Source organism: Mycolicibacterium austroafricanum (genome assembly GCF_902705885.1).
Lineage (GTDB): Bacteria > Actinomycetota > Actinomycetes > Mycobacteriales > Mycobacteriaceae > Mycobacterium > Mycobacterium vanbaalenii_A.
In genome coordinates this window covers 57,672-113,133 of record NZ_CACSIP010000011.1, presented here as the reverse complement: position 1 = coordinate 113,133, position 55,462 = coordinate 57,672, and the positions used below count along the sequence as shown (strand labels likewise).

Below are 55,462 nucleotides of genomic sequence, written 5' to 3'. Positions count from 1 at the left end.
GAGAGCACGGGGCGCGGCGGGCGGGAGAGCACGCGGCGCGGCGGGCGGGAGAGCACGCGGCGCGTTCCCAGCCGTAGGCCGCTACACGCGCGTCGGCTCCTCACCGACATCCCCGAGGTACCACCGGCCTTCGCCGAGCAGTTGCAGCTGCCGGGTGTGATGCTGTTCGACCGTGCTGCGATGGCTGACGCTGACCACGATGGTGTCCGGGAGCTCGCTGCGCACCAGTCGGTAGAGCATCAACTCCAGACCCTCGTCGAGTGCCGACGTCGATTCGTCGAGGAACACCGCCTGCGGCTTGGTCAGCAGGATGCGCGCGAACGCGATGCGCTGTTGCTCGCCGGGGGAGAGCACCTTCGCCCAGTCCTGCTCCTCGTCGAGCCGACCGGCCAGGTGCGGCAACGCCACCCGTTCCAGGACCGCACGCAGATCGTCGTCGGTGATCGAACCGATCTTGTTCGGATACGACACCACTGCGCGCAGATCGCCCAGCGGCACATACGGCATCTGCGACAGGAACATTGTCGCGTTGTCCTCGATCGGATACCTGATCGAACCTGAGGCGAACGGCCACAACCGCCCCAGGCTGCGCAGCAGCGTGGTCTTTCCGGTGCCGGAGGCACCGGTGATCACCAGGGCCTCGCCGGGTTGCAGTGACAGGTCGAGTGGGTCGATCAGCCGGCGTCCGTCCGGGGTTCGCACCTCGACGTCGTCGAGCTCCACCCCTTCGCCGGCGGAGTCCTCCGCGGTCAGCGATGGCAGCGCCCGGCCTTCCTCGTTGGCGATCACCAGGCCGTGCAGACGGATGATCGCGGCGCGGTAGCCGGCGAAGTCGTCGTACGCGTTGCGGAAGAACGACAGGCCCGACAGGATCGAACGGAAAGCACTCGCCGTCTGTGAGAGCTGGCCCAGGGTGATCTCGCCGCTGTAGAACCTCGGGAACTGCACGATGTAGGGAATCAGTTCCTGCGCCTGGGTGATCGAGAGGTTCCAGCCGAGGAAGCCCGCCATCCGGTTGACGTATCTCTTGTAGTTGTCCACGATCGGCGCGAACAGCCTTCGCAGGCCGGTGCGCTCGGCGATCTCGCCACGGTAGAACGCCACCGCCTCCGCAGCGTCGCGCAGACGCACCAGGGCGTACCGGAAGGCGGCGTTGAACTTTTCGTTCCGGAATGCCAGCCCGATGATCGGGCGACCGATCCAGAACGCGACGACCGTGGCGAACAAGATATAGGCGAGGCCGATCCAGAACATCGCCTTCGGCAGTTCCACGCCGACGAACGGCAGGGTCACCGGGCCCGACAGATTCCACAGGATCGCGGTGAACGAGATCATCGCGGCGATCGACGAAATGGCGCCGAACAGCAGCGTGGTGCCCGAGGTGTTGTTGGGCCGGTTGGGCAGCGGGCCGACACCCGCGGTGAAGATGTCGATGTCCATCTGGATGCGCTGGTCGGGGTTGTCGATGGTGTCGTCGATGAACCGCGAGCGGTAGTAGGCCTTGCCGTCGAGCCAGTCCCCGGTCAGTTGGTCGGTGAGCCAAGCCCGCCACCGCAGCATGAACCGCTGTGTCGCCAACAGGTCGATCATGATCGTGGCGACGTTGATCACCGCCAGCACGGCGAAGACCGTCATCGACAGCCAGAAGCCGTCCCGGCCCGATTCCCGAACGGTGTCGTCACCGGCCCCGACCCCTGCCGCGATGACTTGGAAGCTGGTCATCATGTCGTTGCCCTGGAAGCTGAACAGCACCGACAACCGGACGCTCGCGATCACCAGCAGCAGGATGCCCGCCAGCCACAGCCACACGATCACGCTGTCGCGCCCGGTGAAGTAGCCCCGGGTGACCCGCCAGAACTGGCGACCCCACTCGGTGTACCGAGCGATCAGTACCAGCGCCACCAGGGTCGCGACGGCGGCGTACGCCCAGCCCTTGGCGATCCATGCCAACGAGGTCCAGATCTCGTTGTCCCAGTTCAGCGTCGGGGTGAACGTTTCCATTCGGGCAAACTACCCTGACCGTCGGCCCGCAGCGTGGTGGAGCACGCTAACCCGAAGGCGCGAGTCGGCCCAGCCGCCACTCGCCGTCCCCCACGAGTTCCAGCCGCTGGTCGTGGAACTGGTGCACGGTCGCTCGGTGGCTGACGCTCACCAGAACGGTCCGCGGCAGCGCCGCACGTACTGCGTGGTAGAGCATCAGTTCGAGGCCTTCGTCCATCGCCGACGTCGTCTCGTCGAGAAAGACCGCCGAGGGCCGGTGCACCAGGATGCGGGCGAACGCGATGCGCTGCTGTTCGCCCACCGAGAGCACCTTGGTCCAGTCCTGGATGTCGTTGAGCCGGATCACCAGATGCGACAGCGCGACATCGAGCAGTGCCTGCTGAATGGCCCGGTCGTCGACTACCCCCGGGGATGCCGGGTAGGCGACCACACCCCGCAGATCGCCGATCGGCAGGTAGGGCAGCTGAGGGACGAACATCGCGTCGTCGCGGCCCTTCGGGAGGCGCACCTGCCCAGCCGCGAACGGCCACAGTCCCGCCAGGCTCTGCAGCAGTACCGACTTGCCCACCCCCGACGGGCCGGTGATCAGCAGGGTCTCGCCGGCGTCGAGGCGCATGTCCAGAGTGCCCACCAGCGGGGTTCCGTCCGGTTTGCGCACCTCGACGCCCACCACCTCGAGGGCGCCGGCCGCTGACCGCGCCGTGTGTACCGAGTCGAAGGCGGCGGCGCGGTTGTTCTGCTCGGCCAGCCCGTCGAGACGGATGATCACCGCGCGGTAGCTCGCGAACTCGTCGTAGGCATTGCGGAAGAACGACAACGAATCGTGGATCGCGCCGAAGGCGATGGAGGACTGCCACACGTCGCCGAAGGAGAGCCGCCCGGCGAACAATCCCTGTGCCTGGACGAGCCAGGGGAGTGGGTTGATCGCCTGGCTCATCGACACGTTCCAGCCGAAGAACAGCATCATCCGGTTGAGCCAATGGCGGTAGTTGTCCATCACCGAGTCGAGCCGCCCCTGCAGCAGCGACCGCTCGGCGGGCTCGCCGCGGTACAGGCCGATCGCCGCACCGCCGTCACGCACCCGCACCAGCGCGTAGCGGAAACCGGCGTTGCGCTTCTCGTTGAGATAACTGAGCCGGATCAATGGTCGGCCGATGACCACCGCGACGACGGTGCCCACCAGCACATAGACCAACACGATCCAGAACAGCGCCTTGGGCAGGGTCAATCCGGCGAGCGTCACCGGTTCCGACAGGCGCCACAGGATCGCACCGAAGGTCAGCACCGACAGCACGGCATGCACCGCGCCGAACAGCAGTGTGTTGCCCGAGTTGTACATCGGGTTGTTCGTCTGGCCGCCCACGCCGGTGGTGAACACATCGATGTCCTGCTGGATGCGCTGATCCGGGTTGTCGATGGGTGTGCTGGAGAACTGGGCGCGGTAGTACGCCAGGTCGCCGAGCCAATCGCCGATGAAGCGGCGGCTCAGCCAGATTCGCCACCGCATGATGAACCGCTGCATGACGTACATGTCGAGCAGCAACCGGACGATGAAGCAGCCGGCCAGCACCGCGAACACCACCATCGTCGCCCAGAACCCGGCGACGCCGCTGGCCTCGGCCGCAGCCGACGTCCCGCCCTGGAAGGCGATCTGCAGCGCGGTGAACAGATCGTTGACGTAATAGGTCAGCAGCACGTTGATCCGCACCGCGACGACGGTCGACAACAGCAGGAACCCGACCAGCAACCACACCGTGACGCTCCGCCTGCCGGTGAAGTAATCGCCTGTGACACGCCAGAATTGGCGCCCCCACTCGGTGAAGCGGCCGAGTGCCAGAAGCACGACAAACAGGCAGAGCGCCGTGAGCACGAACGTCGTCGCCACCCAGAGCGCCGAGTTCGTCAGCTCGCGGCTCCAGTCGATGGACGGCTCGAAAGTCTCGGTGTCCAAGCCTTGCACCTCCCCCCCGCCGGCCAGCCTGCCTGCGGCGAAGCTACCGCAGCCGGCCGCGACAGACCGGGATTCCGCCCCGCTCGGCCTAGGGCACTGGCGCATGCGCGGGCCGCGTACCGTGAACGTGTGGCTCGGACCTCTTCGAAAACGTCGTCGAAACCCAGAACAGGACGGATGTCCAACCGCTTCTGGAAGCTGCTCGGCGCCAGTACCGACAAAGACCAGACGCAGTCGATGGAGCTGGTCCATCGGTCCGCCGACTACGACGAGAAGGCCTCGGGACTCGACGACGAGCAACTGTGCAAAGCCGCCGGATTGCTCGAACTCGACGACCTGGCCGACTCCAGCGACATCCCTCAGTTCCTGGCCATCGCCCGGGAGGCGGCCGAGCGGACGACCGCCCTGCGGCCGTTTGATGTGCAGCTGCAGGCCGCGCTGCGGATGCTGGCCGGTGACGTCGTCGAGATGGCCACCGGCGAGGGCAAGACTCTCGCGGGCGCCGTCGCGGCCGCCGGCTACGCGCTCGCGGGTCGCAGCGTGCACGTCATCACCATCAACGACTATCTGGCCCGTCGCGACGCGGAATGGATGGGACCGCTGATCGAGGCGATGGGGCTGACCGTTGGCTGGATCACCGCCGACTCCACCGCCGCCGAGCGGCGCCAGGCCTACCAGTGTGACGTCACCTATGCCTCGGTCAACGAGATCGGCTTCGACGTGCTGCGCGACCAACTGGTCACCGACGTCGACGACCTGGTGTCCCCGCACCCGGAGGTGGCACTCATCGACGAAGCCGACTCGGTGCTCGTCGACGAGGCGCTGGTGCCGCTGGTGCTGGCCGGCACCAGCCATCGGGAGACCCCGCGCGTCGAGCTGATCCGGCTGGTCGGCGAGCTCGACCCAGGCAAGGACTTCGCCACTGACGAGGACAACCGCAACGTGCACCTCACCGAGGCGGGCGCGCTCAAGGTCGAGGCGGCCCTCGGTGGTATCGATCTGTATTCCGAGGAGCACGTCGCGACCACGCTCACCGAGATCAACGTCGCGCTGCACGCCCACGTTCTGCTGCAACGCGACATCCACTACATCGTGCGCGACGACGCCGTACACCTGATCAACGCCTCCCGCGGACGCATCGCCACACTGCAGCGGTGGCCCGACGGTCTGCAGGCCGCCGTGGAGGCCAAGGAGGGCATCGCCACCACCGAGACGGGAGAGGTGCTCGACACCATCACCGTGCAGGCCCTGATCAACCGATACCCCCGGGTCTGCGGCATGACCGGTACCGCGCTGGCCGCCGGCGAGCAGCTGCGGCAGTTCTACAAGCTCGGGGTGTCACCGATCGCGCCCAACACCCCCAACATCCGCGAGGACGAGACCGACCGGGTGTACGTCACCGTGGCCGCCAAGAACGACGCCATCGCCGAGCACATCGCGGCCGTCCACCAGACCCGCCAGCCGGTGCTGGTGGGCACCCGCGACGTCGCCGAATCCGAGGAACTGCATCAGCGTCTGGTCAAGGCCGGCGTCCCGGCGATCGTGCTCAACGCCAAGAACGACGCCGAGGAGGCCGCCGTCATCGCCGAGGCGGGCGCTCTGGGCGCAGTCACCGTATCCACCCAGATGGCCGGCCGCGGCACCGACATCCGGCTGGGCGGTTCGGACGAAGCGGACCACGATGCCGTCGCCGAACTCGGCGGACTGCACGTCATCGGCACCGGCCGGCATCACACCGAACGGCTGGACAACCAGCTGCGCGGTCGCGCCGGACGGCAGGGCGACCCCGGCTCGTCGGTGTTCTTCTCCAGTTGGGAGGACGACGTTGTGGTGTCCCACCTCGAACCCAACAAGCTGCCCCTCGAATGCGACGAGGACGGCCGGGTGGTGAGCCCGAAGGCGGCGACGCTGCTCGAACACGCCCAGCGCATCGCGGAGGGCCGGCTGCTCGAAGTGCATGCCACCACCTGGCGCTACAACCAGCTCATCGCCCAGCAGCGCGCCATCCTCGTCGAGCGGCGCGACACGTTGCTGCGCACTGCGACGGCGCGCGACGAGCTGAAGGAGCTGTCGCCGACGCGCTACCAGGAACTCAGCGAACTGCTCGGCGACGACGCCGAGGAGAAGCTGGAGAAGATCTGCCGGCTGATCATGCTCTACCACCTCGACCGCGGCTGGACCGAGCACCTGGCGTACCTGGCCGACATCAGGGAGAGCATCCACCTGCGGGCGCTGGGCAGGCAGAACCCGCTCGACGAGTTCCACCGGATGGCGGTCGACGCGTTCGCCTCGCTGGCCGCCGATGCGATCGAGGCCGCTCAGCAGACGTTCGACACCGCGCCGTCGATCGAGGACGAGCAGGGCGTCGACCTTTCCAAGTTGGCGCGACCGACCTCGACCTGGACGTACATGGTGCACGACAACCCGCTGTCGGACGACTCGATGTCCGCGCTGAGCCTGCCCGGCGTGTTCCGCTAGGTTTCTCGGATGGCCAACGCCTCGGGCGATTCGGTGGGCGGGGACGGCGCGACCGGGGAAGTGCTGCCGCAGGATCGGGTGCTGACGGTGCCCAACGTGCTGTCGGTCATCCGGCTGGCGTTGGTGCCGGTCTTTCTGTACCTGCTGTTGGCCGTCGACGCGACGGGTTGGGCGGTCGCCGTGCTGATGTTCAGCGGCGCCTCCGACTGGGCGGACGGCAAGATCGCGCGGCTGGTGGACAATCAGTCCTCGCGGCTGGGCGCTCTGCTCGACCCTGCAGTGGACCGCATCTACATGGTCGTGGTGCCGGTTGCTCTGGCGGTGGCCGGGGTGATCCCGTGGTGGATCGTGGCGCTGCTGCTCGGACGGGATCTGGTACTGGCCGCGACGCTGCCGCTGCTGCGCAGCCGTGGGCTGACGGCGCTACCGGTCACCTACCTCGGAAAGGCGGCGACGTTCGCACTGATGTCCGGGCTGCCGTTGGTACTGCTCGGCCAGTACGACGCGCTCTGGGCCCGGGTGGTGCTGGCATGCGGATGGGGCTTTCTCATCTGGGGCCTGGCCCTGTACCTGTGGTCGGGAATCCTCTACCTGATCCAGGTGGGAATGGTGGTGCGCACCATGCCGACGAGGACGTCTGGCCCATGACCGGCGCCCCCGGGCGAATAATCAACTCATGAACACCTTGGGGGGGTTCGACCCCGAATCGGGGCGAAACACCCATGAGGCGGGCAGACCGACGCTGATCCCGGTGCCGTCGCTGTTGCGGTCGCTGCTGTCCGATCACCTCGATCCCGGATATGCCGCAGCGGCGAACGCCGGGCGGCCGCGCGGTAAGGGCGCTGAACGGATCTGGCAGCTACTCGCGGCGGTGGTGGTGGTCGCCGTGTTCACGCTGGCGTGGTCGCAGGCGCAGACCACTGCGCCGGGGGTACGAGAATCACAGCAGGTGCTGGCCGGCAATGTGCGCTCCGCCGAGGCAGAGGCGGAGCAGCTCGCCGACCGGCGGGACCGGCTGGCTGCCGAGGTGGACGCCGCGCGGCGCAGCCGCCTCGACGGGGATGCGGTGGGCCGCCGGCTGCTCGCCGACCTCGACCAGGCCGACGCCGCCGCGGCGGCGGTGCCGGTGATCGGGCCGGGGTTGACCGTCACCGTCACCGACCCGGGCGCCTCGCCCGATCTCACCGACGTGTCCGAACAGCGGGTCGACGGAAGCCGGCAGGTGATCCTCGACCGCGACCTGCAGCTGGTGGTGAACTCGCTGTGGGTCAGCGGCGCCGAGGCCATCTCGGTGGGCGGCGTGCGCATCGGTCCGAACGTGACGATCCGGCAGGCCGGCGGCGGCATCCTCGTCGATAATCAGCCGATCGCCAGCCCATATGTCATCCTCGCGGTGGGCCCGCCGCACGCGATGCAGGACGTATTCGACCGCAGCGCCGGCCTGCGGCGGCTGCGGCTGCTGGAGACGTCCTACGGCGTCGGGGTCTCCGTCGCCGGGGGTGACGGGCTGGCCGTACCGGCAGCATCGGTTCGTGACATGATCTTCGCCCGACAGAGTGGACCCAATTGATCGGAATCCTCGCCCTCGTCGTCGGCATCGTGCTCGGTGTCGTCTTCCATCCCAGCGTTCCCGACGTGGTCGCGCCCTACCTGCCGATCGCGGTGGTCGCGGCCCTCGACGCGGTGTTCGGTGGCCTGCGCGCTTACCTGGAGCGGATTTTCGACTCGAAGGTCTTCGTGGTTTCGTTCGTCTTCAACGTCCTGGTGGCTGCGCTGATCGTGTACGTGGGCGATCAATTGGGCGTCGGTACCCAACTGTCCACGGCGATCATCGTGGTCCTGGGAATTCGGATATTCGGCAACGCCGCCGCGCTGCGGCGAAGGCTGTTCGGTGCGTGAGCCATGAGTGACGAGCACCCGCCGCAGCACGCCGCCGACTCCCGTCACGGCCGTCATGAACTGCACACCGGCGCTTCGCCGGGCCCGGTGCCCCGCCGCGGCCGGTCACAGGTCGTCTTCGGGGCGCTGGCCGTGCTGCTGTGCCTGCTGTTGGGCGTGGCGATCGCCACGCAGGTCCGCCAGACGGAGTCGGGGGACTCGCTCGAGACCGCCCGTCCCGCGGACCTGCTGCTGTTGCTGGACTCTCTGCAGCGGCGAGAGGCAGCGTTGAACACCGAGGTTGCCGACCTGCAGCGCACCCTGGCCCAGCTCCGTGCCTCCGGCAGCAGTGACCAAGCGGCGATCGAGAACGCGAGTGCTCGGCTGGCGGCGCTGTCGATCATGATCGGCACCGTGCCTGCGACCGGCCCGGGGGTGACGCTGACCATCGAGGACCCCGCGCCCGGCGTCTCCCCGGAGACGATGCTCGACGTGATCAACGAGTTGCGGGCAGCCGGAGCCGAGGCAATGGAGATCCGCGGGGAGCGGGGTGGCGAGGAGGTCGCCGTGCGGGTCGGGGTCGACACCTGGGTCGTCGGCACACCGGGAGCGCTGGTCGCCGACACCACGACGGTGAACCCCCCGTATTCGGTTCTCGCCATTGGCGATCCGCCCACCCTGGCTGCAGCGATGAACATCCCGGGCGGCGCGATGGACAGCATCAAGCGCGTCGGCGGCAGGATGGTGATACAACAGTCCGACCGAGTCGACATCACCGCCTTGCGGCAACCGAAACCCCGCCAATACGCTCAGCCCGTCAAATAGATCACCGATAGAGGAGCGCCGTGAGCGAGATCCCCGCCGAGTTGTCCTACACCGCCGAACACGAGTGGGTGCAGCGAACCGGCGACGACACGGTGCGCGTGGGTGTCACCGACTTCGCGCAGTCCGCACTGGGAGATGTGGTTTTTGTCCAACTGCCCGACGTGGGGACGGAGGTGACCTCCGGGGAGTCCTTCGGCGAGGTGGAGTCGACCAAGTCGGTGTCTGATCTGTACGCCCCCATCACCGCGAAAGTCGTTGCGGTCAACGGCGATCTGGACGGCAACCCGCAGCTGGTCAACTCCGATCCGTACGGCGCGGGCTGGCTGGTCGAACTGCAGGCCGACGGGGCCGCGCTGGAGGCCGGTCTGGGAGAACTGATGGACGCCGAGGGCTACCGCGACCACGTGACGGACTGAGGTGTTGTTAGGGTCGAGCAGACCGGATCGCAACGCGCGGATCCGGCAGTGGTGGACACAACTGAGTCCACTGCGCGGTACGGTCGACACCAGCGGCGCGACGGCTGGGGGTTCCGGCCGGATATCGCCACAGCAGCCAGTGAGGAGCAGCGGGTGACGGACAAGGACTTGAACTCTGGGGCTGACTCTGACGAGGTCACCGTAGAGACGACATCGGTGTTCCGCGCCGACTTCCTCAGCGAACTCGATGCACCGCCGGCACCGGGCGGCGAGAGTGCGGTTTCCGGGGTCGAAGGGCTGCCGGTCGGTTCGGCGCTCCTCGTCGTCAAGCGCGGCCCCAACGCCGGGTCGCGATTCCTGCTCGACCAGCCCACCACCTCGGCCGGTCGGCACCCCGACAGCGACATCTTCCTCGACGACGTCACCGTGAGCCGCCGGCACGCCGAGTTCCGGTTGGAGGGCGGCGAGTTCCAGGTCGTCGACGTGGGCAGTCTCAACGGCACCTACGTCAATCGGGAACCGGTCGACTCCGCGGTGCTCGCCAACGGCGACGAGGTGCAGATCGGCAAGTTCCGTCTGGTGTTCCTCACCGGGCCGAAGGGCGACGACGGCGCCGCCGGCTGACTGGCCGCCGCCGCAACCGACACGACCAACACCGCACGCCGACCCGATGACACAACCCGACGCAGCTGGACTCAGCGGGATGTCCATCGGGGCCGTCCTCGATCTGCTGCGCAGCGACTTCCCCGACGTGACGATCTCCAAGATCCGGTTCCTGGAAGCCGAAGGCCTGGTCACACCGGAGCGCACCGCATCGGGCTACCGCCGCTTCACCGCCTATGACTGTGCCCGCCTGCGATTCATCCTCACCGCTCAGCGCGACCATTACCTTCCGCTGAAGGTCATCAAGGCGCAGCTGGACGCCCAGCCTGACGGTGAGCTGCCGCAGGCCGGATCGGGGTACCTGGCACCGCGGCTGACCACCGTCACCGAAGGCTCCGACGAGCTGCCTGCCGGACGTTCCGCGGTCGGGCCGGCGCAGGCCCGGCTGAGCCGCGATGACTTGCTGGAACGTTCCGGTGTCGACGACGAGTTGCTCACCTCCCTGGTCAAGGCGGGGGTGATCACACCGATCTTCAAGGGCGGCAGCACCGTCCTGTTCGACGAGCATGCCGTGGTGATCGCCCAGTGTGCCCGCGCCCTGGCCGACTACGGTGTCGAGCCGAGGCACTTGCGGGCCTTCCGGTCTGCTGCCGACCGCCAGTCCGATCTGATCGCGCAGATCGCGGGCCCCATGGTCAAGGCGAACAAGGCGGGTGCGCGGGACAGGGCCGACGATCTGGCACGCGAGGTGGCGGCGTTGGCGATCACGTTGCACACGTCGTTGATCAAGTCGGCCGTACGCGACGTTCTGGATCGCTGAGGACTAGACTCGCGGTGGCGGGTTCTCGATGAATTCGTGGCACCCGGGCATTATTCGGCTCGGACGGAATTGGGCAGCACACCGGTGCGGAGGGCAGGCACAGATGGGTGAGGTTCGTGTGATCGGCATTCGGGTCGAGCAGCCCCAGAACCAGCCCGTTCTGTTGCTGCGTGAGTCGAACGGTGATCGCTACCTGCCGATCTGGATCGGCCAGTCCGAGGCTGCCGCCATCGCGCTGGAACAGCAGGGCGTCGAGCCCGCCCGACCGCTCACACACGATCTGATCCGGGACCTCATTGGTGCGCTTGGCCATTCACTCAAAGAGGTGCGCATCGTCGACCTGCAAGAGGGCACTTTCTACGCAGACCTGATCTTCGATCGCGACATCAAGGTGTCGGCGCGTCCGTCGGATTCGGTGGCCATCGCGTTGCGGGTGGGTGTGCCGATCTACGTCGAGGAGGCGGTCCTCGCGGAGGCGGGACTGCTGATCCCCGACGAGAGTGACGACGAGGCCGGGGGCGCCGTGCGGGAGGACGAGGTCGAGAAGTTCAAGGAGTTCCTCGACAGCGTCTCGCCCGACGATTTCAAGGCGACCTGACGTTCAGAGCCCCCGAGAGCAGTTCCGCGGACGGATGGTCACGGATGCGTCTCGTCGGACTCGACACGCGGGCGGCGTTTCTCACGGGGCCGAATCGGGCAGCCATACTTGGTCGCGACGGGCAGTCATGACGGGCCCCCAAGCGTATGCTCAACACAGTTCCGGCCGGGGTTAACGTGCGCCTCGTAGGTCAGGGCGCGGGTTTTATTGGCGAGAGGATTCGACAAGTGGGAGACACGCCACGCCAGGAGGAACTGGACCTGACCACCGGCGCACCGCCGGTGGAAAGCTCCTCTCGGGCGGTCTCCGAGCCCGTTCAGGGCGGTCTGTTCCCCGATGATTCGGTACCCGATGAGCTTGTCGGGTACCGCGGGCCGAGCGCCTGCCAGATCGCCGGGATCACCTACCGCCAGCTGGACTACTGGGCCCGCACCTCGCTTGTGGTGCCGTCGATCCGGGGCGCGGCGGGATCGGGCAGCCAACGGCTGTACTCGTTCAAGGACATTCTGGTGCTCAAGATCGTCAAGCGCCTTCTCGACACCGGGATCTCGCTGCACAACATCCGCGTCGCGGTGGATCATCTGCGCCAGCGCGGTGTGCAGGACCTGGCCAACATCACGCTGTTCTCCGACGGCACGACGGTGTACGAGTGCACGTCGGCCGAGGAAGTCGTCGACCTGCTCCAGGGCGGGCAAGGGGTGTTCGGCATCGCGGTCTCCGGCGCGATGCGGGAACTCACCGGCGCGATCGCCGACTTCCCCGGTGAGCGGGCTGACGGCGGCGAATCGATCTCCGCGCCGGAGGACGAACTGGCGTCGCGTCGCAAGCATCGCGACCGCAAGATCGGCTGATCCGCCGTCTCGCCGCGGCCACCGGTAGACTCGGGCGCGCATCGCCCTTGCGCGGGAGAGTTCCGTGGCCGCCAGCCACGGGCGCCGAAGGAGCAACACCTCTCCGTCAACCTCTCAGGCCCCAGGACCGCGTGAGGCCCCGATGCCTCTGGAAAGCGGTGGTCCCGTCCCCTGGACATTCCCGGGGACCGGCCCACCCGCCCATGGGGAAAGGTCACGGCTGAAGGCTTCAGCCGCCCGGCCGAATCTCTCAGGCGCCCGGTACGGGTCGACGACAGAGGGGGAGGAGCCCGTTCGCATGCGCTCCTCGCGCCCGCGGCAATCGTCGGGAGATGTCAGTCATGTCCGATAACACGATGTCCGAGACCGGCTCCGATTCCCGGCCCGAACCCTCCGAACTCCGTTTCGTCGACCGCCACATCGGGCCGGATGCGCAGGCCGTGGCCACGCTGCTGAACACGATCGGTGTCGCGTCGCTCGATGAGCTCGCCGCCAAGGCGGTGCCCGCCGCGATCTTCGATCCGGTGACCGCCGACGGGATCGCTCCGGGGCTCGAGCACCTGCCGCCGGCGGCCACCGAGGCCGAAGCCCTGGCCGAGTTGCGTGCGCTGGCCGACTCGAACACCGTCGCGGTGTCGATGATCGGCCAGGGCTACTTCGACACCCTCACGCCGCCGGTGTTGCGGCGCAACATCCTCCAGAACCCCGCCTGGTACACCGCATACACGCCTTATCAGCCCGAGATCAGCCAGGGCCGACTCGAGGCGCTGCTCAACTTCCAGACGATGGTCACCGACCTGACGGCCCTGGAGGTCGCCAACGCGTCGATGCTCGATGAGGGAACCGCCGCCGCCGAGGCGATGACGCTGATGCATCGGGCGGTGCGGGGGTCGAGCAATCGGATTGCCGTCCACACCGACGTTTACGCGCAGACCGCCGCGATACTCGCGACCCGCGCCGAACCGCTCGGAATCGAGATCGTCACCGCCGATCTGCGGCAGGGCCTGCCCGACGGCGACTTCTTCGGCGTCATCACCCAGTTGCCGGGCGCCAGCGGCGACGTTCATGACTGGGCCGGACTGGTCGGTCAGGCACACGAACGGGGTGCGCTGGTGGCTGTCGGCGCTGATCTGCTGGCGCTGACGTTGGTCACGCCTCCCGGTGAGATCGCTGCCGACGTCGCCTTCGGCAGCACCCAACGCTTCGGCGTGCCAATGGGATTCGGTGGTCCGCATGCGGGTTATCTGGCCGTGGGTTCCAAGCACGCCCGGCAGTTGCCCGGCCGGCTGGTGGGGGTGTCCAAGGACGCCGACGGCTCGCCGGCGTACCGGCTGGCGCTGCAGACCCGCGAACAGCACATCCGCCGCGACAAGGCCACCAGCAACATCTGTACGGCGCAGGTGCTGCTGGCCGTGATGGCCGCCATGTACGCGAGCTACCACGGCGCCACCGGGTTGACCGCGATCGCGAACCGGGTCCACCGCCATGCCGGGTCGCTGGCCGCCGGCCTGGCTGCGGCAGGCGTCGAGGTGGTGCACACCTCGTTCTTCGACACGGTGCTGGCGAGGGTGCCCGCCCGGGCGCTCCAGGTGCAGGCGGCTGCCAAGGAACGCGGTATCAACGTCTGGATGGTCGACGACGACCACATCTCGGTGACGTGTGACGAGGTGACCACCGACGACCACGTCTCGGCGGTGATCGAAGCCTTCTCCGGTGGTCCGGCCGGCGGCCCCGTGGATTTTGTGGGCGCCGACATCGCCACCCGGACCTCGGAGTTCCTCACCCATCCCGCGTTTCACAAGTACCGCACCGAGACCGAGATGATGCGGTACCTGCGCTCGCTCGCCGACAAGGACATCGCGTTGGACCGCAGCATGATTCCGCTCGGGTCGTGCACGATGAAGCTCAACGCGGCCGCAGAGATGGAGTCCATCACCTGGTCCGAGTTCGCCCGCCAGCACCCGTTCGCGCCGGCGTCGGACACGCCGGGGCTGCGCCGGTTGATCGCCGATCTGCAGATCTGGCTCAGCGGCCTCACCGGCTACGACGAGGTCTCGCTGCAACCGAACGCCGGATCGCAGGGGGAGTACGCGGGCCTGCTGGCGATCCAGGCGTACCACGCCGCAAGGGGGGACACCGGCCGCACCGTCTGTTTGATCCCGTCGAGTGCTCACGGCACCAATGCCGCGTCCGCCGCCATGGTCGGGATGAAGGTGGTGGTCGTGACCTGTCGGGCGAACGGCGACGTCGACCTCGACGATCTGCGCGCCAAAGCCGCAGAGCACGCGGAACGCCTGTCCGCGTTGATGATCACCTACCCCTCCACGCACGGGGTGTACGAACACGACATCGCGGACATCTGTGCTGCGGTGCACGACGCGGGTGGTCAGGTCTATGTCGACGGCGCGAACCTCAACGCGCTGGTCGGCCTCGCCCGCCCGGGCCGCTTCGGCGGCGACGTCAGCCACCTCAACCTGCACAAGACCTTCTGCATCCCGCACGGTGGCGGCGGCCCCGGCGTCGGGCCGGTCGCGGTGCGCAGCCACCTGGCCCCGTACCTGCCCGGGCACCCGCTGGCTGCCGAACTGGCCGACGAGCGCACCGTCTCGGCAGCGCCCTACGGTTCTGCGTCGATCCTGCCGATCACGTGGGCCTACATCCGGATGATGGGCGCCCAGGGCCTGCGTTCGGCGTCGCTGGTGGCGATCGCGTCGGCCAACTACATCGCCCGCCGGCTCGACGAGTACTACCCGGTGCTCTATACGGGCGAGAACGGCATGGTCGCCCACGAGTGCATCCTCGATCTGCGGACCATCACCAAGACCACCGGCGTCACCGTCGACGATGTGGCGAAGCGACTCGCGGATTACGGTTTCCACGCCCCGACGATGAGTTTTCCGGTGGCCGGCACGTTGATGGTCGAGCCGACCGAAAGTGAATCGTTGACCGAGATCGACGCGTTCTGCGAGGCGATGATCGCGATCCGGGCCGAGATCGATCAGGTCGGGTCCGGGGCGTGGCCGGCAGAGGACAACCCACTACGGGGTGCGCCGCACACCGCGGCGAGCCTCCTGGTCACCGAGTGGAACCACCCCTACACCCGGGAGCAGGCGGCCTACCCGCTGGGCGCGTCGTTCCGGCCGAAGGTCTGGCCGCCCGTGCGCCGCATCGACGGCGCGTACGGCGACCGCAACCTCGTCTGTTCGTGCCCGCCGGTGGAGGCCTTCGCCTGATCAGCGGCGGCGGGCACCGTGCCGAACCAGTGCCGACCGATAGAGTGACCGCATGACCGGAGGTGCGCAAGGGACTGTGGAGACCCAGCCGAAGCTGTTCATCTTCCCGCACGCCGGGGGGTCGGCTCAGTATTACGTGCCCTTCGCCAAGACGTTCTCCACCGACATCAAGCGGGTCGCGGTGCAGTATCCGGGGCAGCGCGGCAAGCAGGACTTCGCGTCGTTCACCAGCCTGCCGGCGCTGGCCGACGAGGTCTGCAAGATGGTCTCGCCGGACCGGGACCACGGCGGACCCATCGCCTTTTTCGGTCACAGCATGGGCGGGCTGCTGGCATTCGAGGTCGCCCGCCGGTTCGAAGCGGCCGGCAGGCCGATCGCCGCGTTGTTCGTCTCGGCCTGTGCCGCCCCCGGCAGAGTCGGTTACGAGGACATCCCCGAAGACGACGAAGGCCTGCTCGCCGCGGTCAGCACGCTGACCGGCGCCAGCCCGGAGTTCATGCAGAACCCCGAGTTCGCCGCCGCGATCCTGCCCACCCTGCGGGGGCTCAAGGCGATCGCGAATTACAACTGTCCCGCCGAGGTGACGTTGTCCTGCCCGATCCACGTGTTCTACGGCGACGACGACGAGATAGCCACCGCCGAGAAGGTGACGCCGTGGTCGGAGCGCACCACCGCGGGGTTCACCGTGCGGGAGTTCAAGGGCCACCACTTCTACCTCAACGACCATCTGGGCGCCCTGGTACCGGAGGTCGAGCAGGCGATCTGGGATCGCAGCGGTCGCTGACCCCGAAATCGGGCTGTGGTGTTCACCACACCCTGTGACGTCGCTGTGAGCGGCCCCGAGCACACCCGCGCACACAGATTCGCGGGCTGATCCGGGCGCTGGAAGCACCCAAAACCGCTGGTTCTTACCGAAGAGTCAGGAAAAAACTCGACGTGGCTGTGCAATATCCGCAAACCCTTTACGCACGCGTCAAGACGATAGGAGCACTGTTTTCGGCCACTCCGCCCACCTGCTCGCGCACCGGGCACCGGCAGGCTGGAGCAACTGGAAACCGTGGGACTAGGTGGGGTGTTCCCCTAGCTGGCAAAACTGTCATGCCGGTCAGGGGAATAAATTGCGTACTGACGTTTGCACACTGCCGGCGAAATCCGCCCCGAACTGCCCGCTTCCCTCTGGCAAGCAATTCGTGGTCTAATCCTTCCTCGGATTAGACGACATTATTGACGGCTCGGTGTTAGCCTTCGGGTCGAGCGGGGGGATGCGCGGCCACGGGCTGCGGATCGGTTTGCCATCCACGGCAACGTAGCCGGGACGCAGAAATATTGATGAAAGGACGTCGCCATGCCGTTGCTCGAGTCGACCATCCCTGGCTTGCTCGCGGATCGCGCGCGGACGCAGCCCGATGACGTGGCCTATACCTTCATCGACTACGACGTCGATCCCGCAGGGTTCGCCGAAAGCCTGACCTGGGGCCAGATGTACCACCGCGTCCAGGTCGTCGCAGAGGGCCTGCTGCGCCACGGCTCCAAGGGTGACCGCGCCGCGATCCTGGCGCCCCAGGGCCTGGAATACATCATCGCCTTCTACGGCGCCATGACGGCCGGATTCATCGCCGTGCCGCTTCCGGTGCCCGCGATGGGCCAGCTCGACGAGCGGGTCAACGGCGCGCTGCGCGACTGCCAGCCGGTCGCCGTCCTGACCACCTCCGCCGTCGTCGGCGAGATCATGAACTACGTCGGCGCCCAGCCCGGTGGCGTGGCGCCAGTGGTCATCGAGGTCGACGCGCTGGACTTCGACTCGCCGCGCGACGTCGAGGTCAACGTCGGGCCGCTGCCCAAGACCGCCTACCTGCAGTACACCTCGGGCTCCACCCGGGCGCCCGCCGGCGTGATCATGACCCACCGGAACGTGATCGCCAACCTCGACCAGATCTTCACCGACTACATGGAGCACCGTGGTGGGGTGCCGCCGCAGGACACCACGATGGTGTCCTGGCTGCCCTTCTACCACGACATGGGCCTCATCCAGGGTGTCTTCGCGTCCCTGCTGTGCCCGCCCGACGGGCCGGACGGGTCCTGGGGTCGGCCCGCGGTGCTGATGAGCCCGGTGGCCTTCCTGCAGAAGCCCGCCCGTTGGATCCAGCAGCTCGCGCTCAACACCCACTCGTGGTCGGCCGCGCCGAACTTCGCGTTCGAGCTCTCGGTGCGCCGCACCACCGATGCCGACCTGGAAGGCATGGACCTCGGCGGCGTGCTGGGCATCATCAGCGGCAGCGAGCGGATCCACTCCCAGACCATCCGGCGCTTCAACGAGCGCTTCGCCAAGTTCAACATGCCCGACACCACCGTGCGGCCCTCCTACGGCCTGGCAGAGGCGACGCTGTACGTGATCTCGGCGCCGTCCGGCCACACGCCCGCGACGGTGCGGTTCGACTACGAGAAGCTGTCCGCCGGGCACGCGAAGCGCTGCGGTGTCGAAGGTGGCTCGGAGCTGGTGAGCTACGGCGCCCCACGGTCGTCGACGGTGCGCATCGTCGATCCGGAGACGCGCCTGGAGAATCCCGACGGAAGGATCGGCGAGATCTGGGTCCACGGCGAGCAGGTGGCCACGGGCTACTGGCGCAACCCGCAGGCCACCGAGCGCACGTTCGGCGGCGAGATCGTCGACCCGTCGCCCGGCACCCCGCAGAACACCTGGCTGCGCACCGGTGACCTCGGTGTCATGTCCGAGGGTGAGATGTTCATCATCGGCCGCATCAAGGATCTGCTGATCGTCGACGGACGCAACCACTATCCCGACGACATCGAGGCCACCATCCAGGAGATCACCGGCGGCCGCGTCGCGGCCATCTCGATCCTGGACGACACCAGCGAGCAGCTGGTCGCGGTCGTCGAGATGAAGAAGCGCGGCAACTCCGAAGACGAGGCGCTCGACACGTTGCGTGCCGTCAAGCGCGAGGTCACCTCGGCGATCAAGAAGTCCCACAGCGTTCGGGTGTCCGACCTGGTGCTGGTGGCGCCGGGCTCGATCCCGATCACAACCAGCGGCAAGATACGGCGCTCGGCCTGCGTGGATCGTTACCGCCAGGACGAGTTCAGCCGTTTGGACGTCACTACATGACCTCTGCTTTCGACGAGGATTCTCTTCGGAACTGGTTGGTCGACTATCTCGTCACCAACATCGGTTGCAGCCCCGACGAAATCGATTTCGACGCACCGCTCAACGACCTGGCGGTCGGCTCCAGCGATGCGGTGGTGCTCACCGGTGAGCTGTCGGAACTGCTGGGGCGGACGGTGTCCCCGGTGGAGTTCTGGCAGTACCCGACGATCAACGCGTTGGCCAAGTTCTTGACCGGCGGCGAGGTCGAAGCGGTCGCCGACGCCTCGCCTGCGCATCGTTCCTCGACCGAGGAGCCGATCGCGGTGATCGGTCTGGGGTGCCGGTTCCCCGGCGACATCCACGGACCCGACGAGCTGTGGGAGTTCCTCGAGCAGGGCCGGTCGGCGGTCAGTGAAGTGCCGTCCTGGCGGTGGAAGTGGTTTGACGACGGAACCCCCGAGGGTGCCGCGGCGATGGCGGGCACCACCCGATGGGGATCGTTCCTCTCCGACATCGACCAGTTCGATGCGGAGTACTTCGAGATCTCGCCGAGCGAGGCGGACAAGATGGATCCCCAGCAGCGGTTGCTGTTGGAGGTCACCCACGAAGCGATCGAACACGCCGGCATCCGCCCTGACGCCCTGCGCCACACCCAGACGGGCGTGTTCACCGGTGCCTGCCTCGGTGAGTACGCCGTCATGGCCTCGATGGACCTCACCCAGGTCAACGCCTACTCCGGGACCGGCGGCGCGCTGAGCGTCATCTCCAACCGGGTCTCGTACTACTACGATCTGCGCGGCCCGTCGGTGACCGTGGACACCGCCTGCTCCTCGTCACTGGTGGCGGTGCACCTGGCCTGCCAGAGCCTGCGTACCGGCGATTCTGATCTGGCCCTGGCCGCAGGCGTCAACGTGCTGCTGTCGCCGGCGGTCACCCGGAGCTTCGACGAGGCCGAAGCCATGTCTCAGTCGGGTCGCTGCCACGCGTTCGACGCCCGTGCCGACGGTTTCGTGCGGGGTGAGGGCTGCGGGGTCGCGGTCCTCAAACGGCTCTCCGAAGCGCAGCGCGACGGCGACCGGATCCTGGCCGTGGTCCGGGGCTCCGCGGTGAACCAGGACGGCCGGTCCAACGGCCTGATGGCGCCCAACCCGGCCGCCCAGATGGCGGTGCTGCGCACCGCGTACACCGCCGCCGGGCTGGAGCCGCGTGAGGTCGACTACGTCGAGGCTCACGGCACCGGAACCCTGCTGGGGGACCCGATCGAGGCGCGCGCACTGGGCACGGTGCTCGGTCGCGGGCGTACCGCCGACGCCCCGTTGTTGATCGGCGCGATCAAATCCAATCTCGGGCACACCGAGGCCGCGGCAGGCATCGCGGGATTCGCCAAGACGGTGCTGGCACTGCAACACGGCCGCCTCCCCGCCAACCTCGGCTACGAGACCCCCAACCCGCACATCCCGTTCGACAAACTGCGGTTGAAGGTCGTCGCCGAACCCACCGACTGGGCGCCGACGGGCCGTCCGCGCCGGGCGGGTGTGTCGTCGTTCGGCTTCGGCGGCACCAACGCCCACATCGTGCTCGAGCAGGCGCCCGCCCCGGTCTCCGAACCGGCCGTCGTCGACGCCGATGAGCCGTCGATGACCACGCTGGTGGTATCGGGCAAGACCCCGCAGCGCATCGCGGCGACAGCGGCGACGCTGGCCGAGTGGATGGCCGGCCCCGGGGCCTCTGCGACGCTCCCGCAGATCGCGCACGCGCTGAACCACCATCGTGGTCGGCAGGCCAAGTTCGCGACGGTCTGCGCCCGGGACCGGGACAGCGCGCTGGCGGGTCTGCAGGCGCTGGCCGCGGGACAGTCCGCGCCCGGCGTCGTCGGCCCGCACGACGGGTCCTGCAGGCCGGGGACGGTGTTCGTCTACTCCGGCCAGGGTTCGCAGTGGGCCGGCATGGGCCGCCAGTTGCTGGTCGATGAGCCCGCGTTCGCGGCCGCGGTGGCTGAGTTGGAACCCACATTCGTCGAGCAGGTCGGCTTCTCCCTGCGCCAGGTTCTTGCCGGCGGAGAGCCGGTGACCGGTATCGCCAGGATCCAGCCGGTTCTGGTCGGCGTGCAGTTGGCGCTGACCCAGATGTGGCGTTCCTACGGCGTCCACCCCGACGCGGTCATCGGCCACTCCATGGGGGAGGTGGCTGCAGTCGTGGTGGCGGGCGCGCTGAGCACCGCCGACGGGCTGCGGGTGATCGCCACCCGGTCACGGCTGATGTCGCGCCTGTCCGGACAGGGCGCGATGGCGCTGATCGAACTCGACCCGGACGCCGCGGCCGAACTCATCGCGGACCGTCCCGATATCACCCTCGCCGTGTACGCCTCGCCGCGCCAGACGGTGATCGCGGGACCACCCGACCAGGTCGACGCGGTGATGGCCGAAGTGGCGGCGATGGACCGGCTGGCCCGCCGCATCGAGGTCGACGTCGCGTCCCATCACCCGACGATCGACCCGATCCTGCCCGAACTGCGCGCCGCCCTGCAGGACCTGGCGCCCGCGACCCCGACCATCCCGCTGATCACCACCACCCGGGAGCACGACGGACCCGAGCCGGTGTTCGACGCCGACTACTGGGTGGACAACCTGCGCAACCCGGTTCGCTTCCACCAGGCGGTGGCCGCAGCCGGCGCCGAGCACGGAGTCTTCGTCGAGGTCGCACCGCACCCGCTGCTCACCTACGGCATCAGCGACACGTTGGGGACCGCCCACCACCACGCCGTGCCCACACTGCTTCGGGACACCGACGAGACACTGACCTTCCACACCCACCTCAACAGCACCTTCACCACCCAGCCGCCCGACACCGTGCACGCACCGGAGCCGCATCCCGAGCTGCCGACCACCCCCTGGGCGCACACCAAGCACTGGGTGCAGGTGCACAAGCCGGAGCACCGCGGGGGATCAGCACCCCGGTCGGGCACGCTGCTCGGCGAACGGTCCGCGGTCGCCACCACTCCGCCCACCCACCTGTGGCAGGCGCGGCTGGTCCGGGAGGCCAAACCGTATCCGGGTTTCCACCGCATCCAGGGTGTGGAGGTGGTGCCGATGTCGGTGCTGCTGCGCACGCTGTCGGTCGCGGCCGCCGAGTGTGGCGCGTCCAGGCTGTCGGACCTGCGGTTCGAACATCCGATCGTGGTCGGCCAGCCGCAGGTGATCCAGGTGGTGGTCAGCGGCGAGACCATCACGGTGTCGTCGGCCCCGTCCGCCGACGCCGCCGCACACCGCTGGGTGCGCCATGTCTCCGCGGTGCTCGGCGCCGACACTGCCGCCGACGAACCGGAGGCGCAGACCGGTGAGGTCCGGGGCGCCGAACGCGGCTACGACCGGTCCACCGTGGACGAGTTGCAGGCCAAGTGGGGCGTCGAGGGGCAGCCGTTCCCCTGGTCGATCCAGACCTGCCAGGCCGCGTCCGGAGCGCTGCGCGCCGACGTCGACGTTCCCGACGCGTCGTCGGTCGCGTTGCTCGACGCCGCCGTGCAGATCGCCCGCCTCACCGACATCACCGACGAGCGCCTGCTGGTTCCCGCAGGCGCCGAGGCCGTGTCGGTGACAGGTGAGCTCACCGATACCCGCGCGGTGGTGACCGTGCGTCCCCGCTCGGACAGCGGTGACGACCTCGTCGTCGACGTCGACGTGACCGTTCCCGACGGCAGCGCCGAAGTCGCCATCCGAGGGCTGCGTTACGTCGACGTGCAGGCCGGGCCCGCCCAGCCGACCTCCGGTCCCGCCGACCCACGCACCGTCGCGCATGCCCTCGACTGGCAGCCGTGGGTCCAGGAGAGCGTCGGGAAGCACCCGACGACCGGCACCACGCTCGCGGTGCTCGGTGACGGTGACACCGCGAACGCCCTGCGGGACGGGCTCGTCGACGCCGGGTACTCCCTCGCCGACGAGGCCGAAGCAGCCTGCGTGGTCTACGTCCCCGATGCCGGGCCTGACGACAGCGCAGAAAGCGACTTCGAGTGTGCGGCGCGGCTCACCGGGGAGGTGGCCGAACTGGTGCGCCGCCTGGCCGGCCGGAACCAGCACACCGAGCCCCGGTTGTGGATCGTCACCGAGGGGGTCCGCGACGCACGCACGGCGCGGGCGCTGCGGCAGAGTTGCCTGTGGGGCGTTGCCGGCGTCATCGGCGCCGAGGAGCCGCAGCTGTGGGGCGGTCTGGTCGACATCGCGGCCCCGGCCGACATCGGGGCGTGCGCCTCGGCGATGGCCACTGTGCTGCCCGTGGCGGCGAAGTCGATTCTGGTTCTCGACAACGGCCAGTTCCTGTCGCCGACGCTGACGACGCTGGCCGAGCGGGCCGCGGACAGCCCCCACGAGGCCGTACGGTGCCGTCCCGACGCCGCCTACCTGATCACCGGTGGCATGGGCGCTCTGGGGCTGCTCACCGCCGACTGGCTCGCCGACCGTGGGGCGCGTCGCCTGGTCCTGGCCGGACGCACCTCGCTGCCGCCGCGCCGCGAGTGGCAGACGCTCGACGGCGACGCACGGGCCAAGACCGACGCGATCAGGGCGCTGGAGAAGCGCGGGGTGTCGGTCGAGGTGGCAGCCCTGGACATCGGTTCCCGCGAGGCGCTCACCGCGTTGCTCGCCAAGCGCGACGACGAGGGTGCGCCACCGATCCGCGGTGTCGTCCACACCGCCGGGCTGACCGACAGCCAGTTGCTGACCGACATCGCCACGGACCGCCTCCGGCAGACGATGTGGCCGAAGGTGGCCGGCGCCGAACTGCTCGACGAGGTGTTCCCTGCCGATAGTGTCGATTTCCTTTACCTCACGGCCTCGGCAGGCACCGTGTTCGGGGTTCCCGGTCAGGGTGCGTACGCGGCGGGCAACGCCTACCTCGACTGCCTGGCCCGCGGCCGGCATCGGCGGGGTGGGCGCACCGTCAGCCTCGACTGGGTGGCCTGGCAGGGCCTCGGGTTCGGTTCCGACGCGCAGGTCGTCGTCGACGAACTGCAGCGGTTCGGGTCCCGGCCGATCAGGCCGGAAGAGGCGTTCGCCGCCTGGGAGTACGTCAGCACGTTCGACGTCCCCCATGTGGTGATGGCGCCGATGCCCTCGGCCGACGACGCGGTATCGGCCGAGTCGGCGACCGGCCCGGCGCAGGTGCCGGTGTGGTCTGAGATGTCAGCCGAGGAGGTGCAGACCGTTCTCGAGGACGGGCTGCGCGCCATCATGGCCAATGAGCTCCGAATCGCGGAGAGCGAGGTAGAGACGGACCGACCGTTCGCCGAGATGGGCCTGAACTCGGTGATGGCGATGTCGATCCGGCGAGAGGTCGAGCAGCTCGCCGGCGTGGAGCTGTCCGCGACGATGCTGTGGAACCACCCGACCATCGGGTCCCTGGCGATCCACCTGGCCGACAAGGTGGCTCCCGACACCGAGCCGCATCAGGAAGGCGACGCGGTCGACGATTCGTCCGACAGCCTGTTGGACAGTTTGTTCGACAGTATCGAATCCAACTGATGCCCCCCACCAGACTCGATTTCTCGAATTCACCCGGCACGCGAGACCATGGACATGTCGGGAGTCGATTCGAAAGGATTCACTGATGCCGCCCTCTGATGCCACGATCCCTGCGGTGCTCGCCGACCGCGCACGGCAGCAGCCCGACGACATCGCGTACACCTTCGTCGACTACGAGGCCGACCCCGCCGGGGTGTCCGAGAGCCTGACCTGGTCCGAGGTGTACGAGCGCGCCCAGATCGTCGCGGAGAAGCTGGCGAAGGCCGGCTCCCCCGGGGACCGGGCGGTGATCCTGGCGCCTCAGAGCCTGGAGTACATCGTCGGCTTCCTCGGCGCCATCCAGGCCGGCTTCGTCGCGGTCCCGCTGTCGATGCCGCAGACGCGTCATCATGACGAGCGGGTCACCGGCGCGATGAAGGACTCGGAGCCGGTGGTGGTGCTGACCACTTCGGCCGTCGTCGACGACGTCCGCAGATACGGTCAGGCGGGCCCGGCGCAGCGGTCGCCCAAATTCATCGAGGTCGATTCGCTCGACTTCGACTCCCCGCCCAAGCCGGCACCGCAGGCGTCGCTCCCCAAGACGGCCTACCTGCAGTACACGTCGGGGTCGACGCGCAGCCCCGCCGGCGTGGTGGTCACCCACCGCAACGTCGTCGTCAACCTGGAGCAGTTGCTGGCCGACTACTACGAGGCCTACCCGGCCGGCGTGCCGGAGGACACCACGATCGTGTCGTGGCTGCCCTTCTATCACGACATGGGTCTGATCGTCGGCGTGTTCATCCCGATGGTGCTGGGTCGTCCGGCGGTGCTGATGAGCCCGATCGCGTTCATGCAGAAGCCGTCGCGCTGGATGCAACAGCTGGGTTCGAACACCAGCGCTTTCACCGCGGCCCCCAACTTCGCCTTCGAGCTGGCGGTCAAGCGGACCCGCGACGAGGACCTCGCGGACAAGGACCTCAGCGGCGTGGTGGTGATGATCAACGGCGCCGAGCGGGTGCACGGATCGACGGTCCGTCGCTTCAACGAACGGTTCGCCGCGTTCGGGCTCCCGGATTCGGCGATGCGCCCGTCCTATGGCCTGGCCGAGGCGACGGTGTACGTGGCGGCGTCGGCGGGAGGCCGTCCGCCCACCTCGGTGCGCTTCGACGTCGAGAAGCTGGCCGCCGGGCATGCGGAGCGGTGTGAAGATCCAGGTGCGTCCGGCACAGAGCTGATCGGGTGCGGCGCCGTGCGGTCGACGACGGCGCGGGTGGTCGATCCCGACACCTGCGTGGAGAATCCGGCGGGCAAGATCGGCGAGGTCTGGCTGCACGGTGACCATGTTGCCGCCGGTTACTGGCACAACCCGAAGCTGAGCGAGTTGTTCGCCGCCCAGCTGGGTGAGCCGACCGCGGGAACCCCGAAGGGTCCGTGGCTGCGCACCGGGGACCTCGGGGTGATGTTCGACGACGAGCTGTTCATCATCGGCCGAATCAAGGATCTGCTGATCGTCGACGGCCGCAACCACTATCCCGATGACATCGAGGCCACCGTCGCCGAGTTCACCGGGGGTCGGGTGGCGGCGATCTCGGTTCCCGACGACGCCACCGAGAAGCTGGTGGTGATCGCCGAGCTGAAGAAGCAGGTCGAACCAGAAGTGCTGGAATCGGTCAAGCAGCAGGTCACCTCGGCCATCTCGATGACCCACAGTGTCCGGCTCGCCGACCTCGCGTTGGTCGGGCCCGGTTCGCTTCCGTTGACGACCAGCGGCAAGGTTCGCCGCGCCGCATCTGTCGAGCTGTACCGCAACGACGGTTTCAGTCGTCTGGACGTCACTACATGACCTCTGCTTTCGACGAGGCTGCTGTTCGTCGTTGGTTGGTCGACTACCTGGTCACGAATAACGGCTGCAGTCCGGAGCACATCGACCGCGGAGCGTCGATGCACGACCTCGGGGTGGGGTCGCGGGACGCGGTGGTCCTCACCGGTGTGTTGTCGGAGTTTTTGGGACGCACCGTCTCCCCGGTGGATTTCTGGCAGTACCCGACGGTCGACGCGCTGGCCAAGTACCTGACGGGCGGCGAGGTCGAGCCCGTCGGGGACGCCGCCGACCAGGATCGCCCGGCCTCGATGGACGAACCGGTCGCCGTGATCGGCCTCGGTCTGCGCCTGCCCGGCGGTCCCGACCTCGACGGCAACATCGAAGGCCCGGACGCGTACTGGGACTTCCTCACCGAGGGGCGATCCTCGGTGCGCGAGGTTCCCGAGGACCGTTGGTCGTGGTTCGACGACGGCACACCCGAGGGCGCTGCCGCGCTGGCCGGTACCACCAAATGGGGTTCGTTCCTGCGTGACATCGACGCATTCGACGCGGAGTTCTTCGAGATCATCCCGCGGGAGGCCACCCGGATGGACCCGCAGCAGCGGCTGCTGCTGGAGGTCACCCACGAAGCACTGGAACATGCGGGCATCCCGATGGATGCGCTCGCCGAGAGCCGCACCGGCGTGTTCGCCGGAGCCAGTGCCGGCGATTACGCGCAGCTGGGTTCGACGGATCTGAGCGGGGTGGACGCCTGGTACGGCACCGGTGCCTCGATCAGCATCATCGCCAACCGGGTGTCCTACTTCTTCGATCTGCGCGGCCCCTCGGTGACCATCGACACGGCGTGCTCGTCGTCGCTGGTGGCCATTCACCTCGCCACGCAGAGCCTGCGCACCGGCGACTCCGACCTCGCCCTGGCCGCCGGCGTGAACCTGCTGCTCTCACCCGCAGGCACGCGCAGCCTGGACCAGGCCGAGGCGATGTCGCCGACCGGACAGTGCCATGCCTTCGACGCCGACGCAGACGGTTTCGTCCGCGGCGAGGGCTGCGGGGTCGCGGTGCTCAAGCGGCTTTCCGACGCTCAGCGTGATGGAGACCGGGTGCTGGCAGTGATCCGCGGGTCGGCGGTCAACCAGGACGGGCGCTCCAACGGTCTGATGGCGCCGAATCCGTCCGCGCAGATGGCGGTGCTGCGGGCGGCGTATTCGACGGCGGGGGTGAGCCCCCGGGAGGTCGACTACGTCGAGGCGCACGGGACCGGAACCCTGCTGGGGGACCCGATCGAGGCGCGCGCGCTCGGCACGGTGCTGGGTAAGGGCCGCCCAGCCGACGCCCCGTTGTTGATCGGCGCGGTCAAGTCCAACCTCGGTCACCTCGAGGCCGCGGCGGGCATCGCCGGCTTCGCCAAAGCCGTGCTGTCCCTGCAGCACAACAAGATCCCGGCGAACCTGGACTACCGGAACCCGAACCCGCACATCCCGTTCGACAAACTGCGGTTGAAGGTCGTCGACGAGCACACCGACTGGGCGCCGGCAGGCCGGCCGCGGCGGGCGGGGGTCTCCTCCTTCGGGTTCGGCGGCACCAACGCCCACGTGGTGATCGAGCAAGCGCCGGTGACGATTCCGTCGCCCGCGGCCGAGGCACCCGCGGTGACGACCCTCGTGGTGTCGGGCAAGACACCCGAACGCATCGCATCGCAGGCGGCGATGGTGGCCGACTGGATGACCGGCCCCGGCGCCGAGGCCTCGCTGAGCGACGTGGCGCACACCCTCAACCACCACCGCTCCCAGCACGGCGCGTTCGCCACCGTCGTCGCACGCGACACCGCGCAGGCGGTCGCCGGACTTCGGGCCCTGGCGGCCGGGCAGTCGGCCCCCGGCGTGGTTGGCGCAGCATCGGGCAGTCCCAAGCCGGGCACCGTGTTCGTCTACTCCGGGCAGGGCTCGCAGTGGGCCGGCATGGCGCGACGGCTGCTCACCGACGAGCCGGTGTTCGCCCAGGCGCTGGCCGACATCGAACCGGTGTTCGTCGAGCAGGTCGGCTTCTCGCTGCGCGACATCATCACCGGCGGGGAACCCGTCAGCGGCGACGCCCAGGTGCAACCGGTGCTGATGGGTCTTCAGCTGGCGCTGACCGAGTTGTGGCGTTCCTACGGAGTACATCCCGACGCGGTGATCGGCCACTCCATGGGCGAGGTCACCGCGGCCGTCGTCGCCGGAGCGCTCACCCTCGCCGACGGCCTCAAGGTGATCGCACAGCGATCCGCGATCATGTCCCGCCTCGCCGGGCAGGGCGCCGTGGCACTGCTCACCCTCGACGCCGACGCCGCCGTCGCCGCGATCGCCGACCACCCGAGCGTCGAGATCGCGGGTCATCTGTCGCCGCGACAGACCGTGGTCGCGGGCCTGCCCGGCCAGGTCGACGCCGTCATCGCCGCGGTCACGGCACAGAACACCTTCGCCCGCCGGGTCAACATGGTGGTCGCGTCGCACACCGCGCTGATGGACCCGGTGCTGCCGGACATCCGCGCCGCGCTGGCCGATGTGCGGCCGAGCATCCCCACGCTGCCGTTCCTGTCCACGGTCACCGATCCGGCGTCGTCGCCGGTACTGGACGCCGACTACTGGGTGGACAACGTGCGCAGGCCCGTCCGGTTCAGCCAGGCCATCACCGCCGCGGCGACAGATCACGGCACCTTCATCGAGGTCAGCCCGCACGCCGTGCTGGGTCAGCCGATCAGCGACACGCTGGCGGGGGAGCAGGGTCACCTGACGCTGGGCACGCTGGCGCGCGACACCGACGACACCGTCACGTTCCATGCCAACCTGAACGCCACCCACACCTCCCGCCCGCCACAGTCCCCGCTCGGCGCCGAACCGCACACCGTGCTGCCCGCCACCCCGTGGCACCGCACCCGGCACTGGGTGGACGTACGCCCGCTGCGCCGGGTCGGTGGTGGCCACGCCGGCGCGCTGCCGGCGGACAGCATCGTTCCACCCGAGTGGTTCTGTGAACTCACCTGGCCGGTCAAACCCCTCGTCGGGGCACCGGACCCGAACGTCGACCCCGTCGAGGGCCGCTGGCTGGTGATCGGCGACGACGTGGTGGCCGGCCAGCTGGCCACGCTGCTGGGGGAGCGCTCCTCGGTCACGACGTCGCCCGCGGCAGCGGAGCCGGTCGCGCTCGCCGAGGCCGTCACGAAGGCCACTCACGTGCTGTACGCGCCCCCGGTGAGCGACGACGACGAGCTGGGTTACCGCATCTTCGAGACGGGCCGCGTCGTCGCCTCGGCGGCCGCCGCGAGTGACCGGGGGCCGAAGCTGTTCCTGCTGACCCGCAACGCGCAGCCCACGGCCGAGGGGGACCGTGCCAACCCCGCGCACGCGGTGTTGTGGGGTCTGGGCCGCACACTGGCCCTGGAGCACCCGGAGATCTGGGGCGCGGTCGTCGACATCGACGAATCGGTGCCTGCGGTGGTCGCGGCCCGCTGGGTGTCTGCCGAGGCCCACGCCAGTGACGGTGAGGACCAGATCGTGTTCCGGGCGGGCACCCGCCGGGTGGCCCGACTGGTGCACGCGCTGCCGCCCGCCGCCGCGCCCGAGGCCGAAGCCCTCGATCCCGACGGCGCCCATCTGGTCATCGGCGCGACCGGCAACCTGGGCCCGCAGATCATCGAGCAGCTCGCGACGATGGGCGCGCGGACCGTCGTCGCGGTGTCCCGCAACCCGGGCACCCGGCTCGACGAGATCACCGCCCGGTTGGCGCCCCGCGGCACCACGGTCGTCGCCGCGGCCGCCGATGCCGCCGACGAGGCGTCGCTGCGGACGCTGTTCGACCGGTTCGGCACCGACCTGCCGCCGCTGGCGGGTATCTATCTCGCGGCGATGAGCGGCGGTCCGGTGACCCTGGCCGAGATGACGCACGACGACGTCCTCGCGATGTTCCGGCCGAAAATGGACGCGGCGGCGGCACTGCACAAGCTGTCCCTGGACCACCCGGTGCAGCAGTTCGTGCTGTTCTCGTCGATCTCCGGGGTGCTCGGCTCCCGCTGGCTGGCGCATTACGCCGCGACCACCACCTACCTGGACACCTTCGCCTACGCCCGGCGCGCCGCGGGGCTCCCCGGGTGCGCGATCAACTGGGGGTTGTGGAAGTCGCTGGCCGACGTCCAGACCGGGTTCGAGCGCCAGGCGACGGCGGAGTCGGGGCTGGAACCGATGGAGGACGCGGTGGCGATCACCGCGTTGCGGTCGTTTGTCGGGCCTCAGGCGCCGGCCCGGGCCACGGTCGTCGCCGCCGACTGGCCGAGGCTGGCCACGGCCTATCGCACCCGTGCGGAGCTGCACATACTCGACGACCTGCTCAACGACGAGACGGTCGACGGGTCCGTCGCGCTGTCGTCGGACACCACGTTCCGGAAGCAACTCCGGGAGTGTGAGCCCGAGCAGCGGATCGATCTGCTCGCCGATCATGTCAGCGCGCAGGTCGCGGCCGCGATGGGCCGGACCTCGGCACACACCATGGATCCGACGGTGGGGTTCTTCCAGTTCGGCATGGATTCGCTGATGAGTGTGACCCTGCAGCGGTCGCTGAGCGAGAGCCTCGGCGAGGTGCTCCCGGCCTCGGTGGTTTTCGACTATCCGACCATCGAAGCCCTCACCGATTATCTGGCGTCGATACTTCCTGAGATAATCGAGACCGCCGGTACCGACAACGGGGTCGCAACCGCCAGCAACGTCACGGAAGACGCCTACGACGACCTGGCCGAGGACGAACTCCTCGCCAGACTGTCCGAAAGATTGAGTTAGAGCGACATGACCCAAACATCGCCAGCATCGCCGGATCGCCGGGCGATCATCACCGAGGCACTGCGCAAGATCGACGATCTGAGCGCGCGGCTGGAGATCGCGGAGCAGGCGGAGACCGAGCCGATCGCCGTGGTCGGCATCGGTTGTCGGCTGCCCGGTGGTGTCGGCAACGCCGACGAGTTCTGGAAGTTGCTGTCCGACGGCGAAAGTGGTGTCGTTCGGGTGCCTGCCGACCGGTGGGACGCCGACGAGTTCTACTCGGCGGACCACACCGTGCCCGGCACCATCTGCAACCGCGAGGGCGGTTTCCTGACGTCGTGGCAGCCCGACGAGTTCGATGCGGAGTTCTTCTCCATCGCCCCGCGCGAGGCCGCCGCGATGGACCCTCAGCAGCGGCTGCTGCTGGAGGTGGCCTGGGAGGCGCTGGAGAACGCGGGCATCAACCCACGGACCCTCCGCGGGTCGGCGACCGGCGTGTTCGTCGGGCTGACCACCAACGACTACTACCACTCGGTGGTCGGCACCTTGCGTCCCGAGGACATCGACCCGTACATCCCGTTCGGCAACGCGCCCAACTTCGCGGCCGGCCGGCTGTCGTACTTCCTGGGGATCCGCGGGCCCGCGGTGGTCAGCGACACCGCCTGTTCGTCGTCGCTGGTGTCGATCCACCTGGCCTGCCAGAGCCTGCGCCGCCGGGAGAGTGACCACGCCCTGGCCGCCGGGGTCAACCTGATCCTGAGCCCGGAGAACAACATCGCGTGTTCGCGGTGGGGGATGCTGGCCCCCGACGGCCTGTGCAAGACCTTCGACGCCGACGCCGACGGCTACGTCCGCAGCGAGGGCTGCGGCGTCGTCGTGCTCAAGCGGCTGACCGACGCGCTGCGCGACGGGGACCGGGTGCTCGCGGTGGTCCGCGGTTCGGCCGTCAACCAGGACGGCGCCAGCAGCGGCCAGACCGTCCCCAACGGCCCGGCGCAGCAGGAGCTGATGCGCAAGGCGCTGGAGACGTCCCGGCTGGCGCCCGCCGACATCGACTACATCGAGGCGCACGGCACCGGCACCGCACTGGGCGACCCGATCGAGCTGGACGCGCTCGGCACCGTCTACGGGGACCGCCAGGAGTCGGCGCCCCTGGTGCTGGGTTCGGTAAAGACCAACCTGGGTCACCTGGAGTCCGCGGCCGGCGTCACCGGCTTCATCAAGACCGTGCTGAGCGTCCACCACGGCTTCATCCCGAAACAGCTGTACTTCAAGAAGCTGACCCCGCAAGCCGGTGAGGCGGCGTCGCGCTTCACCATCGCCGCGGAGCCACTCGAATGGCCGACCACCCCGGCGGGCCGGCCGCGCCGTGCGGCGGTGTCGTCGTTCGGCGTCAGCGGGACCAACGCCCACATCCTGCTCGAACAGGCGCCCGACGCCGAAGTGGTTGCAGCCGAACCGGAACCGCCGATCAGCACGCTGATCGTCAGCGGTAAGACCCCGGCCCGGATCGCGTCGCAGGCCGGCAGTCTGGCCGACTGGCTGCAGACACCCGCAGGCGCGGCCGCCGGCCTCGCGGACGTCGCGGAGACCCTGAACCACCGCCGGGCTCAGCACGCCAGGTTCGCCACCGTCGCGGCGTGCGACCGCGAACAGGCGATCGCCGGGCTGCGTGCCCTCGCCGGTGGCTATCCCGCCCCGGGCGTTGTCGGGCCCAACAACCCCTCCCTCGGGCCGGGCACCGTGTTCCTGTACTCGGGACAGGGCTCGCAGTGGGCCGGCATGGGCAGGCGACTGCTGGCCGACGAGCCGGCGTTCGCCGCGGCCGTGGACGAACTGGAACCCGACTTCGTCGCGCAGGTCGGCTTCTCGCTGCGCGACGTGCTGACCTCGGGAGAAACCGTGGTCGGCATCGACCGGATCCAGCCGGTGCTGGTGGGCGTCCAGCTCGCCCTGACCGCGCTGTGGCGGTCCTACGGTGTGACGCCCGACGCCGTGATCGGACATTCCATGGGCGAGGTGACCGCCGCGGTGGTCGGCGGGGCCCTGACCCCGGCGGACGGCCTCAAGGTGATCGCCACCCGGTCGCGGCTGATGAAGCGGCTGTCGGGGCAGGGCGCGATGGCCCTGCTCGAACTCGACGCCGCAGCCGCCGAGGAACTGATCGCCGAGCATCCCGGATTGACGGTGGCCGTGTACGCCTCGCCGCACCAGACGGTGATCGCCGGACCGCCAGAGCAGGTCGACGCCGCGATCGCAGTGGTGGATGCCCAGGACCGGCTGGCCCGACGGGTCGACGTCGACGTGGCCTCGCACCACCCGATCATCGATCCGATCCTCGACGACCTGCGCAGCGAGCTGGCGGGGCTGACGTCCAGGCAGCCCACGATCCCGATCATCGTCACCACCGACGAGCGGCCCACCGACGGGTCCTGCGTCTTCGACGCCGCCCACTGGGTGGCCAACCTGCGCAACCCGGTGCGGTTCGCACGCGCGGTGGCCACCGCGGGCGCCGACAACGCGACCTTCGTGGAGGTCAGCCCGCACCCGCTGCTCGGCTACGCGATCAAGGACACGCTGGCCGGCCTCGCCGGAGGCGAGAATCCGGACGCCACCTCCCATCTGAGCCTCGCCACCCTCCAGCGCGACGCCAACGACACCGTGGCGTTCCATACCAACCTGAACGCCACCCACACGGTGCGCCCGCCGAAGGTGCCGCACCGGCCCGGCCCGCGGGTCCAGCTGCCCGCAACGCCGTGGCACCACACCCACCACTGGATCCAGACCTCCAAGAAGCCGGAACCGGTGCAGCACAACGGCGCCGCAGTGTCCTCGACGCACCCGGACGGGGGTTTCCACAAGTGGTTCCACCGGCTGAGCTGGCCGGTACGCGAACTGGGTCTCGCCGGGGCCGACGGATCGTGGCTGGTGCTGTCCGACGAATCCGGCGCCGACCTCGCGGAGCTGCTCGGGCCGAAGTCGCGCTCGCTGCCGCTGTCGGTGCTCGCCGACGACGACTCGGCCGGCTCGGTACGCGCCGCGCTGACCGGGGTCGATCACGTGGTCTATGCACCGTCGACGCCCTCGGGACGCCTCGACGCGGCCGCCGGTTACCAGGTGTTCGGCGAGCTGCGCCGTCTGGTCGTCGCGCTGGCCGGTGCGGCACCCGCGCCCAGACTGTTCGTGGTCACCCGCAACGCCCAGCCGATCGCCGACGGTGACCGGGCCAACCCGGCGCACGCCGTGCTGTGGGGACAGGGACGCACGCTGGCGCTGGAGCATCCGGAGTTCTGGGGTGGCCTCGTCGACGTCGACGACACCGTTCCGCCGGAGCTCCTCGCGCAGTATCTGAAGGCCGAGGCGGCGGCCGAGGCCGACCAACCCGACGGTGACGATCAGGTGGTGTACCGCAGCGGGGAGCGGCGGGTGCCCCGTCTGCAGCCGCATCCGCTGCCGGCCGCCGCACTGACCAGGCTGGAGAGCGGTACCAGCCATATGGTGGTCGGGGCGACCGGCAACGTCGGGCCGTACCTGATCCGCCAACTCGCCGAGATGGGTGCCTCGACGGTGGTCGCGGTGTCCCGGCGCGGCACCGGGCTCGCCGAGCTGGCCGCCGAGCTCGCCGACAGTGGGACGACGCTGGTCGAGGTCGCCGCGGACGCCGCCGATGAGACCGCCATGGCCGCGGTGTTCGACCGATTCGGTGCCGACCTGCCGCCGCTGGACGGCGTCTACCTCGCGTCCCTGGCCGGCGGTGAGGCACTGCTCACCGAGATGACCGACGACGACGTGAACCCGATGTTCCGGTCCAAGATCGACGCCGCGGTGGTGCTGCACAAGCTGACGCTGAAAACGCCGGTCCGCCGGTTCGTGCTGTTCTCGTCCATCACCGGCTTGCTCGGCTCGCGGGCGGTCGCGCACTACACGGCCGCGAACGCGTTCGCCGACGCCTTCGGCTATGCGCGTCGGGCGCTGGGCCTGGCTGCCACGGTCGTCGACTGGGGGCTGTGGAAGTCGTGGTCGGACGCCCAGCCCCAGATGAAGGCCGCAGGCCTGGAACCGATGCCCAACGACGTCGCGATCCGGCTGCTGCCGGCGGTGCTCAGCCCCGACGCCGGGGTGCACACCGTGGTGGCCGGCGCCGACTGGGCCCGGCTGGCGGACGCCTACCGGATGCGTGCCGCGGTCAAGGTGCTCGATCATCTGGTCTGCGCACCTGGAGCTGACAGCGGCGACCTCGAGGCGCTGCCCACGCCGGCCTGGGGCACGGTGCTCGGCGAGCCGGTCACCGGCACCACCCACGATCATCTGTGGCGTGCCCGGCTGCTGCCCGACGCGCGTCCGTACCCGGTCGCTCACCGGGTCCGTGGTGTCGAGGTGGTGCCGGTTTCGGTTCTGCTGCAGACACTTTCGACAGCCGCGGCGCAGTTCGCCGATTCGAGCGTGGTCGGTGACGTGCGGTTCGAGTACCCGATCGTCGCCGACCAGCCGAAGGCCATCCACGTGGTGGCCGACGCGACCTCACTGTCGGTGTGGTCGAGCCCGGGTCCCGACAGCCCCGAGCAGCGCTGGACCAGGCACGCCGGCGCCGAGCTGAGCACGGCGCCGGGCGACACCCCGCAGGGTGATCAGAGCCCCGGGGCCGAGAAGTTCGACGGGGCCTCGATCGCTGCCCTGCAGCAGGCCTCTGGCGTGGAGGGCCAGCCGTTCACATGGACGGTCACCGGGTGCGCCACCACCGCGGCGGGGGTTCGCGCCGACGTGGAGCTGCCGGAGTCGGCGGAGTCAGCTGTGTCGCTGTCGGCGGCGCTGATCGACGCCGCGGTGCACGTCGCCCGGCTCGCCGACGCCGCGAACGACCAGCTGCTGCTGCCCGCCGGGGTCGAGAGCGTCGAGGTGGCCGCCGGGCTGACCGCCGGGCACGGCGTCGTCGAGGTGTACCGACGCGCCGGGGAGGCCGACGGGCTGGTCGTGGATGTTCTCGTCAAGGCCGCCGACGGTTCGACGAGCGTGGACATCCGCGGTCTCGCCTACACGGCGGTGGAGTCGGTATCCGCTCCGGCTGCTGACGAGACGACTTCGGCGACAACGGATGTTGTCGACTGGGCGTCGATGAGTCACAAGCAGACGGTGAGTGAGCTGCGGATGCGGCTGCGGGCGATCCTCGCCAGGGAACTCGGGATGCCGGAGGACGCCGTCGATTTCGACATGCCGTTCCCGGAGCTGGGGCTGGACTCGATGATGGCGATGAACCTGTTGCGTGACGCCAAGGCGCTGGTCCGCATCGACCTGTCGGCGACGATGTTGTGGAATCACCCGTCGATCTCGCAGATGTCGGAGTTCGTCGCCGAACTGCTGGCGCCGATGCAGCAGGCCGCCGAAGATTCCGAAGAAACAGAAGGATCCGAGGACAGCTCGGACTCCTTCAGTGTGCTCGACGAGTTGTTCGAAAGTATTGAATCCGAAGTCGATTCGGCCACGGCCGGTAGTGAGGGCGCTATCTGATGAAGACGACCTTCGACAGGATCTCGGGCATGACCGCCGAGCAGCGCGACAAGCTGGCGGAGCAGTTCGAGAAGGCGTCCCGCGTCGCGGGGGCCGAACCGATCGCCGTGGTCGGCATCGGCTGCCGCCTTCCCGGCGGGGTGACGGGGCCCGACAGCTACTGGGAACTGCTGGAGAGCGGCACCAACGCCGTCATCGAGGTCCCCGCCGACCGCTGGGACGGCGACGCCTACTACGACCCGGACCCGATGGCTCCGGGCCGGATGCCCACCAAATGGGGTGCCTACCTCGACGACATCACCGGTTTCGACGCCGAGTTCTTCGGCATCACGCCGCGGGAAGCCGCTGCGATGGACCCCCAGCAGCGGGTGCTGCTGGAGGTGGCCTGGGAGGCGCTCGACAACGCCGGCATCGCCACGAACCAGGTGCGTGAGCTGCGTGCCGCGGTCATGATGGGCGTCTACTACAACGAGTATCAGAGCTCGTCGGCCGGCAACCCCGACACCATCGACGCCTACTCGGCCACCGGCAACGCGCACAGCGTGACCGTCGGTCGGATCTCCTACCTGCTGGGCCTGAAGGGCCCGGCGGTGGCCGTCGACACCGCGTGCTCGTCGTCGCTGATCTCGATCCACCTGGCCTGCCAGAGCCTGCGGATGCGCGAAAGCGACCTGGCACTGGCCGGAGGGGTCAGCCTGAGCCTGCGTCCCGAGACCCAGTTGGCGCTCGCCAAGTGGGGCATGTTGTCGCCGCGCGGCGCCTGTCACGCATTCGATTCCCGCGCCGATGGTTTCGTTCGCGGCGAAGGGGCCGGCGTGGTCGTGCTCAAGCGGCTCACCGACGCCGTGCGGGACGGGGACCGGGTGCTGGCGGTGGTGCGGGGTTCGGCGGTCAACCAGGACGGCCGCTCCAACGGTCTCACCGCACCCAACGCGCCCTCGCAGCGCGATGTCATCAGCCGGGCCCTGCGCTCGGCCGACGTCCCCGCGGCGACGGTGAACTACGTCGAAACCCACGGCACCGGAACCGGTCTGGGCGATCCCATCGAGTTCGACGCGCTGGCCGCGGTGTACGGCAAGGGCGACGCGCCGTGTGCGCTCGGCGCGGTGAAGACCAACATGGGCCACCTCGAGGCCGCCGCGGGTATCGCGGGCTTCATCAAGACCGTGCTGACGCTGCAGCACGCAACGATCCCGCCGAACCTGCACTTCGAGAAGTGGAACCCGTCGATCGATCCTTCGGGCACCCGCCTGTTCGTGCCGACCGAACCCGCCGGGTGGCCGGCGGGCGAGAACCCGCGGCGCGCGGCGGTCTCCTCGTTCGGTATGGGCGGTACCAACGCCCACATCGTGCTGGAGCAGGGCCCCGACGTGGTGCCCGCCGCGCCGGCGTCAGCTCCGACGGTGACCACGCTCGTCGTGTCCGGAAAGACCCCGGCCCGGCTGGCGGCGTCCGCCAAGGCGCTGGCGGACTATCTGGAAAACGACGGCGCCGAGGTGCCGCTCGCCGACATCGCTTACACGGTGAATCATCACCGCAGCCGCTACAGCACCATCGCCACGGTGTGCGCCCGGGACCACGCCGACGCGGTCACCGGCCTGCGCGCGCTGGCCGCGGGTCAACCGGCCCCCGGTGTGGTCGCGGCGCACGACGCCAGAACGGGATCGGGGACGGTGTTCCTGTATTCCGGGCAGGGCGCGCAATGGGCCGGCATGGGCAAGACGCTGCTGGTGTCCGAGCCCCCCTTCGCCGCGGCCGTCGACGAGCTGGAACCCACGTTCGTCGACAAGGTCGGATTCTCACTGCGCCAGGTGCTGGAGGCCGGTGAGCCGGTCGTCGGGATCGACCGCATCCAGCCGGTGCTGGTCGGGATGCAACTGGCGCTCACCGCGCTGTGGCGGTCCTACGGCGTCGCACCCGACGCGGTGATCGGCCACTCGATGGGGGAGGTGACCGCCGCGGTGGTGGCGGGTGCGCTGACCCCTGCCGAGGGCCTGGACGTGATCGCCACCCGGACACGGCTGATGAAGCGGCTGTCGGGTCAGGGCGCGATGGCGCTGCTGGAGCTGGACGCGACGGCGGCCGAACGGCTGATCGCCGACCGCCCCGACGTCACGGTGGCGGTGTACGCCTCACCGAAGCAGTCGGTGATCGCGGGTCCGCCCGAGCAGGTCGACGAGCTCGTGGCGATGGTCGATGCGCAGGGCAAGCTGGCCCGTCGCATCGAGGTGGACGTGGCCTCGCACCACCCGACCATCGACCCGGTGCTGCCGGAGCTCCGCGACGCCCTGTCCTACCTGGCTCCGGCGGCGCCGAAGATCCCGCTGGTGTCCACCGTGGCGTACGCAGGTTCTGCGCCGCTGTACAGCGCGGACTACTGGGCGGCCAACCTGCGCAACCCGGTGCGGTTCAGCCAGGCGGTGCACGATGCCGCCGCTGACAACAGCAATTTCATCGAGATCAGCCCGCATCCATTGCTGACGCACGCCATCAGTGACACCTTGAGCGCACAGCCGACCAGCCGGACGTTCCACGTCGGTGCGACCGTCAACCGCGACCAGCCCGAGATGCTGGCATTCCACTCGCAGCTGGCCGCGGTGCGGCCACCGGCGGCGGCGGCTCCGGAAGGGACCGAGGGCCGGGTCGCCGATGTGCCGCCGACGGTGTGGCAGCACGAGCCGTACTGGATGGTGGACCGCTCGGCCGGACGCGAGTTCTCCGGTTCCCACCCGCTACTGGGGATGCATGTGGAGTTGCCGGCGGGCAACGGCCACGTCTGGCAGTCCGATGTGGGCCTGGACGCGCATCCCTGGCTGGCCGACCACATCGTGCACGGCCTGCCCGTAATGCCGGGCGCCGGTTTCGTCGAGATCGCGTTGGCTGCCGGCTGCGAGGCACTGGGCCTGCCCGCCACCGGTGTCGAGGTCGAGGTCGAGGTCGAGCAGATGCTTCCGCTCGATGAACACACCAGGCTCACCACGCAGATCGTCACCGATGAGGACGGCACTCAGCGTGTCGAGATCCACTCACGGTCCGAGGCAGGTACCTGGACCCGGCACGCCGTCGGCAAGGTCCGCGCTGCAGCCGAGCCGACCGCACCCGGCAGGATCACCGCAACGGCGGGGGAGGGCACGCCGGTCTCGCCGTCGGACTTCTACACCGCTCTGCGTCGCACCGGTGCGCATCACGCGCACGCGTTCGCCGCGCTGACCCGCATCGTGCGTGGCAGCGGGACCGCCGACACCGAGATCGTGTTGCCCGACGAGGCGACACCGCACCGGGGCATCGTGTTGCACCCGGTCCTGCTGGACGCCGCACTGCAGGGGCTGGCCGCCGCGATGGGAGACGAGGTTCTCGCCGACGCCACCGATGTCACGTACCTGCCCGTGGGCTTCGGGTCCATCCGGGTGTTCGGCGACATCGGCCGACGGGCCAAGTGCCGTGCCGAACTCGTCGGTGTCGCCGAGGACAGCGGTGACGCGACGGGCCGGGTGACCATCACCGACGACACCGGCGCCGTGCTGGCCCGCGTCGACGGTGTGCACCTCAAACGCATTCAGCGGCGCACCGTGCCGCTGCCGTTGTCGCAGAAGATTTTCGACACCAGATGGGTCGAGTCACCCGTCAGCCCGGCGGGCTCGCAGACCGGCAGCTGGCTGATCCTGGCGGACGGCGCGGCAGCGATGACCACCGCGCAGGAGTTCGCGAATCGGTTCGGCGGCCCGACCCGTCGGGTGATGACCGCCGACCTCGGCGACGAATCCGCAGTGCGGGACGCATTCGCCGCGGCGACCGCGGATCCGGATCTGCCGCCGGCCGGCGTGATCGTGATGGTCGACCAACCCGAGTTCGACGGCACCGATGCAACGGGCGGCCTGACGCATGCGCGCGACCTCATCTGGGGGATCGCGGGCACGGTGCGCGCGATCGTCGGCAGCTGGCACGGCAGGCCACCGCGGCTCTGGCTGGTCGGCCGGGGCGGCCTGGTCGTCGGGCAGAGCCCGGAAACGCCTGCGGTTGCGGGCAATCCGGGAATCGGCAGCCTCAAGGGGCTGGTCCGGGTGCTCGCCTACGAGCACCCGGATCTGCGCGCGACACTGCTCGATGTCAGCGAAGACGCCGGTGCTCCGGACCTCGTCGAGACGCTCGCGACCGAGCTCGACAGCGACGGCGACGGCGCCCACACCGAAGACGTCATCGCCTGGCGTGGCGGTACCCGTTACGTCGAGCGGCTCTCCCGCGCCACCCTTCCCGCCGCCACGGGGGATGTGGTGGTCCGCGGTGACGGTTCCTACATCGTCACCGGCGCGCTCGGCGGGGTCGGCATGGCAGTGGTGCGGTGGCTGGTCGACCGCGGGGCGGGACGCGTGGTCCTCAACGGCCGGGGCGCCCCGTCGGACGAGGTGCAGGCCGACCTCGACCGGCTCGCGGAGCGCACCCAGATCGTCACCGTGCTCGGTGACGTCGCGCAGCCCGGCGTCGCCGAGCGGCTGGTCGCCGCAGCGGAAGACACCGGGATGGCGCTGCGCGGTCTGATCCACTCGGCGGCGGTTCTCGACGACGAGCTCGTCGTCGGCCTGACCCGCGAGAGCCTGGACCGCATCTGGGTTCCGAAGGTCACCGGCGCACTGCGGCTGCACGAGGTCACCGCCGGCGCCGACCTCGACTGGTGGGTCGGGTTCTCCTCGGTCGCGTCCCTGCTCGGTTCACCCGGCCAGGCGGCGTACGCCTGCGCGAACGCCTGGCTCGACGCACTGGTCGAATGGCGCAGGGCGGCCGGACTGCCCGGGGCCGCGATCAACTGGGGTCAGTGGGCCGAGGTGGGTCTGGCCAGCTCGCTGCGCTTCTCCGTCCTGGATCCGATAACCCCCGACGAGGGGGTCGACGCACTGGGTGGGGTGCTGGCCGCAGGCTTCTCGCGGGTCGGCGTCGCCCGGTTGCGGTTGGACCGGGCAGCGGCGGCGTTCCCCGAGATCCACCAGATCGGTTTCTTCGCCGACCTCGCAGGCGCGCTCGGCGGCGACGACGACGACGAGGACTGGGGCGGGGCCGAGGCGCTCAAGGAGATGGACGCCGCGGAGATCAACCGCGTCGTGCTGGCCCGGCTGCGCCGGCGCATCTCGGCGGTCATGGGCTATTCGGACGACAGTGCCGTCGACACCGGCCGGCCGCTCACCGAGATGGGGTTGGACTCGCTGATGGCGGTGCGGATGCGCAACACCATCCGCGGGGACTTCGGGGTGGAGCCGCCGGTCGCCCTGCTGCTGCAGGGTGCCTCGCTGACCGATGTGGCGCTCGACTTGATCCGTCAGCTCGGGCTTGCCGAAGAAGACAGCTCCGAACGCCCCAACGCCCTGCGTGATCGGGCACAGCAGCGTGCCGCAGCACGTCAACGAGCCGCATCGCGGCGGAAAGTGGGACCACGATCGTGACCAGCAGTACAGGGAATTCGCCGGCCGGGGACATCCCCGACAACGCGATTGCCGTCATCGGCATGGCCGGAAGGTTCCCGGGCGCGGACTCCGTGTCGGCATTCTGGCGCAACCTGCGCAGCGGGGTGGAATCGATCGTCGACCTCTCCGAGGACGACCTGCTCGCCGCCGGTGTCACCGAGCGTTCGCTGGCCAATCGGTCCTACGTACGCCGTGCGGCGTTGCTGTCCGGCATCGAGGAGTTCGACGCGGACTTCTTCGGTTTCACCCCGTACGCCGCCCGCACCCTCGATCCCCAGCACCGGCTGTTCCTGCAGTCGATCTACCACGCGCTCGAGGACTCCGGATACGACCCGGCTGAACTCGAGGCCACCGTGGGCGTGTTCGGGACCAGTTCCACGAGCGGCTATCTTCTGCACAACCTGATGTCGAACTACGACCCGATGATGGTGATCGGGCAGGGCGCCAGCTTCGAGATGGTGAACCTGTCGCTGTCCAACGACAAGGACCACCTGGCGACCCGGGTCGCCCACCAGTTCAACTTCAGGGGACCCGCGCTGTCGGTGGCGACGGCGTGTTCGTCGTCGCTGGTGGCCGTGCACCTGGCATGCCAGTCGATCCTCAACGGCGAGTGCGACATCGCGCTCGCCGGTGGCTCGTCGCTGCGGATCCCGCACCGGGTCGGCTACTGGTACGAACAGGGCACGATGGTGTCGCCGACAGGGCACTGCCGTCCGTTCGACGTCCGCTCCGACGGCACCATCTTCGGCAGCGGGGTCGGCGTCGTCGTGCTCAAGGCGTTGCAGGACGCACTCGACGACGGTGACCGCATCCATGCGGTGATCCGCGGCTCGGCGCTGAACAACGACGGTTCGACCAAGATGACCTACGCCGCGCCGAACGCGATGGGCCAGGCCGAGGTGATCGCCGAGGCGCACGCGGTCGCCGGGGTCGACGCATCGTCGATCAGCTACATCGAGACCCACGGCACCGGCACCCCGCTGGGCGACCCGATCGAGATCGAAGGGTTGCGCCAGGCTTTTGACCTTTCCGAGGAAACCCGCAGCGGCCCTTGCTATCTCGGTTCCGTCAAGTCGAACATCGGCCACCTCGAGACCGCCGCCGGCATCGCCGGCCTGATCAAGGCGATCCTGTGCCTGGAGCACCGGGCGATCCCGGCGACCCTGCACTACACCAGCCCGAACCCCGAACTGCACGTCGACCGCGGGCCCTTCCGGGTGCGCGGTGCGGACGGGCCGTGGGAGGCGGACGGGATCCGGCGTGCCGGTGTCAGCTCGTTCGGTGTCGGCGGCACCAACGCGCACATCGTGCTGGAGGAAGCGCCGACGGCGTCCGACCGGGTGCCGGCCGCCTCGCCCTCGCGCCCCCAGGTGCTGGTGCTGTCCGCCAAGACCCAAGAGTCGCTCGCCCAGGCACGGGCAGCCCTGGCCGACGAACTGGCAGCGACCTCGGAGGCCGACGGATTCCGCCTTCCCGACGCCGCCTACACGCTCGCCCGGCGGCGTAAGGAGCCGATCAGGCTCGCCGCGGTGGTGCACGATCAGCAGGACGCGACGGCGGTGCTCGGCGCCGCCGAGACCGACAACGTCTTCATCGGCACGGGGGAGGCCGACTGGGACACCTCCGAGACCGCCGGGGACAGGGTCGCATTCCTGTTCCCCGGCCAGGGAGCCCAACACATCGGGATGGCCCGGGGTCTGCACGACAGCGAACCGGTCTTCGCCCGTCACTTCGACGAGTGCGCAACAGCTTTCAGTGACGAGATGGGTTATGACCTGCGCGCGGAGATCTTCGACGGGGTGGGTCGCAACCTCGAGCACACCGACCGCGCCCAGCCGGCGCTGTTCACCGTCGAGTACGCGCTGGCCAAGCTGATCCAGTCCTACGGCGTGCAACCGTCGATCATGGCCGGACACAGCATCGGTGAGTACCCGGCCGCCACCCTGGCCGGCGTCTTCGATCTGGACACCGCGGTCAAGGTGGTGTCGATGCGGGCCCGCCTGATGCACGCCGCGCCGCGCGGCGTCATGGTCGCGGTCCCGCTGAGCCCGGAGGCGATCGCCGAACATCTCACCGCGGACGTCGATCTGGCCACGATCAACGACCCGGGCAGCAGTGTGGTGGCCGGCAGCGAGGACGCCATCCGCACATTCCAGGCAGCCCTGGCCGAGAAGGGCATCGTCGCCCGCCGGGTCCGCACGTCACACGCGTTCCATTCGCGGCTGATGGATCCGGTGGTCGGTGAGTTCACCGCATTCCTGTCCCGGATGACGCTGCGGGAACCGCAGATTCCGTTGCTGTCGAACATCACCGGCACCACCATGTCGGCTGCCGAGGCGACCAACCCGGGCACCTGGGCACGCCAGATCCGGGCCACGGTGCGGTTCGCCGACGAACTGGACATGCTGTTGGCCGATCCGGATCGGGTCCTGGTGGAGGTCGGCCCCGGCGGCACGTTGACGTCCTCGGCGGGTCGGCACCCGCGATGGTCGCAACGGCACCGCGCCGTGCGGCTGATGCGTCACCAGGCGCAGAACCGCAGCGACCACGACACCTTCCTGCTGGCGCTCGGTCAGCTCTGGGCGGCAGGCGTCGACGTCGATCTGAACCCCGGCCAGGGATCCGACGAGAACCCGACGCTGGTGACGCTGCCGGGTTACCCCTTCCAGAAGCAGCGCCACTGGGTGGAGCACAACGCCGGCGCGGCGTGGCTGACCGGAGGCGCGGGTGCCACCGGCATCGCCGACGCGGGCACCGCCACCGGGGCGCCACCGGCGACGGCGGGCGGCAAGTCGCAGGTGGAAACGGCGATGCTGCGCATCTGGTCGCAGTGCCTCGGTCTGTCCGACATCGACCGCAACGCCAACTTCTTCGAACTGGGTGGAGATTCGCTGATCGCGATCAGCGTCGCGATGACCGCCGGCCATGAAGGCCTCGACCTCACCCCGCAGGATCTCTACGAGAACCAGACGGTGGCGTCACTGGCCAAGGTGCTGACGGCCCGCTACGCCGAGGGCGGGCTGGCCCGCCAGAGCCTCGACGATGCCGTCCATCCGCCCGTCCCACCGAACGTGGCCTACTTCCTCGAGCACGGCCTGCGCGATGTGGGCCGCTGGCGGACCCCGGTGATCCTGCATCTGCGCTCAGACGTCACCGAGGACGACGTGCGGGCGGTGCTCACCGCCCTCACCGGTGTCCACGACGCGCTGCGGGTGCACCTCGTGGAGCGTGCCGGCACGTGGGACCAGCACATCGCAGAGCCGGGCGAGTTCACCGAGCTGGTGACCCGGCAGCTGCCCGACGGTGTCTCGTCGGGCAGTCCGCAGGAACGCGAGGCGGTGCAGGCGATCCTGGACGAGCAACTCCGCGAGCACCAGCTGTTGAGTTCACCGCTGACGGCGACGTTCATCCGCGGCACCGGCGGCGGGTCGTCCTACCTGACGCTGGGGGTACACGGCATCGCCGGCGATGACGTCTCGCGTGACGTGCTGATCACCGACATCTTCACCGCGTTCAACCAGCGGATGTCGGGCGAGGAGATCGTCCTGGCGCCGGTGCCCGCCTCGTGGCGGGAATGGTCACAGCGCTGCGCCGCACTGGCCAGCCATCCCGCCGTGCTGGACAGCCGCGACTACTGGCTCGAGGTTGCCGCGAAACCGTCGTTGCGAGTGGCCGGCCCCGAAGCCGCCGAACCGCCCGGCACCGACGACCTGGTGCGGTTCTCGTCACCGCTGTCGGCTGCCGACACCGGTGAGGTCGACGACGCACGCCGCCGGCTTCGGCTGCCGATCGAGGAGATCCTGCTCGGTGCGCTGGGACGCACGTTCGCGACTGTGATCGGCGAAGGCACCGTCGCCGTCGATCTCGGTGGCCGGGGACGGTCGGTGCTCAAGCCGGACGTCGATCTGCAGCGCACCGCCGGCTGGTTCACCACCATCCACCCGGTCGCACTGACCTGCGCATCGACCGAGCAGACCAGCGCGACGCAGCTGCTCGAGGACGTTCGGGACACGTTGAAGGCGGTACCGCATTACGGGATCGGATACGGCCTGTTGCGGTACATGTATGCCCCCACCGCCCGCGTGCTCGGTGCCCACCGTCCCGCCGACATCCTGTTCTCGCACATCGGGACCATCCCCGACGCACCGGCCGACCAGCCCGAGGACGCACCTGTGCGATTCGACTCGGACACGGCGATGCCGATCCGCGACGTGCTGCCCGGCCTCGGCCACGCCCTGGAGCTGCGTGTCTTCCGCGTCGCCGGGGTGCTGCACCTGGACTGGTGGTACGACAGTCGCCGACTCGGACCCACCGATGTGGAATCCTTTGCCCGTCAGTACTCGTCGGCGCTGCTGGACATCGTCCGGGCCGCGCTGGCCGAGGAGGACGCCGATTCGGCAGACGGCGAGTTGGCTCTGGTCGACCTTTCGTGATGGGAACCGGGCGTGATCAGGCAGGAGGAGCGCATGGTCAGCTCTGACAAGGCGGTGATCGTCGCTGGGATCAAGAAGTCCTTCGGTGAGGTCGCCGCGCTGCGCGACGTCAGTTTCGAGGTGGAGCGCGGCGAGGTGCTGGGGCTACTCGGTCCCAACGGCGCGGGGAAGACGACGACGGTCAACATCCTGTCAACGCTGATCACCCCGGACAGCGGGCGTGCTCTGATCGCGGGGCACGACGTCGTCAGCGATCCCGCCGGGGTCCGTCGCTCGCTGATGCTGACCGGTCAGCACGTCGCGCTCGACGACCTGCTGACCGGCCGCGAGAACCTGTTGATGTTCGGGCGCCTGCAGGGTCTGAAGAAGAAGCTGGCCAAGGAGCGTTCGCAGGAACTGCTGGAGCAGTTCGACCTGGTGGACGCCGCAGACCGTCCGGTCGGCAACTACTCCGGCGGCATGAAACGTCGCATCGACATCGCCTGCGGGCTGGTGGTGCGGCCCGAGGTGGTGTTCCTCGACGAGCCGACCACCGGGCTGGATCCGCGCAGCAGGCAGGCGATCTGGGAGCTGGTGACCGACTTCAAGGACGCCGGTATCGCCACGCTGCTGACCACGCAGTACCTCGAGGAAGCCGACCTGCTCAGCGACCGCATCATCGTCATCGACAAGGGCACCGTGATCGCCGAGGGCACCGCCGACCAGCTCAAGGAACGCACCGGCGGCACCTACTGCGAGATCGTGCCCCGCCATGTGCACGACCTGCCCGCGATGGTGTCGGTACTGGGCTCGATGCTGCCCGACACGATCCGGGCGACGCTGTCGGAGACCTCCGACCGGATCTCGATGCCCGCGCCCGACGGCCCCAAGTCGCTGATGGAGGCACTGCACCGGCTCGAGGACGCCGACATCGAGCTGATGGACATCGCGTTGCGCCGGCCCTCCCTCGATGAGGTCTTCCTCGCACTCACCGGCGACGCCGGCCGGGCCCGGCAGGACCGGACAGATGACCTCGAGGCAGCGGACGCATACGCGTGATCGACCAGTCCACGGTTCCGCACACCGCCCGGCCGCCGGTGTCCACCGTCCAGCAGTGGTGGGTGCTGACTGCCCGCATGATCACCCCCACGCTGCGTAACGGGGAGCTGGCCACCCAGATCATCGGCTCGATCGTCTTCACGATCGGCTACTACCTGCCGCTCAAGCAGCTGATGGGTGCGGTGCAGCCGTTGAGCAACTACGCCCAGTACCTGACCCCGCTGATCGTGTTGCAGGCGATCTGGTTCGCGGCGGTGTCGGCGGCGTTCCGGTCGGCGACCGACTCGGTGCAGGGCATCAACCGGCGGTTCCGGGCGATGCCGATCGCCTCGCTGACCCCGCTGGCCTCCCGGATGACCGCGAGCATGTACCGCTGCTGCATCGCGCTGACGGTGTCGGTGCTCTGCGGCTACGTCATCGGGTTCCGATTCCACGAGGGCGTGCTGTACGCGGTCGGATTCGTCGGTTTCGCGTTGCTCATCGGTGCGGCGCTGGCGTTCATCGGTGACCTGATCGGTATCGCGACCGAGAATCCGGAGGCGACCGCACCGCTGATGCTGGTGCCCCAGCTGACGCTGGGGTTGGCCTCGGTCGGTCTGCAGCCGGTCGAGAACTTTCCCGAGTGGATACAGGGATTCGTCCGCAACCAGCCGCTGTCCCAGTGGGTCTACGGGTTGCAGGCGTTCGCCGGTGACAGCACCGACGCAGCACCCGAGGTGACGTGGTCGGTGCTTGCGCCCGGGCTGGTGTGGGCGGTGGCCTGCATCGTGGTGGCGGTCTCGCTGCACGCCGTGGTGTCCCGGAGGCGGCGCTGATGACCGTCGCTGCGCAGCCGTCTGCGGCTCAGGCCCCCCACCGGCCCGGTGGCAGGCACCGGATGCAACGGGTGTGGGAGAACTCGCCGAGGCGGCTGATTCCGCAGACGTGGGTGCTCACCGCGCGCATCCTGCGCCGCTGGAGCCGTGACCCCGCGACCCTGGTGCAGTCACTCGTGATGCCCGCGGGCTTCCTGGTGGCGCTGGACATCGTGCTCGGCGACGGCATCGAGGCGGTCACCGGCAACAGCGGCCTCTACGGCCAGGTGCCGCTGGTCGCTCTGGTCGGCGGGATGACCGGCGCGATCATCGGGGCGGTCAACATCATGCGCGAGCGTGAGGTCGGCCTGTTGTCGCGGTTCTGGGTGGTGCCGGTGCACCGCGGTGCGGGCCTGCTCGCCCGGCTGACCGCCGACGTGGTCCGGATGGTGGTGATCACGCTGGTCGTGCTGGGCGTCGGGGTGGCCCTGGGCTTTCGCTTCGAACAGGGGATTCCGGCGGCCATCGCCTGGGTGTTCATGCCGGCGGTCTTCGGGGTCGCGCTGTCGGCGGCGGTGCTCACGTTGGCGCTGTACTCGTCGAACACGATCGTGCCGCAGGCCACCGAGATCATCATCGCCATGCTGATGTTCTTCTCGATCGGGTTCGTGCCGCTCGATCAGTACCCGGACTGGCTGCAACCGATCGTCGAGCACCAGCCCGTCAGCTACACCATCGAGGCGATGCGGGGCCTGGCTCTCGAAGGGCCGATCGCCGAACCCGTGATGTGGACGATGGTGTGGTCGGTGGGCATCTTCGCGGCGTGCCTGGTGCCGTTGGCGATCGGGTATCGCAAGGCCAGCAAGCGTGGTTGACCCCAATCCCCGGTGACCACCAGACCGTTTCCGACCTCTTAGGGAGCTCCGACAACATGTTTCCTTCTTCCGGTATCCGCAAGCTTGCGCGCAGCGAGGAGATGTTCGCCGAAACGCACAACTTCGTCGGGCTGGGCGCAGAGGTGAAGGGGACCGTCGACGCCGACGCGATGTCCGAGGCTTTTGATGCGCTGCTGCAGGCACATCCGGTGTTGGGCGGGCATCTGGAACAGTCGCCCGACGGCCGCTGGGAGATCGTCCTCGACGACCTGATGCATCCCGGGATCGAGGTGGTCGAGCTGGCGGGTGACGCACCGGCGCCACCGCTGATCTTCGACCAGACGGCGTCACTGGTGCACCTGCGACTCATACTGCGCGACGGGCAGGCGCAGCCGACGCTCTACATCCACCACAGCCTGGCCGACGGCCACCATCAGTTCAGCCTCGTCGAGGAACTGTTCTCCACCTACACCGATCTGGTCACCACCGGTGCCGCCAAACCGGTGACCGTGCACTCCGCGCCGGACCCGCTCGAGGTGGTCCTGGCCGACAGGAAGGTGGAGAAGAAGCCCAGATCCGGTCTGGAACGTCTGCTGGCCGCCATGTTCGCCTACGATCTACCCCCGTCGCGGCGCGCCCCGTCAGAGGTCAATCCGGTGCTGCCGCAGCTGGTTCCGATGGCGTACTGCAAGCTCTCCGAGCGGGACACCGAGAACATCATCGCGTTCTGCCGGGCGAACAAGCTCGGTCTCAACAGCCTGCTGTCGGCGACGGTGCTGACCGCCGAGTGGCAGCTGCGCAACACCCCGAACATCCCGGTACCCTACGTGTATCCGGTCGACCTGCGATACCTGCTGTCGCCGCCGGTCTCGGCGACGGAGTGTACGAATCCGGTGGGTATCGCCACCTACCTGGCCGAGATCGAGTCGGGCACCGATGTCGTCGACCTCGCGCGCGACATCAACGACACCTTCAAGAAAGACATCGCCGAAGGTGTGATCCAGCAGAGCTTCCTGCATTTCAGCCCGCAGTACGTGGGCAATCCGCCCGGTTTGCCCGATGTCGTGATGTTCACCGACAACGGCATCGTGCCGCCGATGCGCACCCCACCGGACATGGAGCTGACGGGCAGCCACGGCGAGCTGTACTTCGCGGTGAGCTCCGGCATCGAGATCTACACCAGCAAGATCTTCGCCGGCCGACTGATGATCGAATACCACTCGCACGGACCGGAACCCGAGAAGTCGGTGCAGGCGATCGAGGCGCTGCTCACCAGCGTCGCGGCGCGACAGGCAGCAGACGGTGTCAGCTGACGGGCCCGAACGCGTAGCGGTGGTACTGCAACGCCGTTCGCAACGGCGGTATCGCACGCACTGCGCGGCCCAGGACACGAAACGGCCTCGACGCCCGGGCTGCGGTACTCGCGTCGAACAACGTCGCCACCGCCAGCAGCCGGGTGCCCGGCACCTGGTCCAGGATGTCGCGGGGACTGTTGACAGCCCAGAACAGTTCGGATCCGGTCCGTCGCACCAACGTCTGGGTTTTCTGAGACCGGATGCCGACCCAGTTGTAGAAGTCGATCTGCAACTCGCCCGAACCGAATCGGTCGACGACGCCGCGCAGCAGGGCGATGCCTTCCTCCTCGGTCAGGTACATGCTGATGCCCTCGGCGAGGAACAGCACCGGCCGATCCGCCGGAATCTGTTCGAGCCAAGACAATTCGGTCGCGGGGGTGGGGAGCAGATGATAGTTCGGCCGGCTGGGATAGATCTGCTCACGCAACGCGATCACATCGGGAAAGTCGACGTCGTACCACTGCACCTCGGGTCCGGGGTCGATCCGGAAGACCCGGCTGTCCAACCCGCAGCCCAGGTGCACGACGGTGCACTCACCGTGGACGGCCAGGAACTGACGGGCCCAGATGTCGTACTGCGCGGTGCGCACGGTGACCAGCGGGGCCCACTTGCCGCTCACACCGAGCTCGCGCCAGTCGTAGTCGATGCGGCCGATGGCCTCCTTGGCGAACCGGTCGCCGAGCACCGGGCACTCGAAGTCGGCATCCAGCGCTTTGAGGTACAGGGTCGTCAGCATCGTCTGCGCGGGGCCGGTGAGATCGATGGAAACCTTCTCGGTCATGCACCAGAGGTTATGCGTAAACGCCCCTGCGGGACAATCAGCGTGGCCCTGCGGCCTGACACAGGCGCCGGGCTCACAGCGAAAGGAGCGGATGTGTATTCAGCGGATGTGCCCGAGGGGTGTTCACGATGACCGACGATGCCGGGCAGCCTCGCGATGATGCCGCGCGCAGGGTGTTGTTCGTCTACTACTCCTATACAGGGCAGACGCAGAAGGTGCTCGACGGCGCCGCGGAGGCCTTCCGCCAGCGCGGATGCCAGGTGCACATGGCTCCCATCGAGTTCATCGATCCCCGGTACTCCGAACGGTTCTCGCGATTCCCGATGCGCAAGGTGTGGCCGGACATGCTCAGCGTGCTGCCCGCGCAGAACCGGGGTGAGACGGGCGAGATCCGCACTCCCGATGCGGTGCGCGCCGGAGACTACGACCTGATCTGCCTGGGTTCGCCCACCTGGTGGGACACGGTCAGCATGCCACTGCGTTCGTTCCTGAAGTCCGCCGAGGCCGCGCCCCTGCTCGACGGTAAGCCCTACGCAGTGTTCGTGGTGTGCCGGCGCAAATGGCGCGGCAACCTGGAAGCGGTGCGCGAACTCGCCGACAAACAGGGTGGCCGTTTCGCCGACAGCATCCATTTCGGTTATCCCGGCGGCGAACTGCCCTCCCTGCTGTCTTTGGCGAGCTATCTGGGATCGGGGGAGTACCGCGAGCGCTACCTCGGCGTGAAACTTCCACCCACCAACATCAGTGACGGACAGGTGGATCAGGCCCGCAAGTTCGCGGGCAAGCTCGCGGATCGGTTGTTCGGTGGGCGCGATGCCACGCCCCTTTGACGTCCACACCGATTCACCGGCCAGTGTCGCGAAGATCTGTTCGGCGTTCGGAAACAGGACCTACTGGCAGGCCAGGATCGCCGAGTTCGGCGGCGGCGCGACCACATTGGACACACTGTCGGTCGAGTCGGACGGCACCATCTCGGTGGCCACCACCCAGGATCTGCGCCACGATGTGCTGCCTGGTGTGCTCGCCAAGGTGTTCCCCGGCGATCTGAAGCTCTTACGTACCGAGACGTGGCGGCCGACCGATGACGACAGGGTGACCGGCGAGGTCACGCTCGCGGCCTCCGGGGTTCCGGGGTCCGCGGTCGGCGCGGCTCTGCTGGCTCCACGACCGGCCGGATCGGGCCTGTCGCTGTCGGGAACCGTCGAAGTCAGGTTCCCGCTCGTCGGAGGCCGGATCGAGAAGTACATCTGCGATCAGATCGTCGTCGAGATCCCTGCGCTCCAACGTTTCACCTCGGATTGGATATCAACCAATGCCTGACACGCCCGAATCCGACGCTCGCTACACCTACACCCCCGGGGAGGTTCCGACAACCCCGGAAGCGCTTGCCCGCCTTGAGATGCCGCTGATCGAAGCGATGCTGACCCAGCGTGCGGTCCGGCGTGTCTACCCGGACCCGATCGACGACGCCATCGTGATGAAGTGCCTGGAGGTGGCCCTGCACGCACCGACCGGGGCCAACGGGCAGAACTGGGAATTCATCGTCGTGAAGGACTTCGAGACCAAGAAGAAGCTCGCCAAACGATACCGCCAGGCCTGGAACCTCTACTATCAGACCGTCATTCGCCGGGCCGCCAAAAAGGACCCATCCATGGCCAAGACGGCCCGCGCGGTCCAGTGGCAGGTGGACCACTTCACCGAGGTGCCCGTGCTGATCGTGGCGTGCCTGCGACTGGGCGCCAAGGACGGTCGCGTCCCGTTCGTGCCGATGCCGCACGCCGCACTGTCCGGTTTCTTCGGGTCCATCTACCCGAGCGTGCAGAACCTGCTGCTGGCGGCGCGGGCGATGGGTCTGGGCGCCTCGTTGATCACGCTGCCGCTGTGGAGCGTCACCTCCACGCGCCGCACGCTCGGCCTACCGGTGTCGGTGACCCCGTGCTGTGTCGTGCCACTTGGTTGGCCGCGGGGTCGCTACGGCCCGACCACTCGCCGGCCGGTCGCCGAGGTGATGCACTTCAACACCTACGGCAACCGCCCGTGGATGGGCACCGACTGAGGGCGCCCATCCCCGGGTGACGCGTCAGTCCTTGCTGTCTCCGCCGGACGACTTGCTGTCTCCACCGGACGAATCGCTGGACGACTTGCTGTCGGACTTGCGGTCCTTCGAAGACCCGGTATCGCTCGAGTCGTCGGCCTTGCGGTGCTTGCCGCCCGTGCTCGTGGAGGGGGCGGCCTCGCTGCGATCGTCGTTGTCGTCGTCGGTGGCAGTGTCGTCGTCGTTGTCGGTGGCAGCGTCTTCGCTGTCGGCAGCGGCAGTGTCGTCGCTGTCGGCCTGATCCTCGGCGGCCTCGTCAGCGTCCTCGCTGTCGACGTCCGACACCTCATCGGTCTCGTCCTCGTCCGCGTCCTGGACGGACGCGAACTTCTGCTTCAACGCGTCGGTGGCCTTGTCCACGACCGAGAGTGGGGACTCGACAGGGGAGTCCACCGCCTCGGATTCCAGCGTCTCGCCTGCGGAAGTCTGATCGGCGGCCACCTCAGCGGTGTCGGAGTCCGGTGCGCTCGAGGCGGCCAGGGTGGAAACGTCGACCATTTCGGGTCCGTCGGCGACGACGGCATTGGACGCGGCGAGCAGAACCGTCTGGTCGTCGGCGCCCGACTCCTCGACCTCCTCTTCCGGGGCCGGCAGGAAGTACTTGAAGAACTGCTCGATCTCGCGGACGGCGACCCAGTCGGGCAGATGGCCGGTGACCTGGAGTGCGGCCCCGAAATTCGCTACGGCAGTGACGATCTCGTACCACGTGACGGTCTTGATGCCCGTCGGCTCGGCGACCAGCGAGTCCCAGACCGACTGGATGGGCTCGGCCGGGTCCAGCTTCACCGTCTGTTCGGACCACTCTGTCTCCTGACCGTCGATCGGGTTGATGACGGTGGGGAAGGTGTAGCCGTCCTCGCTGTAGAACTCGCTCATCGGGACCTTGAACATCCTGTCGAGCATCCCGGGCAGGTCCTCGCACTCGTAGGCGCAACCCGCATACATCGGGAAGTTCGCCGTGACCCACCAGTCCAAGTGCGTCCCCCACGGCTGGGAGAACGCCGGGAACGGGATGAGGGTGTTGATCATCTCCCGGAACATGGCGGGATTGGCGGGATCCCAGCCCCAGACGTTGTTCGGGTGGGAGTCGTTCCAGCTCCCGCTGATCACCATGGCGCTGGCGAGTCGATCCAGCGCTGCGACCATGTTGGCCGGTGCGCTGAGGGCGTGCTCGATCATGTTGATCGGCACGTACGCCAGCGACGACGCGGTCAGGCTGACGTCCTGCTCGACCACCCGGGCGGCGGTCTGTGCCGGCGGCTCGATGGGCGCGACGGCGATGACGCTGGCTCCCACCAGGGCCACGCCGGTTGTGATGACCGGTTTCACAGCTACTCGCATGACATCCATCTCTTCAGGCAGTTACTTCGAATGACCGCATGACCATACCCTGTCCCACACGGCGGAGCCCGCCGGTTCGGCAAACATTCACAATTCGCCGCCCGCGGACCGACAGCGAACCGTGGTCACCGGCCGCGCCGACGGTCCGACCAGCGTCAGGACCACCCGACCGCATGTCGCCAGTCTCGCCGAAAGGGTGGTGGAGGGCGACGCATAAATTGACGCTCGCGCGAAATATGCTGCCATCGGCGGGTTTCCGGCGTCATACCGGCACTGAGCAGCATCAAGCCCCTCGAGTTCGCGGAGCGAACACCGACGCGACCGCCGCCCGCACGCTGCAGTCGCCCTCCGGTCAGCGGACCGAGGACTGCACGTTACGGCGCGTCGACGCCGGATTCGAGCAACCGCGGGACGGGACGGGCCCCGTTGTCGGGCCGGTCGTCCGTCGGGGGAGGGGCGCCGCCATCGGCAAACCGCCCGGCGAGCACTCAGAGCTTCCTGAGTCCGCGCAGAACCGCGTTGTACGGCATCGTCGCCGCCATGCCCTTGCGCAGTTTGGGGTTCAGTTGGCTGCCGTTGATGACGAGCAGATATCGCAGTCCGTGGTCGCGCCACTCGGCCACCTGGTCGAGGACCTCGTCGGCCGTCCCGTGGAAGCAGATCTCCTTCATCAGCGACGCCGGCACGCGAGCGGTGTAGGACAGCGCGGTCTGCTGGTCGATCATCTGCGGCACCAGGTCCTGCACGCCCGAGAAGTCAGACCCGAGGGGATGCTCGACCCCGTGCCGCGCCCACGCCTCCGCGGGCGCCGCCAGGGCGACGGACTTGACGATCACCGAGTCCAGCGCCTCGTCGACGTCGTCGCGGGTGCGACCGGTGACCACCGTGCGGTTGACCGCCGGGGTGATCGACATCGGGTCCCGGCCGTTGTCGG

31 protein-coding genes and 1 riboswitch (1 of these 32 running past the window's edge) are annotated in these 55,462 nt (G+C 68.8%); of the genes, 26 read left to right on the top strand and 5 right to left on the bottom strand.

Annotated features, from left to right (window positions below; all coding sequences use genetic code 11):
• Positions 1-81: 81 nt before the first annotated feature.
• Positions 82-2,001, bottom strand: a complete 1,920-nt coding sequence (locus BEMPMBAN_RS08705) for an ABC transporter ATP-binding protein/permease (RefSeq protein ID WP_159229963.1) — start codon at positions 1,999-2,001, stop codon at positions 82-84.
• 46 nt (positions 2,002-2,047) lie between these two features.
• Complete coding sequence (locus BEMPMBAN_RS08700) at positions 2,048-3,952, bottom strand: ABC transporter ATP-binding protein/permease (RefSeq protein WP_159229962.1); 1,905 nt, start codon at positions 3,950-3,952, stop codon at positions 2,048-2,050.
• Positions 3,953-4,129: 177 nt separating this feature from the next.
• Between BEMPMBAN_RS08700 and secA2 the strand changes: the two genes are divergently transcribed.
• The 23 genes from secA2 to BEMPMBAN_RS08585 all read left to right on the top strand — a co-directional run bounded on the left by secA2 (position 4,130) and on the right by BEMPMBAN_RS08585 (position 50,269).
• Entirely contained in the window at positions 4,130-6,430 is a 2,301-nt protein-coding gene (secA2, locus tag BEMPMBAN_RS08695) for an accessory Sec system translocase SecA2 (RefSeq protein ID WP_159229961.1), read from the top strand.
• 9 nt (positions 6,431-6,439) lie between these two features.
• Positions 6,440-7,078 (top strand): CDP-alcohol phosphatidyltransferase family protein, encoded by a 639-nt coding sequence (locus tag BEMPMBAN_RS08690; protein WP_159229960.1) that lies wholly within the window; start codon positions 6,440-6,442, stop codon positions 7,076-7,078.
• A 28-nt stretch (positions 7,079-7,106) separates the two neighbouring features.
• The gene (locus BEMPMBAN_RS08685) at positions 7,107-8,000 is read left to right on the top strand and encodes a DUF881 domain-containing protein (RefSeq protein ID WP_159229959.1); all 894 of its coding nucleotides are present in this window, start codon (positions 7,107-7,109) and stop codon (positions 7,998-8,000) included.
• Positions 7,997-8,329 carry a small basic family protein gene (locus BEMPMBAN_RS08680; RefSeq protein WP_159229958.1) on the top strand — a complete coding sequence of 111 codons (333 nt, stop codon included), beginning with the start codon at positions 7,997-7,999 and terminating at the stop codon, positions 8,327-8,329. Before BEMPMBAN_RS08685 ends, BEMPMBAN_RS08680 begins: the two co-directional genes overlap by 4 nt.
• Positions 8,330-8,332: 3 nt before the next feature.
• Positions 8,333-9,133 (top strand): DUF881 domain-containing protein, encoded by an 801-nt coding sequence (locus tag BEMPMBAN_RS08675; protein WP_159229957.1) that lies wholly within the window; start codon positions 8,333-8,335, stop codon positions 9,131-9,133.
• Positions 9,134-9,153: 20 nt separating this feature from the next.
• Positions 9,154-9,549: a glycine cleavage system protein GcvH gene (gene gcvH / locus BEMPMBAN_RS08670; RefSeq protein ID WP_159229956.1), complete on the top strand. Its 396-nt coding sequence runs from the start codon at positions 9,154-9,156 to the stop codon at positions 9,547-9,549.
• A 153-nt stretch (positions 9,550-9,702) separates the two neighbouring features.
• Positions 9,703-10,173, top strand: a complete 471-nt coding sequence (garA, locus tag BEMPMBAN_RS08665; protein ID WP_159229955.1) for a glycogen accumulation regulator GarA — start codon at positions 9,703-9,705, stop codon at positions 10,171-10,173.
• A gap of 46 nt (positions 10,174-10,219) precedes the next feature.
• A complete protein-coding gene (gene ftsR / locus BEMPMBAN_RS08660) occupies positions 10,220-10,972 on the top strand; it encodes a transcriptional regulator FtsR (RefSeq protein WP_159229954.1) in 753 nt (250 codons plus the stop codon).
• A gap of 103 nt (positions 10,973-11,075) precedes the next feature.
• Positions 11,076-11,570 (top strand): bifunctional nuclease family protein, encoded by a 495-nt coding sequence (locus BEMPMBAN_RS08655; protein WP_159229953.1) that lies wholly within the window; start codon positions 11,076-11,078, stop codon positions 11,568-11,570.
• Positions 11,571-11,797: 227 nt separating this feature from the next.
• Positions 11,798-12,421: a MerR family transcriptional regulator gene (locus tag BEMPMBAN_RS08650; RefSeq protein WP_159229952.1), complete on the top strand. Its 624-nt coding sequence runs from the start codon at positions 11,798-11,800 to the stop codon at positions 12,419-12,421.
• Between the two features lie 42 nt (positions 12,422-12,463).
• A riboswitch (glycine riboswitch) is annotated at positions 12,464-12,561 on the top strand.
• 216 nt (positions 12,562-12,777) lie between these two features.
• Complete coding sequence (gene gcvP / locus BEMPMBAN_RS08645; protein WP_159229974.1) at positions 12,778-15,654, top strand: aminomethyl-transferring glycine dehydrogenase; 2,877 nt, start codon at positions 12,778-12,780, stop codon at positions 15,652-15,654.
• Positions 15,655-15,706: 52 nt separating this feature from the next.
• A complete protein-coding gene (locus BEMPMBAN_RS08640; protein ID WP_159229951.1) occupies positions 15,707-16,438 on the top strand; it encodes a thioesterase II family protein in 732 nt (243 codons plus the stop codon).
• A 561-nt stretch (positions 16,439-16,999) separates the two neighbouring features.
• Positions 17,000-18,778, top strand: coding sequence for an AMP-binding protein (locus BEMPMBAN_RS08635; protein WP_159229950.1), 1,779 nt, complete (start codon positions 17,000-17,002; stop codon positions 18,776-18,778).
• Positions 18,775-24,270 carry a type I polyketide synthase gene (locus tag BEMPMBAN_RS08630; RefSeq protein ID WP_159229949.1) on the top strand — a complete coding sequence of 1,832 codons (5,496 nt, stop codon included), beginning with the start codon at positions 18,775-18,777 and terminating at the stop codon, positions 24,268-24,270. The genes BEMPMBAN_RS08635 and BEMPMBAN_RS08630 overlap by 4 nt, the downstream gene beginning before the upstream one ends.
• A gap of 85 nt (positions 24,271-24,355) precedes the next feature.
• Positions 24,356-26,092 carry an AMP-binding protein gene (locus tag BEMPMBAN_RS08625; protein ID WP_200845920.1) on the top strand — a complete coding sequence of 579 codons (1,737 nt, stop codon included), beginning with the start codon at positions 24,356-24,358 and terminating at the stop codon, positions 26,090-26,092.
• Positions 26,089-30,879: a type I polyketide synthase gene (locus BEMPMBAN_RS08620; RefSeq protein WP_159229948.1), complete on the top strand. Its 4,791-nt coding sequence runs from the start codon at positions 26,089-26,091 to the stop codon at positions 30,877-30,879. The genes BEMPMBAN_RS08625 and BEMPMBAN_RS08620 overlap by 4 nt, the downstream gene beginning before the upstream one ends.
• A gap of 6 nt (positions 30,880-30,885) precedes the next feature.
• Positions 30,886-36,363 (top strand): type I polyketide synthase, encoded by a 5,478-nt coding sequence (locus BEMPMBAN_RS08615; protein WP_159229947.1) that lies wholly within the window; start codon positions 30,886-30,888, stop codon positions 36,361-36,363.
• Positions 36,363-41,795 (top strand): type I polyketide synthase, encoded by a 5,433-nt coding sequence (locus BEMPMBAN_RS08610; protein WP_159229946.1) that lies wholly within the window; start codon positions 36,363-36,365, stop codon positions 41,793-41,795. The genes BEMPMBAN_RS08615 and BEMPMBAN_RS08610 overlap by 1 nt, the downstream gene beginning before the upstream one ends.
• Entirely contained in the window at positions 41,789-46,249 is a 4,461-nt protein-coding gene (locus BEMPMBAN_RS08605; RefSeq protein ID WP_425294952.1) for a beta-ketoacyl synthase N-terminal-like domain-containing protein, read from the top strand. The genes BEMPMBAN_RS08610 and BEMPMBAN_RS08605 overlap by 7 nt, the downstream gene beginning before the upstream one ends.
• 33 nt (positions 46,250-46,282) lie before the next feature.
• Positions 46,283-47,287, top strand: a complete 1,005-nt coding sequence (locus BEMPMBAN_RS08600) for an efflux ABC transporter ATPase subunit, DrrA-related (RefSeq protein ID WP_159229945.1) — start codon at positions 46,283-46,285, stop codon at positions 47,285-47,287.
• Positions 47,284-48,102: an ABC transporter permease gene (locus BEMPMBAN_RS08595; RefSeq protein ID WP_159229944.1), complete on the top strand. Its 819-nt coding sequence runs from the start codon at positions 47,284-47,286 to the stop codon at positions 48,100-48,102. Before BEMPMBAN_RS08600 ends, BEMPMBAN_RS08595 begins: the two co-directional genes overlap by 4 nt.
• A complete protein-coding gene (locus tag BEMPMBAN_RS08590) occupies positions 48,102-48,956 on the top strand; it encodes an ABC transporter permease (protein ID WP_159229943.1) in 855 nt (284 codons plus the stop codon). Before BEMPMBAN_RS08595 ends, BEMPMBAN_RS08590 begins: the two co-directional genes overlap by 1 nt.
• A 56-nt stretch (positions 48,957-49,012) precedes the next feature.
• Positions 49,013-50,269, top strand: coding sequence for a phthiocerol/phthiodiolone dimycocerosyl transferase (locus tag BEMPMBAN_RS08585; protein WP_159229942.1), 1,257 nt, complete (start codon positions 49,013-49,015; stop codon positions 50,267-50,269).
• Here the strand turns inward: BEMPMBAN_RS08585 and BEMPMBAN_RS08580 are convergent.
• Complete coding sequence (locus BEMPMBAN_RS08580; protein ID WP_159229941.1) at positions 50,262-51,092, bottom strand: class I SAM-dependent methyltransferase; 831 nt, start codon at positions 51,090-51,092, stop codon at positions 50,262-50,264. The two genes, BEMPMBAN_RS08585 and BEMPMBAN_RS08580, sit on opposite strands and share 8 nt — an antisense overlap.
• Before the next feature lie 128 nt (positions 51,093-51,220).
• Here BEMPMBAN_RS08580 and BEMPMBAN_RS08575 point away from each other — a divergent pair, with 128 nt between their 5' ends.
• From BEMPMBAN_RS08575 to BEMPMBAN_RS08565, 3 genes are read left to right on the top strand one after another with little or no spacing between them, the layout of a single operon-like run.
• Complete coding sequence (locus BEMPMBAN_RS08575; protein ID WP_159229940.1) at positions 51,221-51,922, top strand: flavodoxin family protein; 702 nt, start codon at positions 51,221-51,223, stop codon at positions 51,920-51,922.
• Positions 51,906-52,412 (top strand): DUF2505 domain-containing protein, encoded by a 507-nt coding sequence (locus tag BEMPMBAN_RS08570; RefSeq protein ID WP_159229939.1) that lies wholly within the window; start codon positions 51,906-51,908, stop codon positions 52,410-52,412. The genes BEMPMBAN_RS08575 and BEMPMBAN_RS08570 overlap by 17 nt, the downstream gene beginning before the upstream one ends.
• Entirely contained in the window at positions 52,405-53,148 is a 744-nt protein-coding gene (locus tag BEMPMBAN_RS08565) for a nitroreductase family protein (protein WP_159229938.1), read from the top strand. The genes BEMPMBAN_RS08570 and BEMPMBAN_RS08565 overlap by 8 nt, the downstream gene beginning before the upstream one ends.
• Before the next feature lie 24 nt (positions 53,149-53,172).
• Here BEMPMBAN_RS08565 and BEMPMBAN_RS08560 read toward each other — a convergent pair whose 3' ends face one another.
• Together BEMPMBAN_RS08560 and BEMPMBAN_RS08555 are read right to left on the bottom strand one after the other, a co-directional pair.
• Positions 53,173-54,528: a hypothetical protein gene (locus BEMPMBAN_RS08560; protein WP_200845919.1), complete on the bottom strand. Its 1,356-nt coding sequence runs from the start codon at positions 54,526-54,528 to the stop codon at positions 53,173-53,175.
• Between the two features lie 488 nt (positions 54,529-55,016).
• A protein-coding gene (locus tag BEMPMBAN_RS08555) for an LLM class flavin-dependent oxidoreductase (protein ID WP_425294951.1) crosses the window boundary here: on the bottom strand, positions 55,017-55,462 show its 3' end. 625 nt of this gene lie beyond the right edge of the window; only the last 446 of its 1,071 coding nucleotides appear in the window; its start codon lies beyond the right edge, outside the window; the stop codon is at positions 55,017-55,019.

Coding starts and splice junctions, on each gene's coding strand:
- BEMPMBAN_RS08705 (WP_159229963.1), bottom strand. CDS start 2,001: ATGGAAACGTTCACCCCGACGCTGAACTGGGACAACGAGATCTGGACC.
- secA2 (WP_159229961.1), top strand. CDS start 4,130: ATGTCCAACCGCTTCTGGAAGCTGCTCGGCGCCAGTACCGACAAAGAC.
- BEMPMBAN_RS08690 (WP_159229960.1), top strand. CDS start 6,440: ATGGCCAACGCCTCGGGCGATTCGGTGGGCGGGGACGGCGCGACCGGG.
- BEMPMBAN_RS08685 (WP_159229959.1), top strand. CDS start 7,107: ATGAACACCTTGGGGGGGTTCGACCCCGAATCGGGGCGAAACACCCAT.
- BEMPMBAN_RS08675 (WP_159229957.1), top strand. CDS start 8,333: ATGAGTGACGAGCACCCGCCGCAGCACGCCGCCGACTCCCGTCACGGC.
- ftsR (WP_159229954.1), top strand. CDS start 10,220: ATGACACAACCCGACGCAGCTGGACTCAGCGGGATGTCCATCGGGGCC.
- BEMPMBAN_RS08655 (WP_159229953.1), top strand. CDS start 11,076: ATGGGTGAGGTTCGTGTGATCGGCATTCGGGTCGAGCAGCCCCAGAAC.
- gcvP (WP_159229974.1), top strand. CDS start 12,778: ATGTCCGAGACCGGCTCCGATTCCCGGCCCGAACCCTCCGAACTCCGT.
- BEMPMBAN_RS08640 (WP_159229951.1), top strand. CDS start 15,707: ATGACCGGAGGTGCGCAAGGGACTGTGGAGACCCAGCCGAAGCTGTTC.
- BEMPMBAN_RS08635 (WP_159229950.1), top strand. CDS start 17,000: ATGCCGTTGCTCGAGTCGACCATCCCTGGCTTGCTCGCGGATCGCGCG.
- BEMPMBAN_RS08630 (WP_159229949.1), top strand. CDS start 18,775: ATGACCTCTGCTTTCGACGAGGATTCTCTTCGGAACTGGTTGGTCGAC.
- BEMPMBAN_RS08625 (WP_200845920.1), top strand. CDS start 24,356: ATGCCGCCCTCTGATGCCACGATCCCTGCGGTGCTCGCCGACCGCGCA.
- BEMPMBAN_RS08620 (WP_159229948.1), top strand. CDS start 26,089: ATGACCTCTGCTTTCGACGAGGCTGCTGTTCGTCGTTGGTTGGTCGAC.
- BEMPMBAN_RS08615 (WP_159229947.1), top strand. CDS start 30,886: ATGACCCAAACATCGCCAGCATCGCCGGATCGCCGGGCGATCATCACC.
- BEMPMBAN_RS08610 (WP_159229946.1), top strand. CDS start 36,363: ATGAAGACGACCTTCGACAGGATCTCGGGCATGACCGCCGAGCAGCGC.
- BEMPMBAN_RS08600 (WP_159229945.1), top strand. CDS start 46,283: ATGGTCAGCTCTGACAAGGCGGTGATCGTCGCTGGGATCAAGAAGTCC.
- BEMPMBAN_RS08590 (WP_159229943.1), top strand. CDS start 48,102: ATGACCGTCGCTGCGCAGCCGTCTGCGGCTCAGGCCCCCCACCGGCCC.
- BEMPMBAN_RS08585 (WP_159229942.1), top strand. CDS start 49,013: ATGTTTCCTTCTTCCGGTATCCGCAAGCTTGCGCGCAGCGAGGAGATG.
- BEMPMBAN_RS08580 (WP_159229941.1), bottom strand. CDS start 51,092: ATGACCGAGAAGGTTTCCATCGATCTCACCGGCCCCGCGCAGACGATG.
- BEMPMBAN_RS08575 (WP_159229940.1), top strand. CDS start 51,221: ATGACCGACGATGCCGGGCAGCCTCGCGATGATGCCGCGCGCAGGGTG.
- BEMPMBAN_RS08570 (WP_159229939.1), top strand. CDS start 51,906: ATGCCACGCCCCTTTGACGTCCACACCGATTCACCGGCCAGTGTCGCG.
- BEMPMBAN_RS08565 (WP_159229938.1), top strand. CDS start 52,405: ATGCCTGACACGCCCGAATCCGACGCTCGCTACACCTACACCCCCGGG.
- BEMPMBAN_RS08560 (WP_200845919.1), bottom strand. CDS start 54,528: ATGCGAGTAGCTGTGAAACCGGTCATCACAACCGGCGTGGCCCTGGTG.